Origin of the sequence: Pallidibacillus thermolactis (assembly GCF_025660415.1) — a bacterium.
In the GTDB taxonomy this organism is placed as follows: Bacteria; Bacillota; Bacilli; order Bacillales; family Caldibacillaceae; genus Pallidibacillus; species Pallidibacillus thermolactis.
The window spans coordinates 1-57671 of sequence record NZ_JAOUSE010000011.1 but is presented as its reverse complement, the minus strand read 5'-3'; the positions used below and the strand labels follow the sequence as shown (position 1 = coordinate 57671).

General features: G+C 33.2%; 56 protein-coding genes and 2 riboswitches (1 of these 58 running past the window's edge). Of the genes, 38 read left to right on the top strand and 18 right to left on the bottom strand.

The genetic code is table 11. The annotated features are described in order from the left end of the window. The 12 genes from OEV82_RS05965 to thiT form a co-directional block, all read left to right on the top strand. Positions 1–155: the 3' portion of a PRK06851 family protein gene (locus tag OEV82_RS05965; protein ID WP_407672746.1), read on the top strand. It extends 940 nt beyond the left edge of the window; the window shows 155 of its 1095 coding nt (coding positions 941–1095); its start codon lies beyond the left edge, outside the window; its stop codon occupies positions 153–155. Positions 156–354: 199 nt separating this feature from the next. Continuing rightward, positions 355–903 (top strand): signal peptidase I, encoded by a 549-nt coding sequence (lepB, locus tag OEV82_RS05960; RefSeq protein ID WP_263061323.1) that lies wholly within the window; start codon positions 355–357, stop codon positions 901–903. Between the two features lie 121 nt (positions 904–1024). After that, the gene (locus tag OEV82_RS05955) at positions 1025–1513 is read left to right on the top strand and encodes an acyl-CoA thioesterase (protein WP_173662477.1); all 489 of its coding nucleotides are present in this window, start codon (positions 1025–1027) and stop codon (positions 1511–1513) included. Positions 1514–1526: 13 nt separating this feature from the next. After that, entirely contained in the window at positions 1527–2099 is a 573-nt protein-coding gene (locus tag OEV82_RS05950; RefSeq protein ID WP_173662470.1) for a DNA-3-methyladenine glycosylase I, read from the top strand. A gap of 61 nt (positions 2100–2160) precedes the next feature. Continuing rightward, a riboswitch (cyclic di-AMP (ydaO/yuaA leader) is annotated at positions 2161–2296 on the top strand. A gap of 109 nt (positions 2297–2405) precedes the next feature. Next, positions 2406–3689: a dicarboxylate/amino acid:cation symporter gene (locus tag OEV82_RS05945; protein WP_263061321.1), complete on the top strand. Its 1284-nt coding sequence runs from the start codon at positions 2406–2408 to the stop codon at positions 3687–3689. A gap of 257 nt (positions 3690–3946) precedes the next feature. After that, a complete protein-coding gene (locus tag OEV82_RS05940; protein ID WP_173662472.1) occupies positions 3947–5932 on the top strand; it encodes an acetoacetate--CoA ligase in 1986 nt (661 codons plus the stop codon). Between the two features lie 829 nt (positions 5933–6761). Then, entirely contained in the window at positions 6762–8387 is a 1626-nt protein-coding gene (locus OEV82_RS05935; RefSeq protein ID WP_173662473.1) for a long-chain-fatty-acid--CoA ligase, read from the top strand. A 213-nt stretch (positions 8388–8600) separates the two neighbouring features. Then, entirely contained in the window at positions 8601–9008 is a 408-nt protein-coding gene (locus tag OEV82_RS05930) for an acyl-CoA thioesterase (RefSeq protein ID WP_173662474.1), read from the top strand. Between the two features lie 28 nt (positions 9009–9036). Continuing rightward, positions 9037–10053, top strand: coding sequence for an NADP-dependent oxidoreductase (locus OEV82_RS05925; RefSeq protein ID WP_173662475.1), 1017 nt, complete (start codon positions 9037–9039; stop codon positions 10051–10053). Positions 10054–10421: 368 nt separating this feature from the next. Further along, positions 10422–11573, top strand: a complete 1152-nt coding sequence (locus OEV82_RS05920; protein ID WP_263061320.1) for a saccharopine dehydrogenase family protein — start codon at positions 10422–10424, stop codon at positions 11571–11573. 445 nt (positions 11574–12018) lie between these two features. Continuing rightward, positions 12019–13443, top strand: a complete 1425-nt coding sequence (locus tag OEV82_RS05915; RefSeq protein ID WP_263061319.1) for a S1C family serine protease — start codon at positions 12019–12021, stop codon at positions 13441–13443. A gap of 115 nt (positions 13444–13558) precedes the next feature. Further along, positions 13559–13675, top strand: a riboswitch (TPP riboswitch). Positions 13676–13746: 71 nt separating this feature from the next. After that, a complete protein-coding gene (thiT, locus tag OEV82_RS05910) occupies positions 13747–14343 on the top strand; it encodes an energy-coupled thiamine transporter ThiT (protein ID WP_173662375.1) in 597 nt (198 codons plus the stop codon). A 37-nt stretch (positions 14344–14380) separates the two neighbouring features. On the opposite strand, the gene OEV82_RS05905 is transcribed toward thiT, so the two are convergent. From OEV82_RS05905 to OEV82_RS05895, 3 genes are all read right to left on the bottom strand, one after another. Next, entirely contained in the window at positions 14381–15760 is a 1380-nt protein-coding gene (locus OEV82_RS05905; protein ID WP_173662376.1) for a dipeptidase, read from the bottom strand. A gap of 112 nt (positions 15761–15872) precedes the next feature. After that, the gene (locus tag OEV82_RS05900) at positions 15873–16220 is read right to left on the bottom strand and encodes an Hsp20/alpha crystallin family protein (RefSeq protein WP_173662377.1); all 348 of its coding nucleotides are present in this window, start codon (positions 16218–16220) and stop codon (positions 15873–15875) included. 108 nt (positions 16221–16328) lie between these two features. Next, positions 16329–16466, bottom strand: a complete 138-nt coding sequence (locus OEV82_RS05895) for a small acid-soluble spore protein P (RefSeq protein WP_173662378.1) — start codon at positions 16464–16466, stop codon at positions 16329–16331. Between the two features lie 116 nt (positions 16467–16582). Here OEV82_RS05895 and OEV82_RS05890 point away from each other — a divergent pair, with 116 nt between their 5' ends. The 10 genes from OEV82_RS05890 (at position 16583) to OEV82_RS05845 (ending at position 26067) form a co-directional block, all read left to right on the top strand. Then, positions 16583–16846 (top strand): hypothetical protein, encoded by a 264-nt coding sequence (locus tag OEV82_RS05890; RefSeq protein WP_173662379.1) that lies wholly within the window; start codon positions 16583–16585, stop codon positions 16844–16846. A gap of 444 nt (positions 16847–17290) precedes the next feature. Further along, on the top strand, positions 17291–20014 hold the full coding sequence (acnA, locus tag OEV82_RS05885; protein WP_263061318.1) for an aconitate hydratase AcnA: 2724 nt from the start codon (positions 17291–17293) through the stop codon (positions 20012–20014). A 251-nt stretch (positions 20015–20265) separates the two neighbouring features. Next, the gene (locus tag OEV82_RS05880; RefSeq protein ID WP_317630471.1) at positions 20266–21360 is read left to right on the top strand and encodes a BMP family lipoprotein; all 1095 of its coding nucleotides are present in this window, start codon (positions 20266–20268) and stop codon (positions 21358–21360) included. Positions 21361–21579: 219 nt separating this feature from the next. Further along, positions 21580–21711: an FbpB family small basic protein gene (locus OEV82_RS05875; RefSeq protein WP_173662381.1), complete on the top strand. Its 132-nt coding sequence runs from the start codon at positions 21580–21582 to the stop codon at positions 21709–21711. A 90-nt stretch (positions 21712–21801) separates the two neighbouring features. Then, entirely contained in the window at positions 21802–21945 is a 144-nt protein-coding gene (locus OEV82_RS05870; RefSeq protein WP_173662382.1) for an acid-soluble spore protein N, read from the top strand. 34 nt (positions 21946–21979) lie between these two features. Next, the gene (tlp, locus tag OEV82_RS05865; RefSeq protein ID WP_173662383.1) at positions 21980–22204 is read left to right on the top strand and encodes a small acid-soluble spore protein Tlp; all 225 of its coding nucleotides are present in this window, start codon (positions 21980–21982) and stop codon (positions 22202–22204) included. A 199-nt stretch (positions 22205–22403) separates the two neighbouring features. Continuing rightward, complete coding sequence (locus tag OEV82_RS05860) at positions 22404–24710, top strand: AAA family ATPase (RefSeq protein ID WP_173662384.1); 2307 nt, start codon at positions 22404–22406, stop codon at positions 24708–24710. Positions 24711–24716: 6 nt separating this feature from the next. Then, on the top strand, positions 24717–25136 hold the full coding sequence (locus OEV82_RS05855) for an acyl-CoA thioesterase (protein ID WP_173662385.1): 420 nt from the start codon (positions 24717–24719) through the stop codon (positions 25134–25136). Positions 25137–25170: 34 nt separating this feature from the next. Then, positions 25171–25485, top strand: coding sequence for a hypothetical protein (locus OEV82_RS05850; protein ID WP_263061316.1), 315 nt, complete (start codon positions 25171–25173; stop codon positions 25483–25485). Between the two features lie 162 nt (positions 25486–25647). Next, positions 25648–26067: a FixH family protein gene (locus tag OEV82_RS05845; protein ID WP_263061326.1), complete on the top strand. Its 420-nt coding sequence runs from the start codon at positions 25648–25650 to the stop codon at positions 26065–26067. 49 nt (positions 26068–26116) lie between these two features. Here OEV82_RS05845 and yidC read toward each other — a convergent pair whose 3' ends face one another. Continuing rightward, entirely contained in the window at positions 26117–26974 is an 858-nt protein-coding gene (gene yidC / locus OEV82_RS05840; protein WP_317630472.1) for a membrane protein insertase YidC, read from the bottom strand. 2 nt (positions 26975–26976) lie between these two features. Then, positions 26977–27300, bottom strand: coding sequence for a hypothetical protein (locus OEV82_RS05835; protein WP_173662389.1), 324 nt, complete (start codon positions 27298–27300; stop codon positions 26977–26979). Positions 27301–27469: 169 nt separating this feature from the next. Between OEV82_RS05835 and spoIIP the strand changes: the two genes are divergently transcribed. Next, complete coding sequence (gene spoIIP / locus OEV82_RS05830; protein ID WP_173662390.1) at positions 27470–28597, top strand: stage II sporulation protein P; 1128 nt, start codon at positions 27470–27472, stop codon at positions 28595–28597. Positions 28598–28667: 70 nt separating this feature from the next. On the opposite strand, the gene plsY is transcribed toward spoIIP, so the two are convergent. The 3 genes from plsY to OEV82_RS05815 all read right to left on the bottom strand — a co-directional run bounded on the left by plsY (position 28668) and on the right by OEV82_RS05815 (position 30282). Then, entirely contained in the window at positions 28668–29270 is a 603-nt protein-coding gene (gene plsY, locus OEV82_RS05825) for a glycerol-3-phosphate 1-O-acyltransferase PlsY (protein WP_173659322.1), read from the bottom strand. A gap of 193 nt (positions 29271–29463) precedes the next feature. Then, positions 29464–29946 (bottom strand): spore coat protein, encoded by a 483-nt coding sequence (locus OEV82_RS05820; RefSeq protein WP_173659324.1) that lies wholly within the window; start codon positions 29944–29946, stop codon positions 29464–29466. A gap of 66 nt (positions 29947–30012) precedes the next feature. Next, entirely contained in the window at positions 30013–30282 is a 270-nt protein-coding gene (locus OEV82_RS05815) for a hypothetical protein (protein WP_173659326.1), read from the bottom strand. A gap of 184 nt (positions 30283–30466) precedes the next feature. On the opposite strand from OEV82_RS05815, the gene OEV82_RS05810 reads away from it, so the two are divergent. The 7 genes from OEV82_RS05810 (at position 30467) to OEV82_RS05780 (ending at position 37994) form a co-directional block, all read left to right on the top strand. Further along, positions 30467–30886 carry a CoA-binding protein gene (locus OEV82_RS05810; protein WP_173659328.1) on the top strand — a complete coding sequence of 140 codons (420 nt, stop codon included), beginning with the start codon at positions 30467–30469 and terminating at the stop codon, positions 30884–30886. A 229-nt stretch (positions 30887–31115) separates the two neighbouring features. Next, positions 31116–33101, top strand: a complete 1986-nt coding sequence (gene parE / locus OEV82_RS05805) for a DNA topoisomerase IV subunit B (protein WP_263061315.1) — start codon at positions 31116–31118, stop codon at positions 33099–33101. Continuing rightward, the gene (parC, locus tag OEV82_RS05800; RefSeq protein ID WP_173659332.1) at positions 33101–35578 is read left to right on the top strand and encodes a DNA topoisomerase IV subunit A; all 2478 of its coding nucleotides are present in this window, start codon (positions 33101–33103) and stop codon (positions 35576–35578) included. Before parE ends, parC begins: the two co-directional genes overlap by 1 nt. A 249-nt stretch (positions 35579–35827) precedes the next feature. Beyond that, the gene (locus OEV82_RS05795; RefSeq protein ID WP_173659334.1) at positions 35828–36295 is read left to right on the top strand and encodes a CarD family transcriptional regulator; all 468 of its coding nucleotides are present in this window, start codon (positions 35828–35830) and stop codon (positions 36293–36295) included. A 184-nt stretch (positions 36296–36479) separates the two neighbouring features. Further along, positions 36480–36947 (top strand): staygreen family protein, encoded by a 468-nt coding sequence (locus OEV82_RS05790; RefSeq protein WP_263061314.1) that lies wholly within the window; start codon positions 36480–36482, stop codon positions 36945–36947. 125 nt (positions 36948–37072) lie between these two features. Further along, positions 37073–37264, top strand: coding sequence for a hypothetical protein (locus tag OEV82_RS05785; RefSeq protein ID WP_173659338.1), 192 nt, complete (start codon positions 37073–37075; stop codon positions 37262–37264). Positions 37265–37778: 514 nt separating this feature from the next. Next, complete coding sequence (locus tag OEV82_RS05780; protein WP_173659340.1) at positions 37779–37994, top strand: hypothetical protein; 216 nt, start codon at positions 37779–37781, stop codon at positions 37992–37994. A 146-nt stretch (positions 37995–38140) separates the two neighbouring features. On the opposite strand, the gene OEV82_RS05775 is transcribed toward OEV82_RS05780, so the two are convergent. The 6 genes from OEV82_RS05775 to OEV82_RS05750 all read right to left on the bottom strand — a co-directional run bounded on the left by OEV82_RS05775 (position 38141) and on the right by OEV82_RS05750 (position 45490). Continuing rightward, positions 38141–38560 carry a hypothetical protein gene (locus OEV82_RS05775; protein WP_263061313.1) on the bottom strand — a complete coding sequence of 140 codons (420 nt, stop codon included), beginning with the start codon at positions 38558–38560 and terminating at the stop codon, positions 38141–38143. Between the two features lie 643 nt (positions 38561–39203). After that, entirely contained in the window at positions 39204–40085 is an 882-nt protein-coding gene (locus tag OEV82_RS05770) for a putative RNA methyltransferase (protein WP_263061312.1), read from the bottom strand. Positions 40086–40090: 5 nt separating this feature from the next. Continuing rightward, on the bottom strand, positions 40091–41332 hold the full coding sequence (locus tag OEV82_RS05765) for an MFS transporter (RefSeq protein ID WP_263061311.1): 1242 nt from the start codon (positions 41330–41332) through the stop codon (positions 40091–40093). Positions 41333–41349: 17 nt separating this feature from the next. Beyond that, entirely contained in the window at positions 41350–42636 is a 1287-nt protein-coding gene (gene hflX / locus OEV82_RS05760) for a GTPase HflX (protein WP_173659346.1), read from the bottom strand. Between the two features lie 693 nt (positions 42637–43329). Beyond that, positions 43330–45171 carry an SLC13 family permease gene (locus OEV82_RS05755; RefSeq protein ID WP_263061310.1) on the bottom strand — a complete coding sequence of 614 codons (1842 nt, stop codon included), beginning with the start codon at positions 45169–45171 and terminating at the stop codon, positions 43330–43332. Positions 45172–45283: 112 nt separating this feature from the next. Further along, positions 45284–45490 (bottom strand): hypothetical protein, encoded by a 207-nt coding sequence (locus OEV82_RS05750; protein WP_173659350.1) that lies wholly within the window; start codon positions 45488–45490, stop codon positions 45284–45286. 79 nt (positions 45491–45569) lie between these two features. Here OEV82_RS05750 and OEV82_RS05745 point away from each other — a divergent pair, with 79 nt between their 5' ends. Then, positions 45570–45824 (top strand): DUF1292 domain-containing protein, encoded by a 255-nt coding sequence (locus OEV82_RS05745; RefSeq protein WP_263061309.1) that lies wholly within the window; start codon positions 45570–45572, stop codon positions 45822–45824. Positions 45825–46459: 635 nt separating this feature from the next. On the opposite strand, the gene OEV82_RS05740 is transcribed toward OEV82_RS05745, so the two are convergent. Together OEV82_RS05740 and htpG are read right to left on the bottom strand one after the other, a co-directional pair. After that, positions 46460–48073, bottom strand: a complete 1614-nt coding sequence (locus OEV82_RS05740) for an acyl-CoA synthetase (protein WP_173658278.1) — start codon at positions 48071–48073, stop codon at positions 46460–46462. A gap of 151 nt (positions 48074–48224) precedes the next feature. After that, positions 48225–50105 carry a molecular chaperone HtpG gene (htpG, locus tag OEV82_RS05735; RefSeq protein WP_263061308.1) on the bottom strand — a complete coding sequence of 627 codons (1881 nt, stop codon included), beginning with the start codon at positions 50103–50105 and terminating at the stop codon, positions 48225–48227. A gap of 316 nt (positions 50106–50421) precedes the next feature. On the opposite strand from htpG, the gene OEV82_RS05730 reads away from it, so the two are divergent. Next, a complete protein-coding gene (locus OEV82_RS05730; protein WP_263061307.1) occupies positions 50422–50964 on the top strand; it encodes a phosphatase PAP2 family protein in 543 nt (180 codons plus the stop codon). A gap of 136 nt (positions 50965–51100) precedes the next feature. Beyond that, positions 51101–51820, top strand: a complete 720-nt coding sequence (locus OEV82_RS05725) for an NAD-dependent protein deacylase (protein WP_173658683.1) — start codon at positions 51101–51103, stop codon at positions 51818–51820. Positions 51821–51925: 105 nt separating this feature from the next. Here OEV82_RS05725 and OEV82_RS05720 read toward each other — a convergent pair whose 3' ends face one another. Further along, positions 51926–52243, bottom strand: a complete 318-nt coding sequence (locus OEV82_RS05720) for a hypothetical protein (protein WP_263061306.1) — start codon at positions 52241–52243, stop codon at positions 51926–51928. Positions 52244–52269: 26 nt separating this feature from the next. Further along, complete coding sequence (locus OEV82_RS05715; protein WP_263061305.1) at positions 52270–53544, bottom strand: MFS transporter; 1275 nt, start codon at positions 53542–53544, stop codon at positions 52270–52272. A gap of 188 nt (positions 53545–53732) precedes the next feature. On the opposite strand from OEV82_RS05715, the gene OEV82_RS05710 reads away from it, so the two are divergent. The 5 genes from OEV82_RS05710 to cysC are packed head-to-tail and all read left to right on the top strand — an operon-like array spanning position 53733 to position 57519. Beyond that, entirely contained in the window at positions 53733–54482 is a 750-nt protein-coding gene (locus OEV82_RS05710; RefSeq protein WP_173658680.1) for a phosphosulfolactate synthase, read from the top strand. A 2-nt stretch (positions 54483–54484) separates the two neighbouring features. Beyond that, positions 54485–55012, top strand: coding sequence for a histidine phosphatase family protein (locus tag OEV82_RS05705; RefSeq protein ID WP_263061304.1), 528 nt, complete (start codon positions 54485–54487; stop codon positions 55010–55012). Between the two features lie 17 nt (positions 55013–55029). Next, complete coding sequence (locus OEV82_RS05700) at positions 55030–55749, top strand: phosphoadenylyl-sulfate reductase (protein WP_173658678.1); 720 nt, start codon at positions 55030–55032, stop codon at positions 55747–55749. Positions 55750–55765: 16 nt separating this feature from the next. Continuing rightward, positions 55766–56905: a sulfate adenylyltransferase gene (sat, locus tag OEV82_RS05695; protein ID WP_263061303.1), complete on the top strand. Its 1140-nt coding sequence runs from the start codon at positions 55766–55768 to the stop codon at positions 56903–56905. An 11-nt stretch (positions 56906–56916) separates the two neighbouring features. Continuing rightward, complete coding sequence (cysC, locus tag OEV82_RS05690; protein WP_263061302.1) at positions 56917–57519, top strand: adenylyl-sulfate kinase; 603 nt, start codon at positions 56917–56919, stop codon at positions 57517–57519. The last annotated feature ends 152 nt before the right edge of the window (positions 57520–57671 follow it).

The following is a 57671-nucleotide window of genomic DNA, read 5'->3' as shown; positions in this document are numbered from 1 at the left end:
ATAAATCGAAAATGTCAGAAGGGATCAACCATTTAGCTAAAACGAAAGAACTTCGTGACCAGTTAGAACATATTTATACTCAAGCAATGGATTTTACATCAGTAGATAAAATTCGGGATAAAATTAATGAGGAAATTAAATCACTGGCGAAATAAACAGGATCTGTAAGAACATAATTTTTTCCAAACAAAGGGGCTACTTGGTGAGCCTCTTTTATTTGTTGTCATGAAAAATTATCTTATAATATAAAAAAAGTGTAACTTTCTATTTGTTTTAAATTTATACGTACTTTAACATAAGTTTAATAAAGAGACATTAAAATTAAGATAACAGTTTGATTTTGGAGGTATTTATTTGAAAAAGAAAAAGTCACTTTCTAAAGAAATATTATCATGGTTAAAAGCATTCGTTATTGCCATTATCATTGTCATATTATGTAGAAATTATTTATTTACATCCACTACTGTTTATGGAGAATCGATGGAGCCTACTTTTTCAGAACATGATCGAATTATTATCGGAAAACAGACGAAAATCAGTCGATTTGATATTGTTGTTTTTCAGTCACCTAATTCAGAAGAATATTTTATTAAACGTGTGATTGGCCTTCCTGGTGATCATATTGAAATGAAAGACGACGTTTTATATATTAATGGAAAAAAATATCACGAACCTTATTTAAAGAAGGAAAATGAGTTATCAATAAGAAATATGATCGGTGATTTCACATTACAAGAGCTTACTGGTGAACCCGTTGTACCAGAAGAGACACTCTTTGTTTTAGGTGATAATCGTTTAAATAGTTACGACAGTCGTTTTTTTGGGTTTATTCCAAACGATTCAGTAATAGGAGAAGTGAAATTTCGCTATTTTCCATTAGATAAGATTGGGATTCCTGATTGATTATTGTTTTCAAATAGGGCAGATTAGCCCTATTGTTTTTATATAGTAGTTGTAGTATTTCTGACTTGGAATTGTTATAATCTTTTAGAGGTGAATTGGATTGAAACAGCAAGAAATTAAGATGAAAGATACAAAAGTAATAAAAACGGCACTTGTTTTACCGCCAGATACTAATTCTCACCGGACTTTATTTGGCGGTAAATTACTATCTTATATAGATGATACAGCTTCAATTGCAGCTTTAAAATTATGTCGAAAACCTGTCGTTACAGCTTCAATAGATTCTGTAGATTTTATTCAACCGATTCGTGAAGGTGATGCTGTAACTCTAGAAGCAATGGTAACATGGACAGGACACACATCGATGGAAGTACTTGTAAAAATTACAACTGAGGATTTAATGACGGGAAAAAAAGTTTTAGCAGCATTATCTTTCCTTACATTTGTTGCATTAGATGAAGATGGTAAACCAACACCTGTTCCGAAAGTAGTTCCTGAAACGGAAACGGAAAAATGGCTAAATTCAGCAGGTGAACAACGAGCAAAATATCGAAAGATGCGGAGAACCCAAAGTAAAGAACTCATTGAGTTTTTTAATGAAAATGATTAGAGGAGTAAACAAGATGAATAGATGTAACTGGGTAACTAACGATCCCGTTTATATCCATTATCATGACCATGAATGGGGGATACCCGTTTATGAAGATCAAAAACTATTCGAAATGTTATCACTAGAAGGTGCACAGGCTGGATTAAACTGGATCACCATTTTAAAACGACGAGAGAATTATAAAAAGGCTTTTGATCAATTTAATATTGACATTGTAGCCAATTATTCAGAAGAAAAAATACAAAGCTTACTTCAAAATCCTGAGATTATTCGAAATGAGAAAAAAATCCGTTCAGTTGTTAAGAATGCAAGACTTGTGATAGAGATACAAAAAGATTTCGGAAGTTTTTCAAATTTCCTTTGGAATTATGTTAACAATCAACCTATCATCAATCATTGGTCCAAAGACGAAGAGGTTCCTGCGAATACAGCATTGAGTAAAAAAATTAGTAATGATTTACGAAAAAAAGGATTTTCTTTTGTCGGTCCAACTATCATATATTCATTTATGCAAGCAATTGGGATGGTTAACGATCACTTAATTACTTGTTTTTGTCATCCTGCTTATATCCACAATAGTAAATAAAAAACTTTCTTGACGAAAAATGATTTGTGTGTTCTAATTATATTAGAATAGTTTACTCTAAAATTATATAACGCTTAATCATTCTTGAGCGGGGGAACCAATCTGTACTAAATGTACATGGGGTGAATCCAGTCATGGTAGGGTGTTCCTTTCATCCGAATCCGTCAGCTAACCCCGTAAGCGATTTGAGGGAAATGAAAAAATCACAGATTTTCATTACTGTGATTTTTTTGTTGAGAACAAAATACGAAAATGAGAAGGTGGTTATCATTGAAGAACACAATTTAATAGAGTAGGAGGGATTGTATGAAAAGAAAATTAGGTCTATCTTCAAAAATTATCATCGGTTTAATATTAGGTGCGCTTATCGGTTTATTTATCAATAACTACTTCGCAGATCAATTTCCATTTATTGATAATTACCTCTTCAATCCACTAGGAACCATTTTCATAAATCTCATTCTTATGTTAGTTGTACCACTCGTATTTTTCTCAATCGCTTTAGGAGTTGCAAGTATCGGGGACCCGAAAAAAATGGGACGAATTGGCGGAAAAAGTCTTACGTATTTTTTATTTACAGCAGCCATCGCTTTAATTATTGCCGTCTCATTAACACTATTATTGAAACCTGGTAAAGTTGGCGTATTTAATACAGATAATCTAGAATTTAACGCGTCAACCAAAACTGTTGATCTCGGTGAAAATTTTTTAAATATTATCCCTACTAACCCTATTCAGTCTATGGCAGAAGGTAATATGTTACAAATTATTGTTTTTGCCATTTTTATTGGAATAGGTATGGCTATGCTCGGTAAAAAAGTAGAAGGTGTTTACAATTTTTTTGAACAAGCCAATGAAATTATGATGTATTTAATTAGACTAGTTATGAAATTTGCTCCATACGGCACTTTCGGTTTAATTGCTTCTGCTGTTGGTGAAGCAGGATTTAATGCGATGAAAGCCATGGGATTATACATGATTGTGGTAGTCATAGCCCTTGCAGTGCAATTTTTTGGTGTGTATGGTGGTACACTAAAATTATTGGCAAAAATGAGTCCATGGAAATTTTATAAAGCATATTTACCTGCAATGAGTGTGGCTTTTAGTACTTCAAGTAGTACCGCAACTTTACCAGTTGCAATGGATATTGCGCAAAATAAGTTAGGTGTTCCTAAAAATATAAGTAACTTTGTCCAACCTTTAGGTGCCGCAATCAATATGGACGGTACTGCCATTTTACAAGGCTGTGCTACTGTATTTATTGCACAAGTAATGGGTGTTGATTTAACTTTCATTGAACTTATTACAGTCATCGTTATGGCACTATTAGCAAGTCTTGGTACAGCGAGTGTACCGGGTTTCGGATTGATTATGTTAGCCATGGTCCTAACTTCTGTTAATTTGCCTGTTGAAGGTATTGCGTTAATTCTTGGTGTTGACCGAATTTTGGACATGACACGTACAATTGTAAACTCTTCAGCTGATGCTGTTTGTGCAATTATCATAACAGAATCAGAAAAAAGAAGAGAAGCGAGACTGCAAAGAAAAGGAATCGTTGCTTCTACTGAACAAGATCGTGAAGCAATTTAAATATAAATAAAAAATAAGTCTAAAATGTCTTCGAAACAGTTTTTCTTGGACAAAAAGGAGAGAAAAAGCCTGACTTTTAATGGATTTATAAATCCCCAAAGTCAGGCTTTATTTTATTTTTGTTTGTTTTGAATATTTAAATTATTGTGATACAATTACTCTATAAAACTTAATTTCTTTTATGTTCTATAAATGTTATATGAAAAAGTTATGATTACAATCAAGCTGAAATATATAACAAAGGGGTTGGTTAAAGTATGACTGTCAAAGAAGGGGAATTACTTTGGAGTCCAAAGGAGGAGATAATTCGAGAAGCAGCGATCTCAAACTATATGCAATGGTTGAAAAAAACTGGGCGGTTTGAAGCCGGTTCATATGAGTCATTATGGAACTGGTCCGTTACCGAAGTCGAAAAGTTCTGGGAATCCATTTGGGATTATTTTCAAGTGAGATCTTATACTCCATACAAAAAAGTTTTGAAAAGCAATAAAATGCCCGGTGCAGAATGGTTTCCTGGGGCAACATTGAATTATGCAGAACATATTTTACGTAATGCAGTAAAAGGGAAAACAGCGTTATTTTACAAATCTGAAAATCGCCCATTATCTGAAATGACATGGGATGAATTAATTGAAAAGACTTCTTCCGTTGCTACATATTTAAAAAGTATTGGTGTAAAACCAGGAGATCGTGTCGTTTCATATATGCCAAATATTCCAGAGACGATCATCGCTTTTCTTGCTACAGCAAGTATCGGAGCTATATGGTCCAGTTGTTCCCCTGAATTTGGAATCGGATCTACTCTAAGCCGCTTTAAACAAATAGAACCAAAAGTCTTTTTTACAGTAGATGGATATATGTATAACGGTAAACCGCATGATAGAATGGAGACCGTTGAAAAATTACTCGCTGAACTTCCAACAGTAGAACAAGTTGTGATGGTTCCGTATTTAAAAAGTGAACCTCGTATAAATCAAATAAAAAATAAAATTTTATGGGAAGAAGTGTTAACATATAAGGGCAAACTTACGTTTGAACAAGTTTCCTTTGATCATCCGTTATGGATTTTATATTCCTCAGGAACAACAGGTCTTCCAAAAGCTATTGTGCAAGGCCATGGAGGTATTTTACTTACCCATTTGTCTGTTAATTTACAGTCGGATATTACTGAAAATGATCGCTTTTTCTGGTATACGACGACAGGTTGGATGATGTGGAATATTGTGGTGGCTTCATTACTTACAGGTGCAACAGCAATATTATATGACGGTAGTCCAGCATATCCAGATATAGGAGTTCTTTGGCGATTAGCTGAAGAAACGAAAATGACATCCTTTGGAACAAGTCCGCCATATATTCTAAATTGTATGAAAGCAGGGTTAGAACCGAAAAATGAATATGACTTGTCACATCTAAAAGTATTTGCCTATACTGGATCACCTTTATCACCAGAAGGTTTTAAATGGATATATGAAAATGTAAAAAAAGATATAAGAATCGCGCCGATTAGTGGGGGAACAGATATTTGTTCAGGGATTGTCGGGTCCACACCGATTTTACCAGTATATGCCGGAGAAATACCATGTAAATGTTTAGGAGTATCTGTTTATTCCTTTAATGATGAAGGTAAACCAGTCATTAACGAAATAGGTGAAATGGTTATCACGAAACCGTTCCCATCGATGCCGCTATATTTTTGGAATGATAAAGAAAATAAAAGGTATATAGAAAGTTATTTTGATTATTATCCTGGTATTTGGCGACACGGCGATTTATTAAAATTGACTGATCGTGGTAGCGCTGTCATTTATGGAAGATCAGATGCCACGATAAATCGTCAAGGGGTTCGAAGTGGTTCAAGTGAAATTTATAATGCAGTTGAAGCAGTACCAGAAGTAATTGATAGTTTAATTGTTGACTTGAGTGGTTTTGCTCGGAAAGATTATATGCCGCTTTTTGTTGTATTACGCGAAGGTTTAACTATTACGGAAGAAATCAAACATAAGATTAATCAAAAAATTAGAGAAGAAGTGTCACCGCGACATATACCTGATGAAATTTTTCAAATTAAGGAAGTACCAAGGACATTAACAGGTAAAAAGATGGAAATACCGGTGCGAAAAATTTTACTCGGATCTCCGGTAAGTGATGCAGCTAGTACTGATGCAATGAGCAACCCGAAAACGATTCATTATTTCGAAGAACTCGCACATACAGATACCTTTAAATCAATTAGGAAATAAAGTGATAAAGTTATTTTTACATCCTTTTGAAAGAGATAGTATTCAGCAGGCGAGGAAGTAAACTTGCTTCTTCGTCTATTTATCTAAAAAATGTATTGAAAAAACAACCGTCATATAAAGTATTTCTGATATATATTTTGATAGGCTTTAATATAATTAATGATATAGTTACAAATGAAGAGGAAGGGAGGAAAAGTAGACGGTTGATAAATATTTTAAATACTACTCTACGTGGATGTCTAACGATTCGTTTTTTCTGAAAACAGTAATATGAATATTTGTTCCATTCTGCTAATATTTATTGATCAAAATTGTAGTTTATTTTGTTATGGTAAGTCTTTTAAATTAATACTGCGAGCAGAAAAATTAGTCGATATTTAGAAAAGGATTGGAAAACTAGCAAGTAAGAAAAGTTATACGATTTATGCAAAAATACTCCTCAGTATACCTTAGCTTCTATGCCATCCGATGAATCCGCACATATTTTGTACTTAATTACCCCAAAGATTTCACACAAACTCTAAAAATGTTTGTTAATGAAGAACGATTAGCCCAAATTACGTCATGAATCATGTTTACATTATTCAATGAGATATTACACCATCAGACTCAGATTTTGCAGATCTGGATGTTCTCCACAATATATACCAGAAGATTTATATTTAGAACTCGAAATATATAAATATAAAAGAATAATAAATTCTGCAAGACAAAAATGTATGATCTACAAAAGTTGGCATGTTCATTGAAATATTTTCTTGTCATTTCAAGTCGAATAAAGAAGCGGCGTATAAATAAAACAACAATATTATTTTAAGGAGGGGAATTTATGTCAAAAAAAGTTTGGCAAAAATTATATCCGAAACATATCCAAAGTGAAATAGTGATTCCTGATCTTTCATTGCCAGATATGTTACAGGAAACGGTAAAAAAATATCCAAATCATTCCGCGATATATTTTTATGGACGTGAAATGTCATATACAGAATTAGGACAATTAACAGACAAGTTTGGTGCAGCTTTACAGGAAAAAGGGATAAAAAAAGGTGACAGGATAGCAATCATGCTACCAAATTCCCCCCAATACATAATAAGTTATTATGGCATTCTGAAAACAGGGGGCATTGTGACACAAGTAAATCCTATGTATACGCCTACTGAATTGGAATACATCCTTAATGATTCTGAAGCAAAGGCGATTGTTATATATGAACCTTTATTACCAGTATTAGAACAGGTGATTCATAAAACATCGGTAGAGTTAGTTATAAAAGTAAATTTGCAAGGAGCTGCAAGTGAAGATGAAGTATCAATAGATTTTAATGACTTCCTTTATAAAGCAAAAGGTTCGATTCTAGATATCGACATTCAACCTAATGAAGATGTAGCTGTCTTGCAGTATACGGGAGGGACCACTGGACGATCAAAGGGGGCAATGCTCACCCATCGAAATTTATACGCTAATGTTCTACAATGCTATGAATTTTTTAAAGACTTTATAAATCCGGGTGAAGATCGTAAGTTATCAGTTATTCCATTTTTTCATGTTTATGGCATGACTTCTTGCATTAATTTAACGATATTAACTGGGTCAACAAATATTATTTTACCTAGATTTGATGTGGATGAAGTTTTAGAAACAATAAAAAATGCCAAGCCAAATTCTTTTCCTGGTGTACCGACGATGTATATCGCTCTTCTTAATCATCCTAAGGCAAAAGAATATGGAATCGATAGTATAAAAGTAGTAAATAGTGGCAGTGCTCCAATGCCTGTTGAAGTAATGAGGTCATTTGAAGAACAAACAGGTTCCAAAATTCTTGAAGGATATGGTTTATCGGAAGCTTCGCCAACAACCCATTGTAATCCAATTTTTGGTTCTAGAAAACCAGGGAGTGTCGGTATTGGCATTCCAAATACAGATTATAAAATTGTTGACTTGGCAACTGGTACACAAGAATTAAAACCTGGTGAAATTGGTGAACTTATAATAAAAGGACCACAAGTGATGAAAGGTTATTGGAATATGCCAGAAGAAACAATAAATACAATTCGTGACGGATGGTTATATACAGGTGATATTGCTTATATGGATGATGAAGGATATTTATATATCGTTGATCGGAAGAAGGATATGATTATTGCAAGCGGATACAATGTGTATCCAAGGGAAGTGGAAGAAGTATTATATGAGCATCCCGCAATCAAAGAAGCAGTTGTCATTGGCATACCTGATGCATATCGGGGAGAAAATGTAAAGGCTGTCATTGTTTTAAAAGAAAAGACTAAATTAAGTGAAAATGAATTAATTGAGTATTGTCGTGAAAAGTTAGCTCCATATAAAGTTCCTAGGGTAGTTGAATTTCGCGAGGAGCTACCAAAAACAAGCGTAGGAAAAATATTAAGACGAAGAATAAGGGAAGAATCACTACAAAATAGTCAAAAAGATTTATAGAATACCAAATTTTTATTAAATAGTAAGTCTTTAATAAAAAACTGCTTCTATCAATGTAAGTTTGTTAGCATATAGTTTACTTGATAATTGGTAAATTGCGTTTTAAAATCATTATAACAACTGAATAGTCATAATAGTTAGAATTAATATTTTCGGGTATATGAATAAACGAAGGTGGTACGATCGAATATCTAGCCTTAAGGAGTTGGAACTATGTATGAGTTTGAAATAATGGTACGCTTTGGAGAAACGGATGCAGCAGGTCATGTAAATAATGCGAGTTATTTTATTTATTTTGAAGAAGCAAGAATCCGCTTTTTTGAAGAACATGATTTTTATAACAACTCGAATTCAAAAAAACCAGGTTTTATTTTAGCCTCTACAAAATGTGATTATATTTCTCAAGCATATGCTCGTGACCGTTTAAAAATTCGAACGGAAGTCGCCTCTATAGGTAATAAAAGTTTTACCTTTGCGCATGAGGTAATAAATGTGAAAACTGGTAAACTTATTGCCCGTTCAACCGCAACAATCGTAACATTTGATTACGAAGAACAATGTTCGATACCTATTCCGAAATATATTCGTGAAAAACTACAAGCGCAGTTAATTGAATATTAAAGAACTTACTATTACAGGAGGAAAGACAATGAATAAAGTGAATCGAACTATAATACTGGCTAGCCGTCCTGTAGGGATGCCTAGTAAAGAGAATTTTACAATGGAAACAGGACCAATTCCGCAAGTAAACAAGGATGAAGTTCTAATCAAAACCATCTATCTGTCTGTTGATCCGTATATGCGCGGTCGGATGAGTGGCATAAAAACATATGTAGATCCCTTTGAAATAAATAAACCGTTAGTTGGTGGCGTTGTCGGTAAAATTGTTGAATCGAAAAATGAACGATTTAAAGAAGGGGATTATGTAGAAGGACATTTACCGTGGTCGGATTATAGTATATCAAAAGGGAAAAACATACGAAAAATTGACCCGAATATTGCTCCCATCTCAACTGCACTAGGTGTTGCTGGAATGCCAGGACTTACCGCTTATTTTGGTATGTTAGATATTGGAAAACCAAAAGAGGGGGAAACCGTAGTTGTCTCTGGTGCGGCAGGCGCTGTCGGGTCAGTTGCCGGACAAATCGCGAAATTAAAAGGTTGTAGAGTCGTAGGAATTGCAGGTTCCCAAGAAAAGCTTGATTATCTAACAAAAGAGTTAGGTTTTGATGCGGCGATTAATTATAAATCTGAAAACGTATATGTACAGTTAAAAGAAGCTTGTCCAGACGGAGTGGATGTGTACTTTGATAATGTTGGTGGCGAAGTTTCCGATTTGTTAATGCGAATCATGAATTTCCATTCAAGAATAGTTTTATGTGGTCAAATATCACAATACAATAATACAGAGGTCGAATATGGGCCAAGAATTCAAGGGAAACTTGTGACTCATAGTATTTTAATGCAAGGATTTATTGTATCGAATTATTCAACTCGTTTTAAAGAGGGGTATGAACAATTAGGAAAATGGATCAAAGAAGGAAAAATAAAATATCGAGAAACGATTACTGACGGATTAGAGAATGCACCGGATGCATTTATTGGACTTTTTACGGGCGAAAATATCGGAAAACAGCTTGTTCGGGTAGCAAAAGAGGATGAATAGTCGCTATAGCCAGATGTTTGTAAAAAAATTATGATTTAATTAAACATTAAGTCTAAACAAAAAAGAAAACGTTTACAAATAAGATAAAAAGGTTTACAATATAGTTAGACCGACATGTCAAAACATTTTGATTATTGTAATTGTAGTTTCCTCCATCTTTTTCCAGCTGTTTAAATGAACAGCAACTTTGGTCCAGTTCATTAATGACATTATTTACATGTCATTGTTGAACTGGATTTTTTTGAACTGGATTTTTTTAAGAAATAAATTGAACCATTTCATAATATGATAGTTATATAGCAGTTAATGATAACAAGGAGTAGATATGTTAAGAATCTGCCAGATTGCTAATAAAAGGGGGAGAGTTTTTGAAAATCGGCGTATTAGGTGCTGGATTAATGGGAAAAGAAGCGGCTAGGGACTTATCAAAAAGTAGTGGTGTTACCTTTGTTGGTATTGCAGATGTGAATTATGGACGAGCAAAAAAAGCTGAATTAGAAATCGGCTCTGATAAAGTAAAAGCATTTAAAGTGAATGCTGACAATGAAGAAGAATTAGAAAATTACATGAAACAATTTGATTGTATTATTAATGCATTATTTTATTCTTTTAATGTAAAAGTGGCGAAAACAGCAATAAAAGTCGGTGTACATTCTGTTGATTTAGGTGGACATATTGGTCACATAACGGATGAAGTTCTAAAGTTAGAGGAAAAAGCAAAGGCAGCGAATGTGACCATTATTCCTGATCTTGGGGTTGCACCGGGAATGATAAATATTTTATCTGGTTATGGTGTGAGTAAATTATCTAAAGTAAAATCCATTAAATTATATGTTGGTGGTATTCCACTTCGGCCAGAGCCACCATTAGAATATAATCATGTTTTTTCAATGGAAGGTTTGTTCGATCATTATACAGACCCTGCTTTAATTATTCGAAATGGAAAATTGATGGAAGTTCCTTCATTATCTGAGGTTGAGCCAATATACTTTGAAAAATTTGGTCCATTAGAAGCCTTTCATACATCTGGAGGAACATCGACCTTATCAAAATCATACCCCGAATTAGAGACATTAGAGTATAAAACGATCCGCTATCCTGGCCATGCTGAAAAAGCAAAACTTTTAGTTGATTTAAATTTAACGAGAAATGATTACTTTGTCGAAATAGATGGGATGAAAGTTAATCCAAGAAAAGTATTATTAAAAGTTTTAGATCCAATCGTAGAATTGAAGGATAAAGAAGATGTTACACTTCTTCGGGTTATCGTTTCCGGGTTGAAAGATATAAAAGAGGTTTCCTATACTTATGAAATGATTTGTTATAAGAACAATAAAGAAAACGTGACTGCAATGGCTCGATCAACAGCTTATACAATATCTGTAGTTGCCCAAATGATTGCTAAAGGGGTAATTAATAAGAGAGGTGTATTTCCACCTGAGCAAGTCGTTCCTGGTCAAACGTACATTGAAGAAATGGAAAAAAGAGGTGTAATGATTACTGAAAAAATAAGTGAATAAATGAAAAAAGAGCAGGATATCCAAAGTATCCTGCTCTCATCAACGTTATTTTGCACAATGGTATTGAAATAAATGATAATCCTTAAATAAAAAGGAAAAACAAACGTTCGTTAGTATTCTTTTTTCAAAACAATATTTAAAAATTATTATTGATTAATTCGGTTGCAATAATTTTTCGTCGAAAGATGATTCTTATTTTCCGGGATCATCTTTTTTATTTTTACTATTATTGCAAGTTGTTTTTTGAAGAAGATGATTATATTTTTTTTCGTTTTATTTAAAATTAATATTGATGATATAATGACCGTGATAAAAATTCTGTTTTAACGTATTAAGTAATGTTATATCAATGATCGTTTTCAACAATTTTTTCATCTCTTTTCACAGTTTTTTCATAAATGTTGACTACAATAGATGTGAGAAGTAGGGAGTGAGGGTAGAGAAAATGGATAATCATACAAAAAATCAATCAAATTTTGATTCAAATGAAAGTTTAAATTCACCAGAATCAGTTAATAGCGAAAATCGTAAACAGACTAATTATAAGGATCAGCAATTCCAATTACAACAAACTAGTACACAGAAGGTGAATAGTTTTGAAAGTGAGCATGGTGAACAAAGTGATATTATCAACAAATATGAAAGCTCAAATGATTATAGGGATACTTTTGAAGGTATAAATAAGCACGATGATCAAAAATTCAAACTAAAAAATAGCATGAAAAAACGTTGGTTTAAAAAAGTAGTTTCCTATTTGTTAGTCGGTGTAATAAGTTCGGCTTTAACCATTTCAGCGATAGCTTATTTTGATCTACCTTTTGAAAATGGCGATCACTCATCTAATTCGACACAGCTACAAAATAAATCATCTGATGTGGAATATACTCCAACCTTTGCTTCAGCTGACAATGCATCTATAGCTGATATAGTTGAAGAATTATCTCCTACAATTGTGGGGGTAATTAATTTACAACAGCTTAACAACCAGTTTTATTTCCAACAAGAAAATGTCCAAGCTGGAACAGGTTCTGGAGTTATTTTCCATAAGGATGATCAATATGGATATATTATTACAAATAACCACGTCATTGAAGGAGCGAATGAAGTTGAAGTTTCTTTATATGATGGTGAAACGGTAAAAGCTGAAATAGTTGGAGCGGATGCGTTAACCGATTTAGCAGTATTGAAGATCGATCAAGCTCATGTTGATAAAGTTGCAAGTTTTGGTGATTCAAGTAAATTACGTCCAGGAGATGAAGTCATTGCAATTGGTAATCCACTAGGACTTGAATTTTCTAGAACCGTTACACAAGGGATTATTAGTGCAATTGACCGAACAGTTGGAGTAAAAACTTCTGCAGGTGAATGGGAATTAGATGTAATCCAAACCGATGCAGCAATAAATCCAGGAAATAGTGGTGGTGCTTTAATTAATGCAAGTGGAGAAGTAATCGGTATAAATAGTTTAAAAATTGCCGATGAAAGAGTAGAAGGTTTAGGTTTTGCTATTCCAGCGAACGATGTTCTTCCAATTGCAGAACAATTAATCGAGAATGGACAAGTCAAACGACCATTCATCGGAATCGAAATGTATGATATGGCTGACATTGTTCAGTTTTATCGTCAGAGTATGTTCGGAAATATTGAACAAGGTATTGTTGTAGCAGGGGTTAAAGAAGGTTCACCCGCTGCAAAGGCTGGTCTGAAAGTAAATGATGTTATTGTAGGTATTAATGGTAATGAAGTGAAAAATACAACTGAGCTACGAAAATATTTGTATAGTAAAGTGAAGCCTGGAGATACTATAGAGCTTGAGTTTTATCGTGAAGGTAAAAAACAATCCGTTTCAGTAAAAACGAATGAAAGTTGATTACACATGAGTTAGAAATAGGGCTGTCTTTATGACAGTCCTAAATTTATACGTTTTTCATATAAGCGTTGTATTTTTCTTGTTATCGTTTATAATTAAAGATGATATGAAACAACGTTTCCACAGGGGGAGCTTATGCTGAGAGTGAATAAATTGACGATATGTCTTTTTATTCTGACCCTTTGAACCTGTTCAGTTAGTACTGGCGTAGGGATTGTGGAAGAAAAGAGAATGTACGTAATCTTTTCTCCTTTTCTGAGCTTCCTATGGAACGTTTCGTTAAATTACATAGGAGGTTTTTTTATGCGCACAAATCAATTACAACCACTCATTGAAACATCGATTTTGGCAGCATTAGCGTTTATTATCGATTTATTACCATCGATACAATTAGGACCATGGATATCTATTTCCTTCGCAATGGTCCCTGTGTTCATTCTATCTTTTAGATGGGGATTTAAATATGGTGTATTATCTGGATTTCTCTGGGGAGTACTTCAAGTAATTTTCGGTGATGCTTATATCCTTCATTGGTTTCAGTTTATAATTGAATACTTTGTTGCATTTGCTTTTATTGGTTTTGCCGGATTGTTTATGGGAATGATACAAAATTGTTTTGACGAAGGGAAGAAGAACATTGGTTTTTTCTATATAATAATAGCTACATTTGTTGGTAGTTTTGCTCGTTATCTAGTTCATTATATTGCTGGTATAGTTTTTTGGGGAAGTTATGCGCCCGAAGGCCAACCGGTTTGGTTGTACTCTTTAGTCGTAAATGGTCCAGCTGGATTAGGTTCATTCTTGTTCTGTATTATCGTACTTATTTTATTAATTTCAATATCCCCTCGTATATTAACAGAAAGTAGAAGGAAAAATATGTCTGTACGACTAAATAAATAATTTTTAACCCCCATCCAATTAAGGAAGGGGGTACATCTTATTTGAATCGTATTTCAGCCAATTCATTCCAATATTCACACATCGTTTGCATCCCTTTATAAAAATTCTCTAAATGGAAATGTTCATTTGGAGCATGGAAGTTTTCACTATCTAGAGAAAACCCTAGTAAGACAATTGGGACTTGTAAAATTTGAGCAAAGTCAGCGACAATTGGTATAGAGCCACCGCTACGAATATAAGCTGTTTCGGTACCGTAAATTTTAGAAGCAGCACGACCTGCTGCTTGAATTGCCGGGTGATTAAGCGGTGTTACAAAAGGAGCACCGGAATCAAATGGAGTAATTTTTACTGTCACTCCTTTCGGTTTATGTTTCTCAATATGTTGTTTAATAAGTTCTAAAATTTGTTCAGGTTCTTGATTGGGTACTAAACGACATGTGATCTTTGCGCTAGCTTGGTTTGGTAAAACGGTTTTAATTCCTTCCTCTTGAAAACCGCTATACATCCCATTAATTTCTAATGTTGGACGATAACTCGTTCTTTCGTAAAAACTGTATCCAGGTTCACCAAATAATTCAGGAACACCAAGTTCTGTTCTCACCTTTTCATCGTCTAATTGTAAAGCATTAATCGCTTGTTTTTCCTCATCTGTTATTGATAGTACATTATCATAAAATCCATCGACCATTATACGTCCTTCTTCATCATGAAAAGTGGATAATAATTGAACGAGAGCATGGGCTGCGTTTTGAACACCGCCACCATAGGCACCGGAATGAAGGTCGGTTTTTGCTCCTTGAATGTCAATTTGTAAACCAGTTAATCCTCTTAATCCGTATGTAATGGAAGGTTTTCCTTTTTCAATCATACCAGTATCGGAAATCACTAAGACGTCAGCTTGCAATAATTCCTTATTTTCTTCAATAAACTTAGGTAAGTGAGGGCTACCGATCTCCTCTTCACCTTCAATTATTATTTTTATGTTTATTGGTAGCTTCCCTTCCGTTTTTAATAATGCTTCCAATGCTTTTATATGCATAAAAACTTGTCCTTTGTCATCACTGGCTCCGCGTGCAAATATTTTGCCATCGCGAACAGTTGGCTCAAAAGGTGGTGTTTCCCATAAATGTAATGGATCTACAGGTTGAACATCATAATGACCATAAATTAATACAGTAGGCTTATGATCTGCATGGATCCAGTCAGCATATACGATAGGATGACCTTCTGTTTCCATCACTTTTACATTTTCCATGCCAATTCGTTCTAACTCGTTACTTAACCATCTAGCCGCCTTATGTATATCTTTTTTATGTTTGGATAATGCAGAAACACTAGGGATTTTTAAAAATTCCTTTAATTTCATAAGTTGTTGATCTTTGTTTTGTTCTAAATATTCAATCCATTTATTAACCATAAGCACCCCTCCAAATAGAACTTATTTTGATTTTAATTAATTGATAACATCTAGTAAAGGGAATTACAAACAAATATGGACTTTTTTAAAGTTCATATTTGTTTGTAATTAACTATAAAGATTCAGATTTTAAAAAAACAATCTCTAAAATGTCGTTTTCAAAAGTAATGTTTTTTTGTAAATGGGAAATAGGAAAAGGGAAGGTAACCGTTCGAGTTTTATCATGAGAACTTTGTTTAACTTTTATTTGTAGGGTGTTAGAATTGATTGAAATGTGAATATCTTCTTTTTTTACCTTTGGCAATAAAGCCTCCACAATGAAGGAACTCTCGGAGTCAAAAAGGTCAATTCTAAAAACATTTTCATCTAAATAATCTGTTAACGGATCTAAAAAATATTGAGTAAGCCATTTTTCCATTTCATCAGATTCAAAATAATTTTCGTTTTTATTTTGTTTCATCAATGGTCCCCCATTTTTTTGAGGTTCATTTAAAAAGTGTTAACAATAGTATACGTGCGTCAAGATAAAATGTGTATGGAGAGTCAACTTTGATAAAAAAATGATCTATTACAAACCATGATGTGGATTATTATTTTGTCTAGAATGGTTACGATTTTTAACTTTTTTCGACCCGCTTAACGGTTCAGGTTGTGTATTGTCATGATTATTCATGCTATTATTTTTCACATTTCGTTTTTGTACCATAAATTTATCAACTCCAGTTATTTGTGGGGGACCGTATTTTTAGGTTGTACCAAAATGATGAAGATAAACGAATAAAAATTTACCTCTTGTTCAATCTAAAAATAGAGGTGAATAAAATGACAAAGAAGTTTCCATATCATAAAGATAAGCAACAGGCTTTTCAGGCTGCTCAACAAGGATTTGAAGAAGCAAAAGATATTTACGAAAATCTAGATTCAACTTCAGCAAATTATGGACAACAATTGAAAAGACTTGAAAAAGAGATTAAAGAGGTTCAACAACAAATTGAGAACGCCCATGAAGTGGCTGGAGAGATCCAGCGTCAGAAACTAGAACAATACCAGAGTGAAATTAATAAAATGAATCAATTATTTGATTGAGGTGATAGGGACTATTCTAATAATAGAATGGTCTCTTTATTTTAGTTGCTTTTTTATAGTTAAAATTCGAAATCTTTATAAATATAGATATTTACGCAGATTAACTATTATGTTAAAATATTTTTGTTGTCACAAAGAATAGGAATAATCGCATTATTAAAGATTTAACAAAAAAGTTTTAAAATAATGATTGCTTATTTCATTTTTAATACATTCAAATAATTTATTTCCATTAAACAGAAATTTCATCTATATGTATTGATTCCTTTGTTTCTTAATCTTATTGGATTTTCTTTTGAATCCATAAGATAAATTTATAGATAACAATAAAATACTCATTATTTACTTATCTCTTAAATTATATTAATATAAGCTTAGAGGAAAAAGTTAGAAAAATTAGAGATAGCTAACTTTTCGATTTTCGACCATAGGGGGGAAATTAATTTGACTACAGAAAACTTGTATAATTCAAAACAATCCTTTGAACTGAATGGTAAACGTTATCATTACTATCGCTTAAAAGCAATTGAAGAAGCAGGTGTCGCGAAAATTTCTCGACTACCTTATTCCATTCGTGTTCTATTGGAATCTGTTTTACGTCAAGTAGACGGTCGTGTAATAACAAAGGACCATGTGGATAACTTAGCAAAATGGGGTACTGGAGAAGTAAAAGATGGTGAAGTACCATTTAAACCTTCACGCGTTATCCTACAAGACTTTACTGGTGTACCTGCAGTTGTTGATTTAGCCTCTTTAAGAAAAGCGATGGCTGATATGGGTGGCGATCCACAACAAATCAATCCAGAAATTCCAGTTGATCTTGTTATAGACCACTCTGTACAAGTCGACAAATATGGTACAAATGATGCTTTACGCCTAAACATGGAATTAGAATTTGAACGAAATGCTGAACGATATCAATTTTTAAGTTGGGCACAAAAAGCTTTTGATAACTATCGTGCCGTTCCTCCAGCGACAGGTATCGTACACCAAGTTAACTTAGAATATTTAGCTAGTGTCGTTCATGCTGTAGAAGATGAAAACGGTGAATACACTGCTTTTCCTGATACACTTGTGGGTACAGACTCTCATACAACAATGATTAACGGTATTGGTGTATTAGGATGGGGCGTTGGTGGTATTGAAGCTGAAGCGGGAATGCTTGGACAACCATCATATTTCCCAATTCCAGAAGTTGTCGGGGTTAAACTAACAAACGAATTGCCAAATGGCGCTACAGCTACAGACTTAGCATTAAAAGTAACGCAAGTCTTGCGTGAAAAAGGCGTTGTTGGTAAATTTGTTGAGTTCTTCGGACCTGGTGTTTCTAAATTACCACTTGCTGACAGAGCAACAATCGCTAACATGGCTCCTGAATATGGTGCAACTTGCGGTTTCTTCCCAGTTGATGAAGAATCATTAGATTATTTACGTTTGACGGGCCGTGAAGAAGAACGTATTGAACTTGTAAAATCATACTTACAAGCAAACGACTTGTTCTTCAACCCGGACCAAGAACCAGAATATACGGATGTAATTGAACTTGATTTATCAACAATCGAAGCGAACCTTTCTGGACCTAAACGTCCACAAGACTTAATTCCTTTATCAAAAATGAAACAATCCTTCCGTGATGCAGTTGTAGCACCACAAGGAAATCAAGGATTTGGTTTAAACAAGGATGAATTTGATAAAACTGCGGTTGTTGAATTTGAAGATGGCACAAAAGAATCAATGAAAACAGGTGCAGTTGCAATTGCTGCCATTACAAGTTGTACAAACACATCTAACCCATATGTAATGTTAGGTGCTGGTCTTGTTGCGAAAAAGGCAGTTGAAAAAGGATTGCAACCACCTAAGTATGTTAAAACTTCTTTAGCACCTGGTTCGAAAGTTGTTACTGGTTACTTACAAGATTCTGGTTTATTAAGCTATTTAGAGCAAATTGGTTTTAACTTAGTTGGATATGGATGTACAACATGTATCGGTAACTCTGGACCTCTTCTTCCAGAAATCGAAAAAGCTATTACAGATTCTGATTTACTTGTTACATCTGTACTTTCTGGTAACCGTAACTTTGAAGGTCGTATTCATCCATTGGTGAAAGGTAACTATTTAGCTTCACCACCACTTGTTGTAGCATATGCTTTAGCTGGTACAGTGGATATCGACTTAGAAAAGGACCCAATTGGAAAAGATAAAGATGGTAACGATGTATTCTTGAAAGATATATGGCCATCAACGGAAGAAGTTAACGAATACGTTCAAAAAACAGTTACACCAGATCTATTCCGTAAACAATATGAACGTGTATTTGATGATAACGAACGTTGGAATGCAATTGAAACTAGTGATGAACCACTTTACACTTGGGATGAGGATTCAACTTATATCCAAAACCCTCCATTCTTTGAAAACTTATCACCTGAACCTGAAAAAGTTAAACCATTGAATGGTTTACGTGTCATTGGTAAGTTTGGTGATTCAGTAACAACAGACCATATTTCACCTGCAGGTGCAATAGGTGTTAATACACCAGCAGGTAAATATTTAACAGAAAAAGGTGTTGAAATCCGCAACTTTAACTCTTATGGATCCCGCCGTGGTAACCATGAAGTTATGATGCGCGGTACATTTGCAAACATTCGTATTCGTAACCAAATTGCTCCTGGAACTGAAGGTGGCTATACAACTTACTGGCCAACTGGCGAAGTAATGTCCATCTATGATGCAGCAATGAAATATAAAGAACAAGGTACTGGTTTAGTAGTTCTTGCTGGTCACGATTATGGTATGGGATCATCCCGTGACTGGGCAGCAAAAGGTACAAACTTATTAGGCATAAAAACTGTTATTGCCCAAAGCTTTGAACGTATTCACCGCTCTAACCTTGCATTAATGGGTGTTCTTCCATTGCAATTTAAAGAAGGTGAGAGTGCAGAATCTCTTGGTTTAACAGGTAAAGAAGTAATCAATGTTCACATCGATGAAAATATTAAACCTCGTCAACTTGTTAAAGTTACAGCAACAAAAGATAATGGTGAAAAAGTTGAATTTGAAGCAATTGTACGTTTTGATTCAGAAGTAGAAATCGACTACTATCGTCATGGCGGAATTCTCCAAATGGTATTACGTGACAAATTACAAAATAAAGCTGTTACAAGATAATTTTGCTAAACTTTTTAAGTCTGTATCAACTATCATGTGGTAGTTTGATACAGACTTTTTTATCGTCCTTAACGATTTAATATAACATTTGATTTCTATTGATTGTTTGTTAAGTTTATATATTCCGAATTTATAATTTTCATGGTATATTATTACTAGTTGTAAATAGGAATAATTTACCTTTCGACTTTTATGAAACCGCTTAATTAAAAGGTATTTGTTCCTATTAAAAATAAAAGGGGGGAATAATATTGCAAAAAGGGAAATTTTCAATTCTAACTGTACTCATGATATTTGTTGGTTTGATTCTTGCAGCCTGTGGCGGTGGATCATCTAATGAACAATCAAGTAAGGATAGTAGAGATAGTAAGAATGAAGATGGTAATTTTTCTGTTGCGATGGTTACGGACGTTGGAGGTGTGGACGACAAATCTTTCAACCAATCCGCTTGGAAAGGACTACAAGAGTTTGGTGAAGAGAATAATCTGGAAAAAGGTGACAATGGATTTGATTATTTACAATCGAACTCAGATGCTGATTACATTCCAAACTTAAATACTTTAGTCCGACGTCAATTTGACTTAATTTTTGGTATCGGATTCATGTTGCAAGAACCTATTAGTGAAATTGCATCCCAACATCCTGATACGTATTTCGGTATTGTCGACTCTATAGTTGAAGCCGAAAATGTCGTAAGTATTATGTTTAAAGAGCAAGAAGTATCTTTCTTAGCTGGTGTTGCCGCAGCCATGGAGACAAAAACGAATAAAGTTGGTTTTGTAGGCGGTATGGAAAGTGATGTCATTGAACGCTTTGAAGCAGGATTTATTGCTGGTGTAAAATCTGTAAATCCTGAAATTGAAGTTATGTCACGATATGTCGGTGCGTTCGATAATGCTGATAAAGGTAAACAAATTGCCAACCAGTTGTATACTTCTGGTGCAGACATTATTTTCCACGCTTCTGGTGCATCTGGTAACGGTGTTTTTGCCGAAGCAAAAGAAAGAAAACAAAATGATCCGGATGCTGTAGTTTGGGTTATTGGTGTAGATAGTGATCAATATGATGAAGGTACTGTAGGTGAATATAATGTTACGTTAACTTCAGCAATGAAACGAGTTGATAATGCAGTAAAAGATGTTTCAACTAGAGCAATGAATGGGGATTTCCCAGCTGGAGAAACGTTAAATTATGGTCTTGCAGAAGACGGTGTACAATTGGCTACAACTGGAGATCATATGTCTGAAGAAACGCTTGCTGAAGTTGAAAAATATGAACAACAAATTCGAAATGGCGAAATTACACCTCCAGGAACATTTGAAGCGTTAAAAGCATTTACGAATTAAATGTTTAACTCTCATCTGAAATAATCAGATGGGAGTTTATTTTTTATTCGATTACTAGATCTATATTTAATGTTTACCAATCTAATGAAATCCATTCAAAGATCCATCGAAAAAACAAAATCTTATCAGTCAAAAAAATATTTTTCGAAAATTTGTCATAATTTGACATTTGTTTGGTTATATTAAGTGATATAATGAACATAGAAGGAGTTGAGAAGATTGAGAAAAAACAGAAAGTTATCCTTTGAAGAACTTGTTAGAGAAAATAAATTAGAAATATTAAAGAATGAAGAAGAATTAGATAAAATTGAAAGAAAAATTGAAGAAAGACAACTAAAAAAGGTTGAATAATTCAAAAAATGTAAACGGTTTACCCGTTTACATTTTTTTCTGCTTATAATTTGAACATTGAAAAGCATTCTATAATTGAGGAGGGATGAAATGGGCAGACAACATCGAACACATCAACAATATCAGCCTGACTACTTAGGTACACAATCGAAATCCTTTGGTGGAAATAAAGGTAAAAAAATGCAAGATCAGTCAGGTAAACATCCTCAAATTATCCAAACAAAAGGTGAATAGCATTATGAAAATATAATCTACAGGAGGAATTGCTGTGGCTTATCACAATCAACCAAACCCAGATGATCGTTCTGATAATGTAGAAAAACTTCAAAATATGGTTCAAAATACGATCGAAAACATTCATGAAGCTGAAGCATCTATGAAAACTGCGAGCGAAGAACAGAAACGTCAAATTGAAGCGAAAAATGAACGCAGACGAGAAAGTATCAATGCAATGCGCGAAGAAATTCGAGATGAATATCACTCAAAGCATTAAATCTTTTTAGGGAGGCAAATAATGCCTCCATTTTCTTTTTACTGGAAAAAGGGACTGTATCATAATAAAATTACAAATATGAATGTCTTATGTCAATGAATTATAAAAATACAGTTGAACTTTTAAATCAAACTGACGAATATTTATATTTTATGATAGAATATTACAAGTACCGAAATATATAGAAAAAGGGATTGACATGAAGAATAGTAACAACAAAGCAACAGAGATAAACTTACTTTCATATGATGAAAAGTTAGATTTTATATTAACAAATTATACACAGTTAAAAGAAGAAAACCCCTCTCTCTTAGCAGAATTACTAGTCTCTATAGGAGGAACTTTGGAAAATAGAGGGATGCGCAATAGTTTTACAAAACGTTGGATGGAAGAAGCAAGCCATATTGATCCAGAAAATGAAACAGCGTTTGTATATTTAAGCCATTTTCGTTTATTAGAAAAAGAAAAATTATTAGATTCAATTGAATTTCCTCCATTACGGGAACTGGATCCACGAACTCAACAAGAATTAACGATCGAAAAATATAAAGAAATTTGTGTAACCTTTCTCGATCAATCAGATGATGTATTAGCAAATTTTGAAGAAGAAATATATAAGCTGGAAAATTATAATGAAAAGTCACTTCTTCAACGATATAAACAATATCTCAATTTATATGAAACGTTACAAGATGAAATTATTACGATGTTATCGGTCGTTAATGATTTTGAGGAAACTACAAAAAGAGCTTTGTATACAAAAACACAATTTCAACAATTACAGGAAATTGTTAGAAGTATCAAAAAGATAAAAAAAGATTGGCAAGCATTATCATCCAAAACAAAGACGGAAGATAGCCCAACCGCTTTAGAAGAACTGAATCAAATGATTGGTTTAGCTGATGTAAAAAAACGGATTGAACGATTTTATGAATATATTAAGTATCAAAAAAGTCGAAAAGAAGCCGGATTTAAAGTGGTCGATGAAATGAGCTTGAACATGGTTATCTTAGGAAATCCAGGGACTGGTAAAACAAAATTAGCTCGACTGTTTGCAAAAATATATTTTGAACTCGGTATTCTACCACGAGAAGAAGTAATTGAAACAAATCGGGCTCAGCTTGTCGGCTCTTATGTTGGACAAACGGAAGAAAATGTACGAAAAATTGTTGAAAAAGCAGTCGGTGGCGTGTTATTTATCGATGAAGCTTATAGTTTGAAACGGGCTGGTCAATCAGGGAATGATTATGGACAAACTGCCATAGATACTTTAGTTTCTTTAATGACAAGTAAAGAATACGGAGGTAAATTTTCCGTTATCATGGCAGGATATCCTGAGGAAATGAGACAATTTTTAGATGCAAACCCTGGTTTGCGGAGCCGATTTCCCCAATCTAACATGATTGAACTACCTGATTATTCACTTGATGAATTAATTAAAATCGGCGAGAAGATTGCCTTTGATAATGAATTTTTATTAACGATGGATGCAAAAAAAGAACTCGCGTATTTAATTGAGCACGAAAGAGTGGATTCGACTTTCGGAAATGCGCGTGCTGTTCAAAATTTAATTATGGATGCTATTTTTCGCAAAGGAACAAGAAATGAACCAAATATTCCTGAACTATTTCGCTATTCAATACTTGTAAAAGATGATTTTCGTTCAGAGGTAAGCCATATTCATAATACAAAGTCTCCAATGGAAAAGTTGGATGAGCTAATCGGTTTGCAGGAAGTAAAAGAAGCAGTTCAAACTTATATTTCCTTTGTAAAGATGCAAAAAATTAGACGAGAACAAGGTTTTCCTTCTGTTCCTATTCAATTACATTCGGTATTTACTGGAAACCCTGGCACTGGAAAAACAACAGTAGCGAAAATTTATGCCGAATTATTGAAGGAAGTTGGTATTTTAAAACGAGGACATCTTGTGGTTGCGGGACGGGCAGATTTTGTTGCTGGATATGTTGGTCAGTCTGCAATTAAAACGAAAAAGAAAATACGGGAAGCATTAGGTGGCGTTCTTTTTATCGACGAAGCCTATTCGTTATTTAGAGAAAATAATGCAGATTATGGAAAGGAAGTTGTCGATACAATTGTTGAGGAAATGACTAAACATAAGGAAAACTTAGTGATAATTTTAGCCGGTTATCCGAATGAAATGGAGATTTTATTAGAAAGTAACCCAGGATTAAAGTCACGCTTTAAAAAGTTTTTCCATTTTAACGATTACTCAACAGAAGAATTAATACAAATTATGCAATTATTTGTTAAACGATATTCTTACAGTTTAGATGAAGATGCAATAGATTACTTGCGTGATGAAATAACAAAGAACCCTCCAAAAGGAAATGGACGCTTTGCGGAAAATTTAATTCATGAAGCAATCCAACAACAAGCTGTACGTTTGATGAAACAAGAGCTCCCATTAGAAGCTAATAATGAAGTAAATCGCTTGATCAAAGACGATATTATAGAAAGTATAAAAATACTACAAAAGGGAGAGTAGACAAAGATGATCATCAATGAAACGAGTATAAAGGTTAGATATGCTGAAACAGACCAAATGGGAGTTGTATATCATGCAAATTATTTAATATGGATGGAAATTGGTCGAACTAATTTCATTGAGGATCTCGGTTTTAAGTATGCGGATCTAGAAAAAGATGGGATACTAGCACCGGTACTTGAAATAAACGTCTCATACAAACAGGCATGTAAATACGGTGAAACCGTCACAGTAAAAACATGGTTAGACCATTATGATGGTTTAAGAATTAGATATGGATACGAGATTTATAAAGAATCTGGAGAATTAGCGTTTACCGGTACGTCAAGTCATGTTTGTGTTAAAAAAGAGAGTTTCCGTCCAGTTTCTATTCGAAAGACACATCCAGAATGGCATGAGGCATATATAAACGCATTGAAAAAGTAAAGTATTATGTACAATTTTGGATTGGAGGACTATCATGGCGTTTGGGATTACAAGAAAAGAACTCATCGAATGGAAACGAAAAATTGACGCGGGAGAGATTGCCTTTTTAACCCATTATTGGTATGATGAACGTTTCCCAAATGCAAAGACAGTAACGAAAGTGGGCTGTAATGATTTAAATAAGTTAGTTCAATGGGGTAAAAAATACGGTTTAAAAAAGGAATGGATTGATTATCGAGCAGAAGGTTATTCACATTTTGATTTAATCGGTGAATGGGAAATACGAATATTGAAAGCAGAAGGTCGATTCGATTCTTCTCGTTTTTTTCAAAAAGCAAAAGACAGTTGACGAGTCTTTTGCTTTTGTACTATCTATCGAACTAATTTTCATCCAATGCTCTTTATAGACTATATTATCATATATACTCTGTTTATATTTGTAAAATTTGCAAATATATATAAAATTGGTATTATTATTGTATAGTATATATAGGGGGAAGGATTGGCTAAAGTGAAAAATGTTCGAACAGCTATACTAATTTTAGTCGTATTATTTATTGCAGGTTGTAGTCAAGATCAAGCAGTAAATTCTAGCAAGGCAGAACAAGAAGAGTCAGTAGATGTTAATGAACAATTAAATGTGGAATTAATTTTACCTGAAAAAGCGAAAGTTGGGGAATCGATAGAAATTAAAGCTCTTGTTACGCAAGGGAATGAAGCGGTAGATGATGCGCACGAAGTAGTATTTGAAATTTGGAAGGAAGAAGAGAAAGACCATAGTGAGATGATGGATTATACGGAATATGAGGAAGGGTATTATTCCATAAAAATATCACTTGATGAACCAGGTGTATATCATATTCAATCCCACGTAACAGCTAGAGGAATGCATATTATGCCTGTAAAACAAGTAGTAATTGAAGAAGAGTAAAACAAGAGGGCTCCTAAAAAGGAACCCTCTTGTTTATTTAATGGGCTAATTATTTCTTCTTTTTTCCTTGTTGTTTATTACGATCTTTACTAGATCCAGCGGCTTCTACTTCTGGTACAGGTTTAATTGGATATAATTTTCTAGTTAAATATGTTTGACCGATTAAGAATATTCCACTCACTGCCCAATATAAAGATAAGGCAGAAGCTGTAGCCATTGAGGCAATGAAAATCATAACAGGTGATAGGATGCCCATCATCTTCTGCATGGCTTGTTGTTGCTTCATTTGTTCTTCTGATTGACCTGGCATTGCATTCATTTGTGGCATCATCGCCATTGTGACTTTAAATTGAAAGTAGTATGCAATACCTGCAATTATCGCCATTATAATATCTGTTTGCCCTAAATCAAACCATAAAAATTGATGATGTCGGATTTCGTCTGATAAGCGAATGGCATAATATAAGCCCATCCAAATTGGAATTTGTAGTAAAATAGGTAAACATCCCATATTTAAAGGATTAAAATTATGTTTTTGATAAAGAAGAAGCATTTCTTGTTGTATTTTCATTTGTTCTTCTTTTGTCTTCGCTTTTTTCAAGCGCTTTTGGATTTCTTCCATTTCTGGTCGCATAATCTGCATTTTTTCACGCATAATGACTTGTTTTTTTGCCATATTTAATGCAAAAGGAAGAAGTAGAGTCCTTAAAATAATGGTGATAACGATAATGGCAATTCCATAACTATTACCGAAAAATTCACCTAATGTTTTTAATATAATAATAAAAGGTTGGACTAATAAATCATGGAACCAATGTCCCTCGGTCTCCGCTGCAGCGCATCCAGATAGTGTGAAAACAGCTGCTAAGAGTAAGATTACTAACATTAATTTTTTATATTTATTCAAGATTATTCCTCCTCTAAGCATACATTTTTCATTTTTGCCACAATAGAAGAAGAATAATCATAATCTTCATCTTCATTTTTTCGTTCTAAACGTCTGATTGTTTTCGGCAACCATGAAATCGTTTGTTGTGCAAATTCAATTCTATAATCATTTTTAATCGGTCCTTGCGTTATATACATTTGTTGTAAGCTCTTTGATTGAGTTTGCTGATAGGAAAAAGCATGGAAACATGAATAACTCACAGCTAAAAACAAATAAATAAATAAGCTTACATATGTCGTATAAATCGTGATCTCTAAAACACTATCGATTATCAAATCATACATCTTTTTTACTCCCTAATGCTCCATAAAATTACAATTACAAACGATTACAATTTTATATGAAGTGATTCTATTAAGTCAAGTTTGAGAAAGAATAGATTCAATTTTTTCTTCTAAACTTTTACAATCTATCATATCTATTAGTAAAGAGTAGACTAATAGGTGGGATAAAATGAGAATAATCGTTAAAGTAACATTTTTAGCCATATCTGTATTTGCGATCATTGGAACGATTGTTGCTAGTCAAACGAGTTTGTTTTTTTCTATCATACTAGATGATGGGTATAATGGTAAAGTTGAATCCAATATTTTTATGAGAATGGTGGCAGCTGAAAATCATTATTTTTCACAAAACCTTGAAGCGGATGGAGAAAATCTATTATCAAATGTAATTAAAGTTGCTACTAATATTAATATTAAAGACGTTCGAAGTTTAATTTATGATGAAATTCCAGGTTTATATTCAATGACATCCGAAATAATTGTAGCGGGTGAGGGAGCTGACTTTACGAATCTCCCTATTGAATCTTCTCCACCATTAGAGGAATTGTTAAAAGACCGTGAAGTAAATGAAGATAGTTTAGGGGAAATTAAAGATCGTTCTCCTAACCCACCCGTTGAAAGACCTGAAAAAAATACAGTATTTATTTATCACTCTCATAATCGGGAGTCATTTAATCCGCACTTAAAAGACTCTGGACAAACTTCGAATGTTCAACATAAAGAAGTGAATGTTACAATGGTTGGGGAACGCTTAGGAAATAAATTATTAGAACATGGTATTGGAACAGTAGTTGATAAAACAGATATCGCTACCATATTAAATAAACGAGGCTGGAAGTTTGGAAAGTCCTATGAAGCTTCGAGAGAAGTCGTGGTTGAAGCTCTAGCGGAAAATGATGATTATGTTTATTTGCTGGATATTCATAGGGATAGTGCCCCACGTAAAAGTACGACTACAACAATAAACGGTGAAACCTATGCACGCTTATATTTTGTAATCGGTGCTAGTCATCCAAACTATAAAGAAAATGAGAAGTTCGCCAATGAGCTACATCAAAAATTAGAAGAAAAATATCCAGGCTTGTCAAAAGGGGTTTATAAAAAGAGCAAAGCAGGAGGTAATAACGGTATTTATAACCAAGACCTTTCACCAAATTCCGTAGTCATTGAGATCGGCGGGGTAGATAATACATTAGATGAATTATATAATACAGCAGATGTTTTAGCAGAGGTATTTGCTGAATATTATTGGCAAAATAGTGATGCCCTTGAAGTATCAGGAACTGGCGAAAAATAGGAAAAAGCGGAAAGCAAATACTTTCCGCTTTTTTCATTTTATTTTAATTATGTTTTTCATTATAAGACAGTTATAACCATTTAACTTTTGGCTCCGTTTTATCCCTAATTCGCTTTATGTTAGCTCGGTGTCGATAAATAATAAATCCTGCCAACAATAAGACAACAATAATAAAGATAGGATCCATTGTAAAAATCGAATAGATAATGGCGACAACTGCGGCTACTATAGATGAAAGTGATACATATTTTGATAAGTATAGGGAAATTAAAAATGCAGCTATTAAAATTAGGAAAAAGATCGGGTCGTAATAAAGCATTACACCACCGGAGGTTGCAACCGCTTTACCACCACGAAAACCAGCAAAGATTGGAAACATATGACCAACTACTGCAAAAAGACCGATCAAAAGTATATGTATGTTCCATTCCATTCCTAAACCAAAGTAGCCAAATAAAGATGGAAGAGCTGTAGCTAAAGTGCCTTTTAAAATGTCCATAATCATAACAACGATACCAGCTTTGACTCCTAAAACACGGAACGTATTTGTTGCTCCTAAATTCCCGCTACCATGTTCTCGTATATCCGTTTTATAAAAAGATTTACCAATTAATAGTCCCGATGGTATGGATCCAATTAAATACGATAACATAATGATAATTGCAGTGATCATTTCTTTTACCTCGCTTTATATTACAATATCTTACAATATCAACAACTAGATTATACATAATGATACACTAAAATTATAGAAGAAAAAAGATAATGATAATGATTTTAATCTGTTCAATTAAGAAATGAATACATTTTATATTATTATTCGTAGAAATAGGCTGACAAGTTATGTCAGCCTCATCGGAACAAAATTATAATATATCTAAATTAATGAGGAGAGCAAGAGCGATCTGTAATAAAATTTGCAGGTTTAATGCAATGTTTGTATCCGTAGTGTGTACTTTTACATCTCGTGAATTTTCGATGATTGTTTTTTGAATGTTAACTTGTTTAATACCTGTTGATTGGAAAATACTTTGTTTAACTTCTTCTGCATCTTCACTAGATAGAATTGAGATTTCAATAACAGCCGTGATAAATGCGTTTAATGAAGCTACAAGTGAAAGTGCTAACTTTGTATCAGTTGTTTCGACATCAACATCACAAGAATCTTTAATAAAAATCCATTCCTCGGAAAATTGGAACTCTTTAACTTTTTGAACATTTTGTTGATCAACATCTTCATTATCTTTAAAGCAAAGACTCATAGGATGAACACTATTAGGATCTAGGGCATTCCATCTATTATTATTATTCGTATTATCTATTTTTGCTCTATAAACCTCTTGATTCATTTTCTCATTCCTCCTTTTTGCATTTACTATAAAATATGCTTTTTTGATTGGATTGCAAGGGACAACTTACCGAAGTCTTCTGCCCCTTTTTGTTCTTTTTGCCTTGTTTTCGTCCTTATCTATTTCTTCTACAGCAGGTAATTCGGGTTGTCCAGACGCTTTTAAAAACTGATTTACTTCATTTTGTAATTTATTGAAGATTTTTCGAATTTGTTTTTTATCTTCTGACGTTAAATTATTATTCACTTTTGCCTTATGTTTCTCTAAAGCCTTTTTTACTACCAGATTTACTAAATCTTTTTGTGAATCTGGTAATTTTGTTCTTTTGTTATTCAATTCATTCACCCTTCCTTTCTTCTTGATAATTTACTTTATGTATAAGATGGATTTATTGTGTAGACAAGTGCATATGAAATGCATAGTAAAATCATGAAGTCTTGTAAAGTTTTTGAAAAGCCTATAAATATATAGTATGATGAAGCTAATTACAAAAGGTTATATTTGAATGGAGGGAAATTCTATGGTTCAGAATCCTACATTAGAAGAGATGGGGGAAATATTGAAAAATGCAAAACGCATTGCCGTAGTCGGTTTAAGCAATAATCCGGAAAGAACGTCGTATCAAGTTTCCAAAGCGATGCAAGATGCCGGCTATGAAATTATTCCAGTTAATCCTGTTATCGATGAAGCTTTAGGTGTTAAAGCAGTTAAATCTTTAAAGGATATAGATGGCCACATTGATATTGTGAATGTGTTTCGCAGAAGTGAATATTTACCTGAAATCGCAAAAGAATTTGATGAAGTCGATGCAGATGTGTTCTGGGCACAACAGGGAGTTGTAAATGAGGAAGCATATCAATTTTTAAAAAATAAAGGTTATACCGTTATAATGGATGCATGTATAAAAGTAATTCACGCATTAACAAAGGATAAATCTTAAACGAGAAGATGAAGCAATTGGCATTTTGCTGATTGCTTTTTATATTTCTCAAATTTACGGTAAAGGACTATAAAAGTATGCTGAATGTCAATGCAATGTGGACAAAAGCTGAAATAACAGTTTATAATGAAATGGATACAAACGAACGTTCTATTATTTATTCAAGTCGACAAGGATGTTTGTTTCCTTTATAATTAGCATTACTTTGATAGTTGAAAGGGGAATGGTTGTGGCAAATTTTCAACCAACAGAATATAATGATGATTCTATCCAGGTCCTGGAAGGCCTTGAGGCAGTTCGAAAACGGCCAGGAATGTATATTGGTAGTACGGATGCAAGAGGACTGCATCATTTAGTTTATGAAATTGTCGATAATGCTGTCGATGAAGTTCTTTCTGGATTTGGTGATCACATTATCGTCAAAATACATAAAGATAATAGTATTACTGTCATCGATCATGGTCGAGGAATGCCGGTCGGAATGCATAAATCTGGCAAACCTACACCTGAAGTGATTTTTACAGTATTACATGCTGGCGGGAAATTTGGACAAGGTGGTTATAAAACGAGCGGGGGTCTACATGGTGTAGGCGCATCTGTTGTAAATGCTTTGTCCGAATTTTTAGAGGTTACCATTAAAAGAGATGGTTATATATATAGACAACGGTTTGAAAATGGCGGTAAACCGGTTACAACATTAGAAAAACTAGGAAAAACGAAGGAAACAGGAACGACGATCCATTTTAAACCTGATGCATCAATTTTTTCAACTACGGTTTTTAATTATGAATTGCTAAGTGAAAGATTACAAGAATCTGCATTTTTATTAAAAGGATTAAGAATCGATATAATGGATGAACGCGAAGATAAATCGGCGGTCTTCCAATATGACACAGGACTAGAAGCATTTATAAAATTTTTAAATGAAGATAAAGAGGCGCTTCATCCAGTTGTTAGTTTTGAAGGCAAACAAAATAATATCGAGATTGATTTTGCTTTTCAGTTTCATGATGGTTATTCGGAAAATATGTTATCTTTTGTCAATAACGTTCGGACAAATGATGGCGGAACCCATGAATCAGGTGCAAAATCTGCTATAACGAAAGCATTTAATGAATATGCTCGACAAATGAACTTGTTAAAAGAAAAGGATAAAAATTTAGATGGAGCTGATGTTAGAGAAGGGCTTTCCGCTATTATTTCGGTTCGAATTCCAGAAGAGATTCTTCAATTTGAAGGACAAACGAAAGGGAAACTGGGCACAAGTGAAGCCAGAACTGCTGTTGAATCTTTTGTCATGGAACAGTTATCGTTTTATCTGCAAGAGAATACAGAAATTAGTACGATGCTTGTAAAAAAAGCTATAAAAGCACAGCAAGCACGTGAAGCAGCAAGAAAAGCGAGAGAAGAAGCCAGGTCTGGAAAAAAACGAAAAAGATCAGAAACACTTTTATCAGGTAAACTTACTCCTGCCCAATCGAAAAATCCAAATAAAAATGAACTCTTCTTAGTTGAAGGGGATTCTGCTGGCGGTTCGGCAAAACAAGGAAGAGACCGTCGTTTTCAAGCTGTATTACCTTTAAGAGGTAAAGTAATCAATACAGAAAAAGCAAAACTTGCAGATATTATGAAAAATGAAGAAATAAATACGATTATTTATACAATTGGAGCGGGAGTCGGGGCAGATTTTAATATTGAAGAATCGAATTACGATAAAATTATTATTATGACCGACGCGGATACGGACGGTGCGCATATTCAAATTTTGCTATTAACGTTTTTCTATCGATATATGAGACCGTTAATTGAAGCAGGTAAAGTCTATATTGCTATGCCTCCTTTATATAAAATAAGTAAAGGTAGTGGAAAAAAAGAACAAATTAAATATGCTTGGACCGATGAAGAATTACAGCAAGTCCTTAAACAATTTGGCAAAGGCTATGTCATTCAAAGATATAAAGGGTTAGGTGAAATGAATGCTGAACAATTGTGGGAGACAACAATGAACCCGGAAACAAGAACATTAATTCGCGTTCGAATTGATGATTTTACTCGTGCAGATCGGCGAATCACGACATTAATGGGTGATAAAGTAGAACCGCGTCGAAAATGGATTGAATCGAATGTGGATTTTGGTATGGAGGAAGAAGGAAGTATATTAGACAATCAAAACTTCCAAATTGAGCAGTTTAATGCAAATGAGGTGAACGAATAATGTCTGCAAAAAAAGAAGAACATTTAATTGAAATGCCTCTGGAAGATGTATTTGGTGATCGATTCGGTCGCTATAGTAAATATATTATCCAAGATCGTGCACTACCTGATGCAAGAGATGGGCTAAAGCCTGTACAACGTCGTATCTTATATGCGATGCATATTGCTGGTAATACGTCTGAAAAGCCTTTCCGTAAATCAGCTAAAACTGTTGGTAATGTAATCGGTAACTATCACCCACATGGTGATTCATCAGTATACGAAGCGATGGTTCGACTCAGTCAAGATTGGAAAATGCGCAATGTTTTAATCGAAATGCATGGAAATAACGGTAGCATAGACGGTGATTCTCCTGCAGCTATGCGTTATACAGAGGCAAGACTTTCTAATATTAGTACGGAACTATTGCGTGACATTGAAAAAGAGACCGTTGATTGGGTTCCAAACTTTGATGATACCGAAGAAGAACCTGTGGTTTTACCAGCACGTTTACCTAATTTGTTATTAAATGGTTCAACAGGCATTTCCGCTGGATACGCAACGGATATTCCTCCTCATAATTTAGGAGAAGTGATTGATGGAGCGATTTACCGTATGCAACATCCCAACTCCACGGTTGATGATTTAATGAAAATTATTAAAGGTCCTGACTTTCCAACTGGTGCAATTATCCAAGGAATTGATGGGATTAAGAAGGCTTATGAAACCGGTCGCGGTAAAATCATTATCCGTGGTAAAGCAGAAATCGAAAAAATGCGTGGGGGAAGGGAACAAATTGTTATTTCCGAAATTCCTTATGATGTTAACAAGGCACAAATGGTAAAGAAAATTGATGAAATCCGAATAGACAAAAAGGTCGAAGGAATTTCTGAAGTTCGTGATGAAACAGATCGGACAGGGTTACGGGTTGTTGTTGAGTTAAAAAAGAATGCTGATAGTATAGGAATTTTAAACTATTTATATAAAAATACGGATCTTCAAGTAACATATAATTTTAATATGGTTGCGATTTACAATCGTCGTCCAAAATTAATGAATCTTCTAAATCTACTAGATGCTTATATTGCTCATCAAAAGGATGTAGTAACGAAACGTTCACAATATGAATTACGGAAAGCAAAAGAAAGATTACATATTGTTGAAGGGTTAATTCAAGCCATTTCCATTCTTGATGATGTGATTGCTACGATTCGCGCTTCTAAAGATAAACGGGACGCCAAAAACAATTTAATTGAGAAATATGAATTTACAGAAGCACAGGCGGAAGCAATCGTTTCCTTGCAACTTTATCGTCTTACCAATACAGACATTACTCAATTACAAAAGGAATTAGATGAATTAAATAAATTAGTAGCTGAACTAAATGAGGTTTTGGCTAGTGAAGCGAAATTGGAAAAAGTAATTATAAAAGAATTGAGAGAAATTAAGAAAAAATATGCAGACGAAAGACGGTCAAAAATTGAGGAAAAGGTATCAGAACTAAAAATTAGTATTGAAACGCTTGTTGCAAGTGAAGATGTGATTGTAACGGTTACGAAAGATGGCTATGTAAAAAGAACTAGTTTACGTTCTTATAGTGCTTCAAGTATTGATGACTATAGTATGAAAGAAACTGACTATTTACTTGCATCTTATGAAATGAATACGATGGATGTAGTGCTGTTATTTACAAATAAAGGAAATTATCTATATATACCTGTTCATGAATTGCCAGATAAACGTTGGAAAGATATGGGACAACATATCTCCACATTACGTTCGATTGAAAGTGAAGAACAGATTATTTCGATTATACCAGTAAAGGATTTTGAAAAACCGAAGTATTTATTCTTTGTAACGAAACATGGGATGGTAAAGAAATCTGAATTACGTTTATATCAAGCACAACGCTATACGAAACCGTTAATCGCAATGAATTTAAAACCGGATGATGTGCTTCTCGATGTTCATCTCATTGACGGTCATGAAGAAATATTTTTGAGTACTTATCTAGGTTATGGGCTACGTTTTCTCAGTGAGGAAGTAAATCCAATCGGCGTTCGTGCAGCAGGTGTTAAAGGAATTAATCTTAAAGATGACGATTATGTGACTGCTGGAAAAATAATTATAGACCCAATAAATGAGTCAATTGTGTTAGCGACACAACGTGGTTCAGTGAAACGTATGGCTATAGAAGAATTCGATATTTTATCGCGAGCAAAACGCGGCTTACTTATGTTACGCGAACTGAAAGCAAACCCTCACCGGACGATCGGTTTTGTTATTGCAAAAGAGGATGAAACAATTGAAATAATATCTCAAAAAGAGATGAGGGAACAAATTGAGGTAAGAAGTTTAAGAAAAAATGATCGTTACTCCAATGGATCATTCTTTATTGATGAAGAAGAAGCGGGAAGTGTGATAAAAATTCACAAATTGATAGAAGAACCGGTTAAACTAGAAATGGAAAAAGGCATTGATCATCGTGATACAGAATAACCATTTATAAAATTCTGATGATAAAGCTGGCAAAAGTAGAATGAACAATTCTAAGTTCTGACTTTTGTCAGCTTTTTTTATCAATTATTCGGTTATTCGGTAAACAACGACAATTGGATTATTGTTAGTTTGAACTTTTGTAAAATATTTTTCGGTTGACAAATTTAGTAAAAAATAGTATATTAATATATTTTGTTCAAATTCTAATAATGTGTTATAATATAATTATTAACGCTAGGAGGGATACGATTGTTTAAAGTTGGTGAAAAAGTTTTTTATCCTATGAACGGTGTTGGAATTGTTGAGGCAATCGAAGAAAAAGAAGTGCTTGGAAAAGTACAAACCTACTACTTGATTCAAATACCAGCTAGTAATATGAATGTCATGATACCTGTTGATAAAGCTGCAAAATTAGGCTTAAGACCGATTACCGATAAAAATACTTTACAACAAATTTTATCAGAATTACCGTATAAAGATATTGATATCGATGTTCCGTGGAAGGACAAATATCAATTGATCATGGAAAAAATTAAAGGTGGAGACATAAAAGACAATTGCTTAATTTATAAATATTTAATGGAAAAAAATAAAGAAAAACCTCTAAACGCAAACGAAAAATCACTATTAACAAAAGTACATGGATTTTTAATAAAAGAAATTAGTATGAGTCAGAACATTAGTGAAACTGAAGCAGAAAAGTTACTTCTTGTTTAGTACAAGAAATTAAATAGTTGAAATCAATCACTATTATAAATAAAAGATTTTCCGAATCCTTAGGTTGAACAACTGGTTTAACCTTATTTTTTTTGCCCGAAGTTTCTGTTCCGTGTCAAAACTGAGTAATTTTACATATAATATAATACTAATCATCTATATTGATACGGAAAGGGGTAATGGGATGAAAAATTTGGAGTTATCTAACATTAGTATTACGATATTACCTCCAGCAACAGCCTCACGCCCTGTGGATGGAAGACGATATACCCTCATCCATACAAAACATTCAAATGATTTACACCTTTCAATCGGAGATCGTTTTGATAATCATAAGTATTCGGAAGAAGATCGTAAAATTTTAGCATTTTGGACATATCAATCTGGTTTTTATTTAATAACTGTTACGATGAATCTAGACGATCATCTTGATGGAATGACTGTAGAAGAACGGAACGACAAGATCGAAAAGTATTTAACCATTATCGTTTTAGGCGATATAAAATTTTATAAAGATTTTCCGTGGTTGTTAGATGCACCGATTTATGTAAAGGTTGATTCCGATTTAGAGCAATATAAACAGCCGAAATACTTCAGTACACCTAGAAAATTGTTATTAAAGTATAAAAGATCATCTAGTTTATTTGTATAACATGCATATGAACGTAACGATATATTATAACCTTCAGATTTCTACTGAAGGTTGATATTTTTAATTTGATATCAGTAATTGCTTTTGATCACATATAAAGGGTCGCACCAAAAAGGATCTTTCAGATGGCGAAAAAAGTTTATGGTGGCATTTTAGGATTGCAAGAAGTAGTTAAAAAAGAATGGTGTGATCAGTATTCATGTTGCTATAAAGAACTGTTCAAACCGACTAAAAAAGCATTCTATAACGTTTGTAGAAGACTGTTATTACCTGGCGTCAAACGAATGTATGTTCGTAATCTATTGGAATCGATTTGAGTTGTTAGAGAGGAATATTCTAAATAATAACATTATGTAAACTAAGCAAAATAAAACAATTAGTTATATGTTACATACATTATGAAGCAGTTAAGCGAACTTAAACTTAAATAGAATAAAAATTTTGTCCATACGGATAGAAATTTAGAAAAAGAGAGATAAGATATATAAAAAGAAATCCAGAATCAAAATTAAAATTTATGATTCTTTGAGATCGTTTTAATTTTAATAAAAATTGTTTTATTAAAATAGATTATAATTCATATCTGTGTAAATTTCTTTCATCTCAAAATATCAAGTATACTTCATTAATGAGAAAATTTTATTCTTTCTTTATTCCACTTCCTATAATTTATGTTATGTTAACTAAAAAATAAATTAAAATATCTAAAGCTTCTTAATCCCTTTCCCCTTTTGTTTAAGTAAAAATAGCATTATTTATTGTGTCAATTATTTTGCCTCTCGCATATCATATGTTGTTCATGAAATGAATTATTTTGCTGGAGGAGTCACGATGAAGGTTTTTCATTTTTATATTGGGAAAGAAATTGTACTAAGTCAGTTTTTAGCCAATGCACCATCTGTTGGTGAAGCGATTAAAATTAAAGGTCGTAAAGGAAAAATTCTCCAAGTAAGTGAAATTGATGATCGAACTGTAGCTGTGATGGTTGAATTGGATAAAGTGAAAAAACGGAGCACTTCCTCCCTAAACTCTAAACGGAAAAGATAGAATAACAATCTTCCCGTGATAAACTAATATTTTTTTGTCGTTATTGAGCGAAGCGGATTTAAAGATATGACCTTAAGCCATATGAACATCTAGTCATTTGCAAGGCTTAAGGTTAAATTATTCTTTCGTTTTTTACAGCTCCACTTTCAATTGAGCATTCGATTACCGATTGAATTCAAAAAGTAGAATATGACCGAAGATAAAAAACTAATGAAAAAATAAATAATTAATAGCAATAGGTTAAAATGATTGTCAAAAATAAAGTTGAAAGCTAATGCTAATATGATACCGCTATATAGTTGAAATTTGATAATATTTAACCGACTTAATTTGTACTTTAAGTTTAAACCATCAATAAAAAAACTAATTGGAAAAAACCAAATAATAAACAAAGGTAATAAGTAAAGAAAAATTCCGAGTAATCCATCAAGAAAGTGAATGAGTAAATGGTTTTCTGCATTCCCTAAAGGTATAATAATCAAATTAAAAAGAAGACTGGCTCCAAAACAGGTGACGATTGCAATTAAAATTTTTTCTATATAATATGAGATTTTACGAAATTTCATAGCCATCTTCCTTTTCATTCAAATAATCGTAATCTAAGCTTAGAACAAAATTTATATATCTACAAGATTACAAAAATCGTTTGCGCACTTCAGGTTTTGGAACGATGCATGTCTTCTTTTTTCCAAACCATTTATAACGGTTATTTGCTATAAATTGATACATTGTTTCAATTACGATTAACCGATTTAGTTTCTCTGAAACATCATATCTTTTTAATAACTTTTGTCCTCTCTCACTTTTTAATGATGCAAAGGAAAAATAAAATAATGGCTCCCACTCTCGAACCTTCTTTCTAAAAACCTATTTTCGTGCATTTTTAGTATCTGGTCTTTCTTAATCCCTGAATTAAGCAAATAAAATTACACCGAATAATAATATTATGTAAACTAATTGATTATTGTCCTCTTCCCCTTTCTTATTAACATTAAATATAAAAAATAACTTTATATAATCATTTTGATTTCTTTAGTTTTAAACTTTCCCACTATTCAATTCTTCCTTCAATCTTGTCATACCTATACTTTACTAATCATATAATTAAAAAATTATGAATATATTTACAGAATATTATATTTTTTAAAAAAATACAACCAAAAACCCCCCAATACGAGGAAAAGATCTTACGTATTGGGGGAATGTAAATTATACTTTACTACCTATTAAAATATCAACGTCAACGGTAATCTTCGCTGAACCTTTTCTTAAAAACTGGTCAATTTTGTTTTCATCTATACCCCATGTTAATGGGGTCATCATTACAAGTGCTTTTATTGCATCTTTATTTAGTGTTACCATATATTTTACAGTTTCCTGATGTAACAGTTGCGTTCTTTCTTTAAAATGACGAATGATATCATCATTTGAATACAATTGTTTTTCTGAATCGTTATAAAAGAATGTCCTTACTTCTTTTAAATAATCACTCCTTGGGACAACTTTAATAAGGATGCCATCATCATGAAGTATACGGTTAAACTCTTGATAATTCGATGGTGATAAAATATTTAAAATAACATGAAATGATTTGTCTCGAAAAGGAGTATTTGCCAAATCAGCTACACACCAAACAAGTTTTGGATAATATTTGGCTGCAACTAATATTCCTTCCTTTGCTATATCAATACCAACTCCATTTACATCTTTACCAGCATCAACTAATAATTTTCGAATCTTTGCTAAATGAGAGCCGTCACCACTACCTGTGTCTAAAATCGTTAGTTTGTTTTGATTTGTATAGGTTTCAATAAACTCATAAATTTTTGAAATTACGGGTTCGAAAAATGAGTGTTCCCCCATTAAATATTTGCGTGATTCAAATAATTGTTTATCATACTTCGTTTTTGTCGGAGTTATAAGTAAATTTAAATATCCTTGTCTTGCTAAATCAAAACTATGATTTTTTGAACATTTAATACTTTTTAATTCCGCAACATACATAGAACTGCCACATATTGGACATTGAAAAATATTCACATAACTCTCCACTAATGTTGCACTTTGTTCTCGTTTTGACAACTTCTCCACCTCAATTAAGATTCTGATACTGGCTTCCCAGCTTCGACTAACATTTTATTTCTAATAAAAGGAATTGTTCCGAAGAACATGACAAGTCCTGTACCAATTAGCAGCCATTCAATTTTAATATAATCTGAAATTGGTCCGAATATTAACATTCCTAAAGGCATCATTGATGTTGAAATCATATTCATTACACCAAATACTCGACCTAAATAATCGCCGTCTACTTTTTCTTGTAAAAGGGTCATTGCTGGAGTATTTAATATCGGCATAGATATACCGGCAATTCCCATTAATAGTAAGTAGATCCAAAAGAATGGAACGATACCGAGTGCAAACGTACAGAAGCCAAACACAAATAATGAAAATCCAATAGTGTGAATTTTGTTTTTAAAACCACCCCATGAAGCAATCACAATACCACCAAGTATCATGCCAATAGCAAAAGCCATTTCAATTGCGGTTAATCGCCACACATCTTCACCAAAGCTTCTGGCAACTTGCAATGGGGTTAAAAAAGAAACGGGTGCTAGCAAAATAAAGAATATAGCTAAAAAGGCAAATAGTTGTTTTAAAAAAGCGTGATTTTTAATGTAAGTTAGGCCGAGTTTCATGTCGGCAAAATAACTAATTTTTTGGATTTCTTTTGCTTTTTCATGTGCTGGTATTCGTAGAAATAATATTAACACACTAATTGCCAATATAGCAGTGATGACATCAATAAAAAATATCATCTCAATCGTTGTTATCGAATATAAGGCACCACTTACCATTGGTGAAATTAAGGTAACGACTGCTTGAATACTCCCATTTGCACCATTAACTTTAGTTAATTTATCTTTAGGAATAAATTGCGGTAATATGGCTCCGATTGCGGGTCCTTGAATACCGGCTCCTAATGCTCGTATAGCTGAAACTAAAAATAATGGCCACATCGCTTCGTATCCAGAGAGAAAAAGAATAGCAAGGAATAACGTTACCGCAGCAATTATACCGTCGGCTACAATGATTAAAAACTTTCGATTATATCGATCTGCCCACACTCCACCAAATGGCGACAAAATGAATGTTGGGATAAAACCACATATAATATAGATCGTCATCATAATCCCTGATTGAGATTGTAATGTAATATACCAGAGTATGGCATATTGTACGAGTGATGAGCCAAAAAGGGAAAGTGTTTGACTTCCAAGGAAAATAACTGCGTTACGTTTCCATTTGGACATTAATTTTCCATCGGTTGTATTCATTAATTCACTTCCTCTATTTATATTTCGTTTTCTCCGATCTTTATCACAAATTCTTTATATTTTTCTAAGTCCTTTTGTTTACATTCCATTATTATTTTTGTACCGTTTTCCTCATAAGTTGTATCTTTAATATGCGCTACTTCATTGAAGTAAGATACGATATGACCTAAATGATATGGAATAAGCATTTCACATTGGATGTAATCTGTGAAAATAGATTGACAGATTAATTTTGCTAGCTCGTCAATTCCTTTGTTTTGTTTTGCAGATAGATAGATACGATTATCTTCAATTTTTGGATATGAAATACGAGCTAAATCCGCTTTATTATAAGCAAAAATTACTGGGATGTCAGTTACACCAATTTCAGTTAATGTCTCGTTAGTTACTTCAATAATCTTTTCATAATTAGGGTTTGCAATATCGACGACATGAATTAATAAATCCGCTTCCCTTACTTCTTCTAATGTCGAGCGAAAAGCTTTAACTAAATGATGTGGCAACTTACTTACAAAACCAACAGTGTCTGCCAGTAAAAATTGTTTATTATCTGGAAGAGATATTTGTCTGACTGTTGTATCTAATGTTGCAAATAACATATCTCTTTCAAATACTTTCTTTTTTGAATACGGATTATACTTGTCAATCATTGCATTCATAATCGTAGATTTACCGGCGTTCGTATATCCGACTAATGAAACAACTGGGAATTGATTTTTCTTCCGCTTTTTCCGTTGCGTTTCCCTTTGTTTTACAAGTTGATTCAACTCTTTTGATAGTTCTGCTATTTTCGTTTCAATTTTTCTACGATCTAGTTCAAGTTTTGTTTCACCGGCACCACGGTTTTTTAAACCCGCACCACCACCTTGTCTTCCCATTGAAACTCCTTGACCAACTAGCCGGGGAAGCATATATTTTAATTGAGCTATTTCCACTTGAAGTTTAGCTTCTTTTGTTTTTGCACGACTGGCAAAAATATCAAGAATTAACATTGTACGGTCAATTACTTTTGCTTCCGCCTCATCTTCCAATACTTGAATTTGTGAAGGTGACAGCTCGTCATTAAAAATGACTATTTCAGCTTGAACTTCATCAATTAATGTTTTCAATTCCTCCAGTTTTCCCCTACCAATATAATGGGCTTTATTAACTTTATCCAATTTTTGTGTTAGTTCACTTACCACATCATAATTGCAAGCGTAAGCAAGCTCATGTAGTTCCTGCATCGATTCGGTAAACTCGTCATCGTTACTGTTGTTGATATGAACTCCAACCACAACCGCTTTTTTCCTTACTTCCATCATTACAAACCATTCTCCTTTCAATAGCTAAAATATATGGGATTTTCTTGTGTCCTCCTTTTAAAGAGCAAAAAAATACACAGGCTTCTGCCTGTGCGATCGTTTGTAAATGGAAGTATATGATTCCCGTATAACATGAGTTACAAACATATTGTGAAAAGAACATAATAAATTTTTCATTCTATGCAATTTGTTAAAAAGCAAGAATGAAAGCGATTTGTATAATTTTATTCTTATCACAAAAAGAAGCAGGCGAAAATGCCTCCTTCACAGAAAACCGATATAAGGGCTTCCTAAAAAGGACAGACTACTCCCATCTACTCTGCATGCACAAACAGAGCCTTTGAACGTATTAAGTTCATTGTTCAAAGATTAGAAGCGTAGTCTGATTGAATGCACTAGGAAAACCCTCCTTTTATTAATTAATTGTAATATAGCATAAAAAATCTGGTCGATCAATAATATTTACTGACTTTATAAAATTGCAAGAAATAAATTCAGATCTTCTTTAAATTTGTAACTTCAACTGTATTATGTAATAGCCCTGCTACGATTAGAACTTCAAAATATCCTTCCGTACAGATGTCCACAGAAATTGGATGAATAATGATCGAAATGATCGTTATTTTTCAATATTGGCCATTATGTCCATCGTGTATCCACTCCAACCTATAAATTCCTTTCTTCTTTTTATTTTTAAAACGGAAAAAGAATAGGAATGATAATCACCATAACTACAGACATGATTAAAGTCAATGGTAAACCGACCTTGAAAAAGTCCATAAATTTATAATTTCCTGCGGTCATAACTAAAGCATTTGTTGGTGAAGAAAATGGTGTAGAAAAAGCCATACATGCTGCGACTCCTACTCCTATTAACATTGGATAGGGACTAACGCCCATTTCAATAGCTGCTTTCATTGCAATAGGTGCAAATAATACAGTAGTTGCTGTATTACTCATAATTTGACCGAAAATCGTAGCGGCAATATATAGTCCACCTAACACTCCGATTGGCCCAATGCCTCCTAAAAGAGCGATGATTCCATTAGAAATTAAAGTCATTCCCCCTGTATTTTCCAACGCCGTTGACCAAGGTAACATGGCGCCAATTAAAATAACAGATTGCCAATTAATTTGGCCGTAAGCATCGTCCATATTCCGTAAACACCCTGTTAAGACCATTAAAATTGCCGCGATAATAACAGAGACGACCGTAGGAAAAACATTAAAAATCATTAAGGTTACCATTAAAAGTAAAATGCCAGCTGCTACCGGAGCCTTTCCGCTCGCTGTTGCTTGAGAGGCAATTTCTGCAGGTTTCCCGACAACAACGACATCACTTGTGTCATTTGATAAAAATTCTATATCTTCCCACGAACCTTGTACTAACAGTGCATCGCCAAATCGGAGTCGTACGTCAGAAATATTTTCTGAGATAAATTTTCCTTTCCGATTTATACCAACGATATTTAAATTATATTTTTTGCGAAAGCTGGATTCAGATACTGTCTTATTTATTAATGTAGAATTTGGTTGTAATAATACTTCAACGACTCCAATTTTATTTGATACTAATTTTTCGTTTTCATCATGTTTTTGAATTTCTAAGTCAAAATCTACCGCGAATTTCGCAATTTGTTTCGGTGTTCCTTGCAAATATAAAATATCATTCGCTTCAATCTTACTGTTTGGTCCGGCCATCTCTTGATGAAGCGAACTTGGCAATAAATGTAAACCTTCATTCATTTTTCTTTCAATTTTCAAAACAACGAGGTGATAGTCAGTTGTTAATTTCAATTCTTTCAGTTTTTTATTAACAATCGATGATTGTTCTGGTACAAAAATCCGATGTATGTTTTCGGATAATTGATATTGTTGAATTAATGTGTTCGGCGTTAATCTTTTTTTATTTGATAATTGCTTTTGATAATCCTTAGGCATTAGCGAATTACGTACGAGCAATAAGTACGTAATACCAATGATAAATGCGATTATACCGATTGGCGTTATGCTAAAAAATCTAAGTCCTTCATAACCATTCGCCTCTAATGTTTGGTTAACTAAAAGATTGGTAGGAGTTGAAATAAGTGTCATAAATCCAGATAAATTAGCTGCAAATGCTAGTGGGATTAAAAACTTCGACGTACTCATTTTCATACTCATAGCAATTCCAATGACAATCGGTAACATAATTGCAACAGTGCCGGTATTGCTAATGAATGATCCCACAATTGCTACAACGATCATTAACAATATAAATAATTTTGTTTCATTATTCCCTGAAAAGCGTAATATAAATTGACTTCCTTTTTGTGCTAACCCTGTACGAAGAATACCACCGCCGACAACAAATAAACCAGCCAACATAATTACGGTTGAATTAGCAAACCCGGCTAAAGCTTCTTCTGTACTTATGATACCAAATAGAACTAATGCTAATAAGGATAATAATGCAACGAAATCCGCTCGTATTTTACCGCTAATAAATAATAGAATCGTGATGATTAAAATCAAAAATGTTATGGTCATTTCCATTTAACGCATCCTTTACTGCTAATATTGACTATAATCGATATTATTGTACCAGATATTTACAGCAATTCATGATATTCATTATGATAAATTTGTCACGAACTATTTTTAGTTATTATTTTTTCTTATTTTTGTATCTTTTTTCATGAAAATCAAGAATAAAATTTAATCCTGTTGGCATACTACTGAAAAATGCAGCAAGGATCCCTATATAAAAGAATTGCCAATTATTTGTAAAAATAGATATAAATAAGAATATGACAGGAATGCCTATACAAATTAAGCTAAATACAACAAAGGCTGCTTTCATAGGACTTTTCAATCTATCACCCCCATTAAATTATATTAGATTAAACATTTTTTGTGTGAAGTAAGCAGATTCCATAATAGGAGGAACTTTTATGGTGATAAAATTAAGAGATTCAGTAACTATTATTGATGAGAAAGGTGAGGAAACTGAATTTTTTATTGAAGCGTTGTTTGATGTGGATGATGAATCCTTTGCTCTCATCCGTAAAGAAGACAATTCAATGTTCCTTACAAAAATAGAAGAAGATCAAGGAGAACAATATTTAGTACCTGTAAGTGATCCAAATAAAAGTTCAAATATACTTGATGCTTATCAAATTGCCGTGGAGGAAAATCCGGCTGAATAAAGGATGCGTTGGCATCGTACCACCTTTTCTTTTTTATTTTGGAAAGTACTGGTGCTAAAATAACGCTCTTTCAAAATGTTTTGAGGATGGATTTCATGTCCCACAATAATAATTACTAGAGCTCGAACCGTCATATCAGTTTTGTTAATATTTCACCAATAAGCCCCTACATCTTCTCTTAGTGTTTTTAAGCAGCCAATTGTTACTATCCGTACATTGTTAAAATCCGTTAATATTTGTTAAATCGTAACAGTCAAACTTTATTTCTTTTACAAATTCGTCTTGATTGTGCCCAGAAAGTTTTGCTTTTTCACCACGGGACACGGGATATACATTCTGTATCTGAATATGGCCGATCACTTTTTTAACATTCCACTTTCCTTGTCTATAACAAAAATTTGCTTGTTGTACGGTAGTATTTTTTAGTAGTTTATAAGTTTCATTGACATGTTGTAATAACTTTTCATGATTTTTAATTAGGAGTAAATTCAACTTATGGAGAATAATATGCAGCATATTCTTTTTGTTTTAGGTTTTGCCATTATGTAAACATTCTTTTTACGAAATAATCTAAACATTTGTAGTGTTTTATCATAAATAAAAGGGACTGTTTAGCACTCAGTCCCCGCCTTATGCTAGTATGATTGTTCTGCTATATTTTTATAAATCTCTCTCAACTCTCTTTTTAAAACCTTACCACTTGGATTTTTTGGTAATTCATGGGTAAAGACTATATATTTCGGTTGTTTAAATTTAGATAAATGCTTTTGGCAATAAGCAAAAACATCATCTTTAGTCAATATAGAACCCTCTTTCGGGACAATAATTGCAGTCACCGCTTCTATCCAATATGAATCTGGTACACCGATTACAGCTACTTCAGAAACACCATTGATTTGATAAATTGCTTCTTCAACCTCACGACTTGAAACATTCACTCCACCGGTTTTTATCATATCTTTTTTTCGATCTACTATTGTAATATAACCTTCCTCATCCATATAACCTAAATCACCACTATGCATCCATCCCCCTTTAAATGCCTCTTTGGTCTTTTCTGGATCATGTAAATAACCTTTCATAGCATGTGGTGTTCGATGTACGATCTCTCCTATTTTTCCACGTGGGACTTCTTTTCCATTCTCATCGACGATAATTGTTTGGACATTTAAACTTGGCTTTCCAGCCGAACCTAATTTCCGTAATTGATCTTCTGGGGATAAAATGGTTCCTAACGGTGCGATTTCGGTCTGCCCATAGAAGTTCCAAAACTTTGCTTGGGGCAATCTTTCCATTAGTTCTTTTAAAATTTCCTTTGGCATAATCGCTGCTCCGTAATAACATTTTCTTAAGGACGATAAATCTCGTTTTACAAAATCCGGATGTCTCAGTAAACTAATCCAAACGGTTGGGGGACAAAATAATTGTGTTGCTTTTTCCTTTTCTATTGTTTCTAAAATTATCTTTGGATTTGCTCCTTCAAGAATGATTCCACTTGAACCTAAATAAATACTTGGACCTAAAAAACAATGGAGTTGGGCGCTATGATAGAAAGGCAATGCATGTATACATACATCATCTTCTGCCATGCCACCGCTTACAATACAGCTTACATACTCACTAATAATACTATCGTGGGTTAACATGACACCTTTTGGACGCGATTCAGTTCCACTTGTATAAAGAACATGGGCTACATCTTCATTATCTATATCATTATCAACAAAATCTGCTGGTTGACCTTGACGTGCAACGGATAAAGGTGTCCAATCAGTTAATTTATCATTAAAGCTTTCATCTATAAGAACATCCATTAAAAATCGTGATTTTATTGCTAAACCACTTGCAGCTTGATCAAGTGTGTTAACACATTCTATCGAGGAAATAAGTCCACTGACTTTAGCATGATTTAAAATATAGGTGACGTCTTCCACATTAAGCATGAAGTTAATCGGCACCATAACCGCTCCAATTCGAGCTAAGGCAAATTCACTAATCACAAAGTCGAGACTGTTTTTTGACATGATAGCGATCATATCGCCTTTATTTATACCATGATCTAAAAATGCATGGGCTGTTTGATTTACAAGGTCATCTAATTCTGCGTATGTAAGTCTATTTTCTTTGTAAGCGATCGCAAATTTGTTAGGCAAGCGTGCCCGTGTTCGAGCCAAAATATCACCTAAAGTATTTCTGCGGACTTTTTTTAACATAATATTAAATCCTTGTAAGTTTAGATCTGCGCCCATTTTATAATCCCCCCTTATTTATTGTTATAAAAATCAAAATATTTATAATTTTATTATAATAGTTCGTGTTATGTTTTACAATTTTTAATAGCTGAAAAATAAAAAACTGTTCTGTACTGGAAGAATCAGTACAGAACAGTTTACCTGCAAATTATACCATCACTTTACACATATCATTTGTGAACTCTACCGGATCTTCAATTGGTAAACCTTCAATAAGTAATGCTTGATTAAATAATAGTTTTGTATAAAGTTCTAATTTCTCTTTATCATTTATATAGGCATTTTTAAGGGCTTGAAAGACCTCGTGGTTTGTATTAATTTCTAATACCTTGTCTGCCTTCAAACCTTGGTTATTTGGCATCGCGTTTAACACTTTTTCCATTTCAATTGTAATGTCCCCTTCCGTAGATAAACATACTGGATGGGTTTTTAAACGGTTTGATGCTATTACTTTCTTAACTTTATTTTCTAGTACTTTTGCCATATGTTCAAATAAACCTTTATTTTCTTTTTCTTCATCTTCTATTTGTTGTTTTTCATCAGAAGATTCAATCCCTAAATTACGATCTGAAACAGATTTAAATTCTTTATCTTTATATTTCATTAACATTTTTATAGCAAATTCATCCACGTCTTCTGTAAAGTAAAGAATCTCAAATCCTTTATCGGCAACTAACTCAGTCTGTGGCAACTTCTCAATCCGCTCTATCGAGTCACCTGTAGCATAATAAATATATTTTTGCTCCTCTGGCATTCGAGACACATATTCATCTAATGTAACAAGTTTTCTCTCTTTAGAAGAATAAAACATAATTAAGTCTTGTAAATCTTCTTTATGTGCCCCGAAATCATTGTAAACGCCATATTTTAGAACACGTCCAAAGGCATCATAGAACTTTTCATATTTTTCACGTTCGTTTTTTAATAGGTTTAGCAGTTCCCGTTTAATTTTATTTTTAATATTTTTCGCTATAACTTTTAGTTGTCGATCTTGTTGTAACATTTCGCGTGAAATATTTAAGGAAAGATCCGGTGAATCGACAAGTCCTTTTACGAAGCTAAAATGGTCAGGTAGTAAGTCAGCACATTTTTCCATAATGAGGACGCCATTTGAATAAAGTTCCAATCCTTTTTCATAATCAGTTGTGTAAAAATTAAAAGGAGCCATTTCCGGTATATATAAAATAGCGTCGTAACGGATTGTTCCATCAACTTTGATGTGTAAATGTTTTAATGGTTTATCGAAACCAAAATGTTTTTCATTATAGAAGTTTTCATAATCCTCGTCTTTGAGCTCACTTTTATTTTTCTTCCAAATTGGAACCATGCTGTTTAAGGTTTCTACTTCTTTATAATCAACATATTCATTACTGTCTTCTTCTTTCGGTTTACGTTTTGTAACTTCCATTTTTATCGGATAACGGATAAAGTCGGAATACTTTTTAACGATTTCTTTTATGCGCCATTCTTCTAAAAACTCATCGTAATTATCCTGATCCGTATTCTCTTTTAAAGTTAAAATAATATCTGTTCCAACATTGTTTTTTTCGGATTTTTCAATTGTATAACCATCAATTCCTGAAGATTCCCATTTATATGCGTCATCGCTATTTAAAGATTTACTTAATACAGTAACTTTTTTTGCGACCATAAACGCAGCATAAAATCCTACACCAAATTGACCAATAATATCAAACCCGTCTTTTATTTCATTTTCCTTTTTAAAGGCTAATGAACCACTTTTGGCAATCGTACCAAGGTTAGACTCTAACTCTTCTTTTGTCATTCCGATTCCGGTATCACTAATGGTTAATGTCCGATCATCTTTATTTGGTGTAATGGTTATGTAATAGTCGTCTTTGTTAAAGGAAAGAGAGTCATCGGTTAAGCTTTTATAATAAATTTTATCAATTGCATCACTAGCATTAGAAATTAATTCACGTAAAAAAACTTCTTTTTTCGTATAAATGGAGTTAATCATCATTTCTAGAAGTCTTTTCGATTCGGCATGAAATTCTTTTTTCTCCATGAAGCACACTCCCTCCAATAAATCTTTCTATTTTTGAAAATGAAATTAGCACTCTTTTTCTTTGAGTGCTAATTTTCCAATAAAATTATAAACAAAAAGGTTTTATTATGTCAATTTTTACTATAAACAATCGATTATGTTGCTTATAGATCTCATTCAATCGTTCCTTCTCCTAAAGTTTAACATGCAAATAGGTACTACTTCACTTTCATACATTTGTTATTTAAATTGTAATAAATGATCCATAAATTTTAAAATTAAATTATCCTTTTCATAATCATTATTGTTTATATTTATATTGAAGGGAGGAAAAGTCATGCGCTATGTCTACGTAATACAACAAATTGAATTAAAGCTATTCTATACTATCAATCGAAATTATAATAAAAAAATGGCAAATCGATATTTCAGTTTTATTACTCACCTTGGTGGAGCTATGTTTATGATCATTGCCGTATCTTTAATGTTAATAATGTCGAATGGATCGCTTCAACTAACCGCTAAAGCAAGTGCTATCTCTTTAACGATAAGTCATATCATAGTTCAATTAGTAAAACGGTTTTTCCCTAGGAAAAGACCGTACGTTGTATTGAATGAAATTTATGTAACGAATAAACCATTAAAGGATCCATCATTTCCGTCTGGTCATTCAACTGCGATCTTTTCTGTCTTTATTCCGTTTGTATTATATAGTCCTACATTATTGTTTTCTACACTTTTACTTTTTCTAGCCTTTAGTGTTGCCATATCAAGAATTGTTCTAGGACTTCATTACCCTTCTGATGTTTTAGTTGGGATTTTATTAGGCAGTTTAACAGGATATATAACATATGCACTTGTGAAGCAAATTTTTTTATAAGTTTAATCAAGTTTCTTTTTCATTTTAATGTATTCATCCTTTCAATATAAACGCTTCTGTCATTAGCATTTCAACGTTAACAAAACAATCGTATAATATATATATATAGATAATTTGATATTGGTAGGAGGCAAATATGTTACAAAATTGGCTGAAGGAATCTAAATACACAGTTGTATTTACAGGAGCTGGGATGTCGACAGAAAGTGGTTTGCCAGACTTTCGTTCGTCAAACAATGGGTTGTGGCGCAAGAAAAATCCAAGTAAGATTGCTTCAACAGAAGCATTAAACGAAAATGTCCAAGAATTTATTGAGTTTTACAAAGAACGAGTACTAGGTGTGAAACAATATGGGCCTCATAAAGGACATTTCATTTTAGCAAAATGGGAGAAAGCTGGGATTATTCAATCAATTATAACTCAAAATGTAGATGGGTTCCATACAGAAGCGGGAAGTAAGCAAGTTGCAGAATTACATGGGACGTTACAAAAGTTTCATTGTCAAAGTTGTAAGAAAGAAGTCGATAGCGAAACTTTTGTAAAACAACAATTCTGTCAGTGTGGAGGTGTATTACGGCCGAATATTGTCTTATTCGGTGAAATGCTACCTCAAGAAGCATTCCAAAAGGCATTAATGGAATCCGAAAAAGCGGAACTCTTTATTGTACTTGGTTCTTCTCTATCTGTTACTCCCGCAAACCAGTTTCCACTTATCGCCAAACAAAATGGCGCAAAATTAGTTATTGTGAATTTGGAGCCAACTGAATTTGATTCATTTGCCGATGAAGTAATTCATAATCGAAAAATAGGTGATTTATTAGAGGAGCTAGATCATAAAATTAAGGCTAATGAATAATTAGCTTCCCAAATTGTATAATGAATCAATAAAAAACAAAGCAGTGATACAAATTAATTGATTTGATCACTGCTTTGTGCATGCATGCTGAATTGTCAATGTGCTTTATTCCTGCTGTTTTTGTTTATCTTTTTTGTCATCTTCTTCCGTATTGATACTAATCTTTTTACACCCGACATAAAGACAAGAATATACTTCTAACTCCGGATGGGCACTTGCAATTCCTTTTATATAAGGTTGAACAATGCTTCGGAAATTTTCTGTAACCCCTTCTTCCTCAACAATTCCATATACATAAATTTTCTTCTCATCGAACATAAAGGCAACGTTTCCGACTGCTTTTTCTTTCGAATCTACAACATTTAATATTTGAAAAGATTGGTGCATCACTTCCGGAGAAAAAAAGATTTCCAATTGATTCACTCCTCCAACTTTTTTTATTATGAATATTACGTTAACTGTAACTTTTCAAATAAGCTATCTATCTGTTTCGTTTTTTTCTTATCTTCTTTTCCTTCCCCGCTCTTTTTCACCTTAATAAATAACATACAAAGTATTGCAACAACTAATGTCAAACCTGCAGTTGTTAAGAACATGCCGGTTGTTGACCAATTCATAAGTGAACTATATAGTGGTGGGCCGAATGCGACTCCTAAAAAGCGAACAGATCCATAAATAGATGTAACAAATCCACGTTTTTCAGTTGACACTGATCCAGTAATTAAACTATTAATACATGGCAATGCTAACCCCGTACCTATACTTGAAACAATAAGGATAGAAAAAAACGGTATCAATTTTTTATCAAAGAAAATGAGGCATGAAAATGATAGTGTCATTAAAATTAATCCTAATACGATTAATCTTTTCATTAAAAATAAATTTTTCCCAATTTTACTTCCAGTAATTAAAGATGTTGTAGTCATAAATAATAATGGAACAGCTAATATCCCGCCCTTTAAAATACCATCAATGCTGTAATTTGTTTCTAATACTTCTGAAATGTAAAAAAGAATCCCAAAAAGTGTAAATAAACAAGTAGCACCGCTTAAGTATGCGATAGAAAGCCACTTGCCTTCTGTACGAAAAACGGTACCTAAGCCTTTAAAATATTGTTTGATCGTCGTTTCTTTGTTCGGTTCTTTCTCCTCTTTTATGAAGAAGATGGTCAACATGATGGATATGAAACAGAAGATTGGGAAAGCAAAAAATGCTGCATACCAAAAAAGAAGAGCTAATAAAGAACCTATAATCGGACTAATGACCTTTCCAAATCCATTTGATGCTTCAACAATGCCGAGAACTTTACTTTGTTCTCCTCCTTTAAATAAATCTCCTGTTAGTGCCATCGCCATTGATGTTGTCCCTGCTGCCCCTATACCCTGCATAATTCTTCCGATTAAAATCCAAATAAAAGTTTGGTTAGGTGCAAACCAAGCTGCTGCTATACCGGCAAGCAACCCTCCTAAACCATATAACGTTAAAGCAGGAATAACAACGGATTTTCTTGTGAATCGGTCTGATAAATAACCTAAAATTGGGATTGTTATTGCAGCTGCAATGGAAAATGCAGTGATGACTAAACTAGATTGAAATTCAGTGATATGTAATTTTTCTTTTAGATCCGGTAATATCGGAACTAACATTGAATTTCCTAATACTAAAATTAATGGAATTGATCCAATTGCGGCAATCGTAAGCCCTTTATGTTTTTGTTTGGTCAAAGGGATTCCTCCTGAGTGAAAATATACTGATTACAAATTTATTTTTTGAATGTAAAACCAAGTTATACTATAGAAATATTTCCATATCACAATTAGGTGTTTGCCTATTTTTGCTTAAAATAATTGTAATTCTACACAAATGCCTAATTATTGAATAATTTATCTTTAGAAATGCGAGGTGGTTGGCAGTGAATTTTTTAACATTACCAAAAAGAACAACTGGTGTACGAAAATTCGGCATTACGTCCATTATAGATTTAGGATTAACGATTGATCAGTTATCTTCGATACTAAAAGATTATAGTGAACTTATCGATTTTGCGAAAATCGGCATTGGTACTGCTTATATTACACCGAACTTATCGGAAAAAATTCGACTTTATCAAAATCATAATGTCATACCTTATTTTGGCGGAACGTTATTTGAAAAATGTTACCATCAAAATAAACTAGCTGAATTTGTAGATTTTTTACATTCACAAAAAGTGGATTGGATCGAAATTTCTTGTGGCACTATTGACATTCCATTAGAAGAAAGAATAAACATCATAAAAAATTTGAAACATGAATTTAATGTTTTAGCAGAAGTAGGTTCAAAAGATTCAAACAAAGCACTATCAACAGAAGATTGGATCAATGAAATGTATTCACTGCTCGATGCAGGTAGCCAATATTGCATTACTGAGGGCCGCCAATCTGGTACAGCCGGTATTTATCAAACGAACGGTCAAGTAAGGATGGATGTGTTTCAAGAACTTACAAGCAATGTAAATATAAATCGAATTATTTTTGAAGCACCAACAGCAAAGCAGCAAATGTTTTTCATTAATCAAATTGGTGCAAATGTAAATCTAGGTAATGTAAAACCTGAGGATGTTCTCATATTGGAAGCGGAGCGCTGTGGATTACGAAGTGAAACATTTTTTTTGGAGGATTAAAAATGCAAGTAACTCTAATTCGACATTTACCAACGCAATGGAATCAAAATCAAAAATTACAAGGAAAACAAAATATTCCAATATTACCGATATCAAAATCATTGCAACTTGAAATTGAAAAAAATAAAGAAAAATTAAATACTCTCCTACCGCCTACAGTTATTTTATCCAGTACTTTAGTAAGAACACAACAGACTGCAGAAGCCTATGGGTTTCAACCAGAAACTGATAGCTTGTTAAATGAATTAGACTTCGGTAGATACGAAGGGAAATTGAAACAACAGTTAATAAAAGATGCTGGGGAACTTTGGATTCATGATCCAAAAAATTCTATTTTAGGTCAACAAATTACAGATTTAGAAAGAAGAATTAAATTGTTTTTACAAAAATATAAAAATCAACAACATGTGCTCATATTTGGACATGGATCTTGGATACGAGCCTTCCTTTCGTATGTACAAACAGGTTCAGTTGACTACATGAACCAAATTAATTTGCTAAACAATGAGTTGAATACGATTGTGATCTAGGTTTAGGAGGGAACTGAATGTCTCAAATATTATATGAAACATGGGATGATAAGAAAGTATCATCTATTTTAAAGCAATTACCTGATTATTTAGATGTTTTAAAATGGGCGTATAAAGAATATGGTGATCGAATTGTTTATTCTTGTAGTTTTGGTGCAGAAGGTATCGTCTTAATTGATTTAATTAGCAAAGTAAAACAAAATGCCAAAGTCGTCTTTTTAGATACTGGATTACATTTTAATGAAACTTACAAATTAATTGATCAAATCAAATGTCTCTACCCAAATCTGCAAATAGAATTGATAAAACCAAATTTAACTCTTCATGAACAAGCGAAAAAATTTGGTAATGCTCTTTGGGAAACTAATCCTAACCTTTGTTGTAAACTACGAAAAATAGACCCGTTAGAAAAAGTATTACAAGATTATGATGCATGGATATCAGGTCTAAGAAGGGAACAGACCGTTTCTAGGAGAAATACCGAATATATTAATAAAGATAATCGATTTAAAAAAATAAAAATTTGTCCTTTGATCCACTGGACTTGGGACGATGTATTAACTTATCTTCGATTAAATCATTTGCCATACAATCCATTGCATGATCAAGGTTATCCAAGTATAGGATGTGCTACTTGTACACGTCCAGTAAAAGATAATGAAGATTGGCGGGCCGGTAGATGGGCTGGCCAAACGAAAATAGAGTGCGGATTACATTTGGAAAGTGAAAGTATATAAGATTGGAGGTATAATCATGAGTTTAAGTGTACCTCATGGTGGAAAATTAATCCAACAAATCAATTACCATTATAATCCTAATATGGACAATTTAGTTGTACATTTAACATCACAAGAACTAAGTGACCTAGAACTCATTGCTAATGGTGCATACAGTCCTTTAACTGGATTTATGGATGAGAAAGAATATCATTCAGTTGTTGAATCAATGCGTTTGCCGAATAACCTTCCGTGGTCCCTCCCAATTACACTTGCTGTTGATAAAAAAACTGCCAATAAGATTGAACGTAAGGATACTGTAAATTTAGCTTTTAATAACGAAATTTATGGTGTAATGTCAGTGACTGATATTTTTAAGCCGAATAAAAAGAAAGAAGCCCTTTACGTTTATCAAACAGAAGATTTAAATCATCCGGGGGTAAAAAAACTATTTAACAGAGATGATTTTTATATTGCAGGTCCTGTGACATTGATAAAAAAAATACCCAAAAAAAAATTTATGGAGTTTTACTTAGATCCACATGAAACTAGAGAAATGTTCTCTAAGTTAGGCTGGAATACAGTCGTTGGCTTCCAAACCCGTAATCCAATCCATCGTGCTCATGAATATATACAAAAATCTGCTTTAGAAATAGTAGACGGCTTATTTCTCAATCCTCTTGTTGGTGAAACCAAGCCGGACGATATTCCAAGTGAAATCCGTATGGAAAGTTATTTAGTCTTACTAGAAAAATATTACCCAAAAAACAGAGTTTTATTATCTGTTTTTCCAGCTGCCATGCGTTACGCTGGTCCTCGTGAAGCTATTTTTCATGCACTTGTGAGAAAAAATTATGGCTGTACCCATTTTATAGTTGGCCGAGACCATGCTGGTGTCGGGAATTACTATGGAACTTATGATGCACAAAAAATATTTTCTCACTTTACTAAAGAAGAACTTGGTATCGAACCATTATTTTTTGAGCATAGTTTTTATTGTAGAAAATGTGAGAATATGGCTTCTTCCAAAACTTGTCCCCATCATGAAAACGACCGTATAATGCTCTCAGGTACTAAGGTACGTACAATGTTAAAAGAAGGTGTTAAACCGCCTAAGGAATTTAGTCGTCCAGAAGTCATTCACGTTTTAATGAAAGGACTTAAACAAAAAGTTTAAGGAGTCAACCGATGAAAGCAAAAAATCATATTATTTGGCACGAGCATTCTATAAGTAAAAAAGATCGTCACCTAAAAAATGGTCATAAAAGTTGTGTTTTATGGTTTACAGGTTTATCAGGATCTGGCAAGTCAACTTTAGCCAATGCAATTGATGCTTATTTATTCGAAAAAGGTTTTCAAAGTTATGTTCTTGATGGAGATAATATTCGTCACGGACTTAATAAAGATTTAGGTTTTACTATATCAGATCGGAAAGAAAATATTCGAAGAATTGGTGAAGTAGCAAAATTATTTGTTGATAGCGGAACGATAGTATCAACAGCTTTTATTTCTCCATTTGAAGAAGATCGCATGGAAGTTCGAAAATTGTTTTCCAAAGATGAATTTATAGAAGTTTATGTCTATTGTCCATTTGAAATTTGTGTTAAACGTGACCCAAAAAGTTTATATAAAAAAGCCATCAACGGAGAGATCAAACATTTTACTGGTCTTACTTCTCCTTATGAAGAACCTAAAAATCCTGATATTATAATTGACACAAACTCCCATTCACTTGAAAAATGTGTTCAAATCATCATTAATCATTTAAAATTTAAAAAGATCCTTAATTAGGATCTTACAGCTTGTAGACAAAGTCCCTAAACTAGTGGCCAAATCTACAGGCTTTTTTTGTATAATAGGGATAGAATTCTTGGTTAACGGGGGAAATTTAGGATGTTATCGAAGCGTACAGACAATAATCGAAATCAATTGGAAATGGTGGC

What these genes read in the sequence shown, in the direction of transcription:
- OEV82_RS05955 (WP_173662477.1), top strand. Translation starts at nt 1,025, where the DNA reads ATGAAAGATACAAAAGTAATAAAAACGGCACTTGTTTTACCGCCAGAT.
- OEV82_RS05950 (WP_173662470.1), top strand. Translation starts at nt 1,527, where the DNA reads ATGAATAGATGTAACTGGGTAACTAACGATCCCGTTTATATCCATTAT.
- OEV82_RS05945 (WP_263061321.1), top strand. Translation starts at nt 2,406, where the DNA reads ATGAAAAGAAAATTAGGTCTATCTTCAAAAATTATCATCGGTTTAATA.
- OEV82_RS05940 (WP_173662472.1), top strand. Translation starts at nt 3,947, where the DNA reads ATGACTGTCAAAGAAGGGGAATTACTTTGGAGTCCAAAGGAGGAGATA.
- OEV82_RS05935 (WP_173662473.1), top strand. Translation starts at nt 6,762, where the DNA reads ATGTCAAAAAAAGTTTGGCAAAAATTATATCCGAAACATATCCAAAGT.
- OEV82_RS05930 (WP_173662474.1), top strand. Translation starts at nt 8,601, where the DNA reads ATGTATGAGTTTGAAATAATGGTACGCTTTGGAGAAACGGATGCAGCA.
- OEV82_RS05925 (WP_173662475.1), top strand. Translation starts at nt 9,037, where the DNA reads ATGAATAAAGTGAATCGAACTATAATACTGGCTAGCCGTCCTGTAGGG.
- OEV82_RS05915 (WP_263061319.1), top strand. Translation starts at nt 12,019, where the DNA reads ATGGATAATCATACAAAAAATCAATCAAATTTTGATTCAAATGAAAGT.
- thiT (WP_173662375.1), top strand. Translation starts at nt 13,747, where the DNA reads ATGCGCACAAATCAATTACAACCACTCATTGAAACATCGATTTTGGCA.
- OEV82_RS05905 (WP_173662376.1), bottom strand. Translation starts at nt 15,760, where the DNA reads ATGGTTAATAAATGGATTGAATATTTAGAACAAAACAAAGATCAACAA.
- OEV82_RS05900 (WP_173662377.1), bottom strand. Translation starts at nt 16,220, where the DNA reads ATGAAACAAAATAAAAACGAAAATTATTTTGAATCTGATGAAATGGAA.
- OEV82_RS05895 (WP_173662378.1), bottom strand. Translation starts at nt 16,466, where the DNA reads ATGGTACAAAAACGAAATGTGAAAAATAATAGCATGAATAATCATGAC.
- OEV82_RS05890 (WP_173662379.1), top strand. Translation starts at nt 16,583, where the DNA reads ATGACAAAGAAGTTTCCATATCATAAAGATAAGCAACAGGCTTTTCAG.
- OEV82_RS05870 (WP_173662382.1), top strand. Translation starts at nt 21,802, where the DNA reads ATGGGCAGACAACATCGAACACATCAACAATATCAGCCTGACTACTTA.
- OEV82_RS05860 (WP_173662384.1), top strand. Translation starts at nt 22,404, where the DNA reads ATGAAGAATAGTAACAACAAAGCAACAGAGATAAACTTACTTTCATAT.
- OEV82_RS05855 (WP_173662385.1), top strand. Translation starts at nt 24,717, where the DNA reads ATGATCATCAATGAAACGAGTATAAAGGTTAGATATGCTGAAACAGAC.
- OEV82_RS05850 (WP_263061316.1), top strand. Translation starts at nt 25,171, where the DNA reads ATGGCGTTTGGGATTACAAGAAAAGAACTCATCGAATGGAAACGAAAA.
- OEV82_RS05835 (WP_173662389.1), bottom strand. Translation starts at nt 27,300, where the DNA reads ATGTATGATTTGATAATCGATAGTGTTTTAGAGATCACGATTTATACG.
- spoIIP (WP_173662390.1), top strand. Translation starts at nt 27,470, where the DNA reads ATGAGAATAATCGTTAAAGTAACATTTTTAGCCATATCTGTATTTGCG.
- plsY (WP_173659322.1), bottom strand. Translation starts at nt 29,270, where the DNA reads ATGATCACTGCAATTATCATTATGTTATCGTATTTAATTGGATCCATA.
- OEV82_RS05820 (WP_173659324.1), bottom strand. Translation starts at nt 29,946, where the DNA reads ATGAATCAAGAGGTTTATAGAGCAAAAATAGATAATACGAATAATAAT.
- OEV82_RS05810 (WP_173659328.1), top strand. Translation starts at nt 30,467, where the DNA reads ATGGTTCAGAATCCTACATTAGAAGAGATGGGGGAAATATTGAAAAAT.
- parC (WP_173659332.1), top strand. Translation starts at nt 33,101, where the DNA reads ATGTCTGCAAAAAAAGAAGAACATTTAATTGAAATGCCTCTGGAAGAT.
- OEV82_RS05790 (WP_263061314.1), top strand. Translation starts at nt 36,480, where the DNA reads ATGAAAAATTTGGAGTTATCTAACATTAGTATTACGATATTACCTCCA.
- OEV82_RS05785 (WP_173659338.1), top strand. Translation starts at nt 37,073, where the DNA reads ATGGCGAAAAAAGTTTATGGTGGCATTTTAGGATTGCAAGAAGTAGTT.
- OEV82_RS05780 (WP_173659340.1), top strand. Translation starts at nt 37,779, where the DNA reads ATGAAGGTTTTTCATTTTTATATTGGGAAAGAAATTGTACTAAGTCAG.
- OEV82_RS05775 (WP_263061313.1), bottom strand. Translation starts at nt 38,560, where the DNA reads ATGAAATTTCGTAAAATCTCATATTATATAGAAAAAATTTTAATTGCA.
- OEV82_RS05765 (WP_263061311.1), bottom strand. Translation starts at nt 41,332, where the DNA reads ATGAATACAACCGATGGAAAATTAATGTCCAAATGGAAACGTAACGCA.
- hflX (WP_173659346.1), bottom strand. Translation starts at nt 42,636, where the DNA reads ATGATGGAAGTAAGGAAAAAAGCGGTTGTGGTTGGAGTTCATATCAAC.
- OEV82_RS05755 (WP_263061310.1), bottom strand. Translation starts at nt 45,171, where the DNA reads ATGGAAATGACCATAACATTTTTGATTTTAATCATCACGATTCTATTA.
- OEV82_RS05745 (WP_263061309.1), top strand. Translation starts at nt 45,570, where the DNA reads ATGGTGATAAAATTAAGAGATTCAGTAACTATTATTGATGAGAAAGGT.
- OEV82_RS05740 (WP_173658278.1), bottom strand. Translation starts at nt 48,073, where the DNA reads ATGGGCGCAGATCTAAACTTACAAGGATTTAATATTATGTTAAAAAAA.
- htpG (WP_263061308.1), bottom strand. Translation starts at nt 50,105, where the DNA reads ATGGAGAAAAAAGAATTTCATGCCGAATCGAAAAGACTTCTAGAAATG.
- OEV82_RS05730 (WP_263061307.1), top strand. Translation starts at nt 50,422, where the DNA reads ATGCGCTATGTCTACGTAATACAACAAATTGAATTAAAGCTATTCTAT.
- OEV82_RS05725 (WP_173658683.1), top strand. Translation starts at nt 51,101, where the DNA reads ATGTTACAAAATTGGCTGAAGGAATCTAAATACACAGTTGTATTTACA.
- OEV82_RS05705 (WP_263061304.1), top strand. Translation starts at nt 54,485, where the DNA reads ATGCAAGTAACTCTAATTCGACATTTACCAACGCAATGGAATCAAAAT.
- OEV82_RS05700 (WP_173658678.1), top strand. Translation starts at nt 55,030, where the DNA reads ATGTCTCAAATATTATATGAAACATGGGATGATAAGAAAGTATCATCT.
- sat (WP_263061303.1), top strand. Translation starts at nt 55,766, where the DNA reads ATGAGTTTAAGTGTACCTCATGGTGGAAAATTAATCCAACAAATCAAT.
- cysC (WP_263061302.1), top strand. Translation starts at nt 56,917, where the DNA reads ATGAAAGCAAAAAATCATATTATTTGGCACGAGCATTCTATAAGTAAA.